General features: G+C 41.5%; 56 protein-coding genes (1 of these 56 running past the window's edge). 32 read left to right on the top strand and 24 right to left on the bottom strand.

Annotated elements, in window-relative coordinates; translation table 11 throughout:
* From ACTWPX_RS04660 to ACTWPX_RS04630, 7 genes are all read left to right on the top strand, one after another.
* Positions 1–146, top strand: partial view of an AbrB family transcriptional regulator gene (locus tag ACTWPX_RS04660; RefSeq protein WP_443118698.1) — the 3' portion only. 895 nt of this gene lie to the left of the window's left edge; the window shows 146 of its 1,041 coding nt (coding positions 896–1,041); the start codon falls outside the window, past its left edge; its stop codon occupies positions 144–146.
* 108 nt (positions 147–254) lie between these two features.
* The gene (locus tag ACTWPX_RS04655; protein WP_443118993.1) at positions 255–860 is read left to right on the top strand and encodes an alpha/beta hydrolase; all 606 of its coding nucleotides are present in this window, start codon (positions 255–257) and stop codon (positions 858–860) included.
* Positions 861–936: 76 nt separating this feature from the next.
* On the top strand, positions 937–1,152 hold the full coding sequence (locus ACTWPX_RS04650) for a DUF6501 family protein (RefSeq protein WP_443118697.1): 216 nt from the start codon (positions 937–939) through the stop codon (positions 1,150–1,152).
* A gap of 132 nt (positions 1,153–1,284) precedes the next feature.
* Positions 1,285–2,892, top strand: a complete 1,608-nt coding sequence (locus ACTWPX_RS04645; protein WP_443118696.1) for an amidohydrolase family protein — start codon at positions 1,285–1,287, stop codon at positions 2,890–2,892.
* 71 nt (positions 2,893–2,963) lie between these two features.
* A complete protein-coding gene (locus ACTWPX_RS04640) occupies positions 2,964–3,512 on the top strand; it encodes a histidine phosphatase family protein (protein WP_128522616.1) in 549 nt (182 codons plus the stop codon).
* Positions 3,513–3,692: 180 nt separating this feature from the next.
* Positions 3,693–3,932 (top strand): indolepyruvate ferredoxin oxidoreductase subunit alpha, encoded by a 240-nt coding sequence (locus tag ACTWPX_RS04635; RefSeq protein ID WP_128522617.1) that lies wholly within the window; start codon positions 3,693–3,695, stop codon positions 3,930–3,932.
* Between the two features lie 147 nt (positions 3,933–4,079).
* Positions 4,080–4,820, top strand: a complete 741-nt coding sequence (locus tag ACTWPX_RS04630) for an SDR family oxidoreductase (protein WP_443118695.1) — start codon at positions 4,080–4,082, stop codon at positions 4,818–4,820.
* A 33-nt stretch (positions 4,821–4,853) separates the two neighbouring features.
* Here the strand turns inward: ACTWPX_RS04630 and ACTWPX_RS04625 are convergent, their stop codons facing one another.
* On the bottom strand, positions 4,854–5,129 hold the full coding sequence (locus ACTWPX_RS04625; RefSeq protein ID WP_281975513.1) for an acylphosphatase: 276 nt from the start codon (positions 5,127–5,129) through the stop codon (positions 4,854–4,856).
* Between the two features lie 82 nt (positions 5,130–5,211).
* On the opposite strand from ACTWPX_RS04625, the gene ACTWPX_RS04620 reads away from it, so the two are divergent.
* The 4 genes from ACTWPX_RS04620 to ACTWPX_RS04605 all read left to right on the top strand — a co-directional run bounded on the left by ACTWPX_RS04620 (position 5,212) and on the right by ACTWPX_RS04605 (position 11,620).
* On the top strand, positions 5,212–6,183 hold the full coding sequence (locus tag ACTWPX_RS04620; RefSeq protein ID WP_443118694.1) for a P1 family peptidase: 972 nt from the start codon (positions 5,212–5,214) through the stop codon (positions 6,181–6,183).
* 5 nt (positions 6,184–6,188) lie between these two features.
* Positions 6,189–7,064 (top strand): gamma-glutamylcyclotransferase, encoded by an 876-nt coding sequence (locus tag ACTWPX_RS04615; RefSeq protein ID WP_443118693.1) that lies wholly within the window; start codon positions 6,189–6,191, stop codon positions 7,062–7,064.
* Complete coding sequence (locus tag ACTWPX_RS04610; protein ID WP_443118692.1) at positions 7,061–7,873, top strand: alpha/beta hydrolase; 813 nt, start codon at positions 7,061–7,063, stop codon at positions 7,871–7,873. Before ACTWPX_RS04615 ends, ACTWPX_RS04610 begins: the two co-directional genes overlap by 4 nt.
* Positions 7,874–8,032: 159 nt before the next feature.
* The gene (locus ACTWPX_RS04605; RefSeq protein WP_443118691.1) at positions 8,033–11,620 is read left to right on the top strand and encodes a dynamin family protein; all 3,588 of its coding nucleotides are present in this window, start codon (positions 8,033–8,035) and stop codon (positions 11,618–11,620) included.
* Positions 11,621–11,822: 202 nt separating this feature from the next.
* Here ACTWPX_RS04605 and ACTWPX_RS04600 read toward each other — a convergent pair whose 3' ends face one another.
* Positions 11,823–12,539, bottom strand: coding sequence for a SurA N-terminal domain-containing protein (locus tag ACTWPX_RS04600; RefSeq protein ID WP_443118690.1), 717 nt, complete (start codon positions 12,537–12,539; stop codon positions 11,823–11,825).
* A gap of 126 nt (positions 12,540–12,665) precedes the next feature.
* On the opposite strand from ACTWPX_RS04600, the gene ACTWPX_RS04595 reads away from it, so the two are divergent.
* From ACTWPX_RS04595 to ACTWPX_RS04550, 10 genes are all read left to right on the top strand, one after another.
* Complete coding sequence (locus ACTWPX_RS04595; RefSeq protein ID WP_443118689.1) at positions 12,666–13,169, top strand: superoxide dismutase family protein; 504 nt, start codon at positions 12,666–12,668, stop codon at positions 13,167–13,169.
* A 250-nt stretch (positions 13,170–13,419) separates the two neighbouring features.
* Positions 13,420–13,620, top strand: coding sequence for a cold-shock protein (locus ACTWPX_RS04590; RefSeq protein ID WP_008640023.1), 201 nt, complete (start codon positions 13,420–13,422; stop codon positions 13,618–13,620).
* 75 nt (positions 13,621–13,695) lie between these two features.
* A complete protein-coding gene (locus tag ACTWPX_RS04585) occupies positions 13,696–13,908 on the top strand; it encodes a cold-shock protein (protein WP_128522624.1) in 213 nt (70 codons plus the stop codon).
* Between the two features lie 312 nt (positions 13,909–14,220).
* Positions 14,221–15,840: an ABC-F family ATP-binding cassette domain-containing protein gene (locus tag ACTWPX_RS04580; protein WP_128522625.1), complete on the top strand. Its 1,620-nt coding sequence runs from the start codon at positions 14,221–14,223 to the stop codon at positions 15,838–15,840.
* Between the two features lie 325 nt (positions 15,841–16,165).
* Positions 16,166–16,954 carry a LysM peptidoglycan-binding domain-containing protein gene (locus ACTWPX_RS04575; RefSeq protein ID WP_443118688.1) on the top strand — a complete coding sequence of 263 codons (789 nt, stop codon included), beginning with the start codon at positions 16,166–16,168 and terminating at the stop codon, positions 16,952–16,954.
* 160 nt (positions 16,955–17,114) lie between these two features.
* A complete protein-coding gene (locus tag ACTWPX_RS04570; protein ID WP_443118687.1) occupies positions 17,115–18,107 on the top strand; it encodes a zinc-binding dehydrogenase in 993 nt (330 codons plus the stop codon).
* 146 nt (positions 18,108–18,253) lie between these two features.
* A complete protein-coding gene (locus ACTWPX_RS04565) occupies positions 18,254–18,634 on the top strand; it encodes a PadR family transcriptional regulator (protein ID WP_128522628.1) in 381 nt (126 codons plus the stop codon).
* A gap of 18 nt (positions 18,635–18,652) precedes the next feature.
* Entirely contained in the window at positions 18,653–19,645 is a 993-nt protein-coding gene (locus ACTWPX_RS04560; RefSeq protein ID WP_443118686.1) for an LLM class flavin-dependent oxidoreductase, read from the top strand.
* 91 nt (positions 19,646–19,736) lie between these two features.
* The gene (locus ACTWPX_RS04555; protein ID WP_008640034.1) at positions 19,737–19,823 is read left to right on the top strand and encodes a YjcZ family sporulation protein; all 87 of its coding nucleotides are present in this window, start codon (positions 19,737–19,739) and stop codon (positions 19,821–19,823) included.
* A gap of 118 nt (positions 19,824–19,941) precedes the next feature.
* Positions 19,942–20,814: a CvfB family protein gene (locus ACTWPX_RS04550; RefSeq protein ID WP_443118685.1), complete on the top strand. Its 873-nt coding sequence runs from the start codon at positions 19,942–19,944 to the stop codon at positions 20,812–20,814.
* Positions 20,815–20,907: 93 nt separating this feature from the next.
* Here ACTWPX_RS04550 and ACTWPX_RS04545 read toward each other — a convergent pair whose 3' ends face one another.
* Entirely contained in the window at positions 20,908–21,369 is a 462-nt protein-coding gene (locus ACTWPX_RS04545) for a YusW family protein (protein WP_443118684.1), read from the bottom strand.
* Positions 21,370–21,513: 144 nt separating this feature from the next.
* On the opposite strand from ACTWPX_RS04545, the gene msrB reads away from it, so the two are divergent.
* The 4 genes from msrB (at position 21,514) to ACTWPX_RS04525 (ending at position 24,450) form a co-directional block, all read left to right on the top strand.
* Complete coding sequence (msrB, locus tag ACTWPX_RS04540) at positions 21,514–22,083, top strand: peptide-methionine (R)-S-oxide reductase MsrB (protein ID WP_443118683.1); 570 nt, start codon at positions 21,514–21,516, stop codon at positions 22,081–22,083.
* Between the two features lie 164 nt (positions 22,084–22,247).
* Positions 22,248–23,219, top strand: coding sequence for an ABC transporter substrate-binding protein (locus tag ACTWPX_RS04535; protein WP_443118682.1), 972 nt, complete (start codon positions 22,248–22,250; stop codon positions 23,217–23,219).
* Between the two features lie 131 nt (positions 23,220–23,350).
* Positions 23,351–23,821, top strand: a complete 471-nt coding sequence (locus ACTWPX_RS04530) for a GNAT family N-acetyltransferase (RefSeq protein ID WP_443118681.1) — start codon at positions 23,351–23,353, stop codon at positions 23,819–23,821.
* A gap of 74 nt (positions 23,822–23,895) precedes the next feature.
* The gene (locus tag ACTWPX_RS04525; protein WP_443118680.1) at positions 23,896–24,450 is read left to right on the top strand and encodes a nitroreductase family protein; all 555 of its coding nucleotides are present in this window, start codon (positions 23,896–23,898) and stop codon (positions 24,448–24,450) included.
* Between the two features lie 39 nt (positions 24,451–24,489).
* Here ACTWPX_RS04525 and ACTWPX_RS04520 read toward each other — a convergent pair whose 3' ends face one another.
* Positions 24,490–24,825: a DUF3889 domain-containing protein gene (locus ACTWPX_RS04520; RefSeq protein ID WP_128522635.1), complete on the bottom strand. Its 336-nt coding sequence runs from the start codon at positions 24,823–24,825 to the stop codon at positions 24,490–24,492.
* A 116-nt stretch (positions 24,826–24,941) separates the two neighbouring features.
* Here ACTWPX_RS04520 and ACTWPX_RS04515 point away from each other — a divergent pair, with 116 nt between their 5' ends.
* Both ACTWPX_RS04515 and ACTWPX_RS04510 read left to right on the top strand, forming a co-directional pair.
* The gene (locus ACTWPX_RS04515; RefSeq protein WP_443118679.1) at positions 24,942–25,877 is read left to right on the top strand and encodes a DMT family transporter; all 936 of its coding nucleotides are present in this window, start codon (positions 24,942–24,944) and stop codon (positions 25,875–25,877) included.
* 371 nt (positions 25,878–26,248) lie between these two features.
* Complete coding sequence (locus ACTWPX_RS04510; RefSeq protein ID WP_443118678.1) at positions 26,249–27,181, top strand: exonuclease domain-containing protein; 933 nt, start codon at positions 26,249–26,251, stop codon at positions 27,179–27,181.
* Positions 27,182–27,199: 18 nt separating this feature from the next.
* Here the strand turns inward: ACTWPX_RS04510 and ACTWPX_RS04505 are convergent, their stop codons facing one another.
* From ACTWPX_RS04505 to ACTWPX_RS04490, 4 genes are all read right to left on the bottom strand, one after another.
* Positions 27,200–27,745 (bottom strand): hypothetical protein, encoded by a 546-nt coding sequence (locus ACTWPX_RS04505; protein WP_443118677.1) that lies wholly within the window; start codon positions 27,743–27,745, stop codon positions 27,200–27,202.
* A gap of 1,386 nt (positions 27,746–29,131) precedes the next feature.
* A complete protein-coding gene (locus tag ACTWPX_RS04500; protein WP_443118992.1) occupies positions 29,132–30,295 on the bottom strand; it encodes a glycosyltransferase family 4 protein in 1,164 nt (387 codons plus the stop codon).
* 13 nt (positions 30,296–30,308) lie between these two features.
* Positions 30,309–31,457: an NAD-dependent epimerase/dehydratase family protein gene (locus tag ACTWPX_RS04495; RefSeq protein WP_443118676.1), complete on the bottom strand. Its 1,149-nt coding sequence runs from the start codon at positions 31,455–31,457 to the stop codon at positions 30,309–30,311.
* A 326-nt stretch (positions 31,458–31,783) separates the two neighbouring features.
* The gene (locus ACTWPX_RS04490) at positions 31,784–33,316 is read right to left on the bottom strand and encodes a flotillin family protein (RefSeq protein WP_443118675.1); all 1,533 of its coding nucleotides are present in this window, start codon (positions 33,314–33,316) and stop codon (positions 31,784–31,786) included.
* Between the two features lie 199 nt (positions 33,317–33,515).
* On the opposite strand from ACTWPX_RS04490, the gene ACTWPX_RS04485 reads away from it, so the two are divergent.
* Positions 33,516–35,477, top strand: a complete 1,962-nt coding sequence (locus tag ACTWPX_RS04485) for an AMP-binding protein (RefSeq protein WP_443118674.1) — start codon at positions 33,516–33,518, stop codon at positions 35,475–35,477.
* A gap of 59 nt (positions 35,478–35,536) precedes the next feature.
* Here the strand turns inward: ACTWPX_RS04485 and ACTWPX_RS04480 are convergent, their stop codons facing one another.
* From ACTWPX_RS04480 to ACTWPX_RS04420, 13 genes are all read right to left on the bottom strand, one after another.
* Positions 35,537–37,066: an acyl-CoA carboxylase subunit beta gene (locus ACTWPX_RS04480; protein ID WP_443118673.1), complete on the bottom strand. Its 1,530-nt coding sequence runs from the start codon at positions 37,064–37,066 to the stop codon at positions 35,537–35,539.
* A gap of 14 nt (positions 37,067–37,080) precedes the next feature.
* Entirely contained in the window at positions 37,081–37,863 is a 783-nt protein-coding gene (locus ACTWPX_RS04475) for an enoyl-CoA hydratase (RefSeq protein WP_443118672.1), read from the bottom strand.
* Positions 37,864–37,866: 3 nt separating this feature from the next.
* Complete coding sequence (locus ACTWPX_RS04470; RefSeq protein ID WP_443118671.1) at positions 37,867–38,775, bottom strand: hydroxymethylglutaryl-CoA lyase; 909 nt, start codon at positions 38,773–38,775, stop codon at positions 37,867–37,869.
* 15 nt (positions 38,776–38,790) lie between these two features.
* Positions 38,791–39,003, bottom strand: coding sequence for an acetyl-CoA carboxylase biotin carboxyl carrier protein subunit (locus ACTWPX_RS04465; protein ID WP_443118670.1), 213 nt, complete (start codon positions 39,001–39,003; stop codon positions 38,791–38,793).
* A 12-nt stretch (positions 39,004–39,015) separates the two neighbouring features.
* Entirely contained in the window at positions 39,016–40,371 is a 1,356-nt protein-coding gene (locus tag ACTWPX_RS04460) for an acetyl-CoA carboxylase biotin carboxylase subunit (RefSeq protein WP_443118669.1), read from the bottom strand.
* Between the two features lie 16 nt (positions 40,372–40,387).
* Positions 40,388–42,028 carry an AMP-binding protein gene (locus ACTWPX_RS04455; RefSeq protein WP_443118668.1) on the bottom strand — a complete coding sequence of 547 codons (1,641 nt, stop codon included), beginning with the start codon at positions 42,026–42,028 and terminating at the stop codon, positions 40,388–40,390.
* Positions 42,029–42,049: 21 nt separating this feature from the next.
* Positions 42,050–43,192 carry an acyl-CoA dehydrogenase gene (locus ACTWPX_RS04450; protein WP_443118667.1) on the bottom strand — a complete coding sequence of 381 codons (1,143 nt, stop codon included), beginning with the start codon at positions 43,190–43,192 and terminating at the stop codon, positions 42,050–42,052.
* 68 nt (positions 43,193–43,260) lie between these two features.
* Positions 43,261–43,893, bottom strand: coding sequence for a TetR/AcrR family transcriptional regulator (locus ACTWPX_RS04445; RefSeq protein ID WP_443118666.1), 633 nt, complete (start codon positions 43,891–43,893; stop codon positions 43,261–43,263).
* Between the two features lie 99 nt (positions 43,894–43,992).
* Entirely contained in the window at positions 43,993–46,452 is a 2,460-nt protein-coding gene (parC, locus tag ACTWPX_RS04440) for a DNA topoisomerase IV subunit A (protein WP_443118665.1), read from the bottom strand.
* Positions 46,453–46,467: 15 nt separating this feature from the next.
* Positions 46,468–48,423 (bottom strand): DNA topoisomerase IV subunit B, encoded by a 1,956-nt coding sequence (gene parE / locus ACTWPX_RS04435; protein ID WP_443118664.1) that lies wholly within the window; start codon positions 48,421–48,423, stop codon positions 46,468–46,470.
* Positions 48,424–48,617: 194 nt separating this feature from the next.
* Entirely contained in the window at positions 48,618–49,031 is a 414-nt protein-coding gene (locus ACTWPX_RS04430; protein ID WP_443118663.1) for a CoA-binding protein, read from the bottom strand.
* Between the two features lie 10 nt (positions 49,032–49,041).
* Positions 49,042–50,568 (bottom strand): ABC transporter permease/substrate-binding protein, encoded by a 1,527-nt coding sequence (locus tag ACTWPX_RS04425; protein ID WP_443118662.1) that lies wholly within the window; start codon positions 50,566–50,568, stop codon positions 49,042–49,044.
* A complete protein-coding gene (locus ACTWPX_RS04420; RefSeq protein ID WP_443118661.1) occupies positions 50,565–51,632 on the bottom strand; it encodes an ABC transporter ATP-binding protein in 1,068 nt (355 codons plus the stop codon). The genes ACTWPX_RS04425 and ACTWPX_RS04420 overlap by 4 nt, the downstream gene beginning before the upstream one ends.
* A 465-nt stretch (positions 51,633–52,097) precedes the next feature.
* On the opposite strand from ACTWPX_RS04420, the gene plsY reads away from it, so the two are divergent.
* From plsY to ACTWPX_RS04400, 4 genes are all read left to right on the top strand, one after another.
* Positions 52,098–52,679: a glycerol-3-phosphate 1-O-acyltransferase PlsY gene (gene plsY, locus ACTWPX_RS04415; protein ID WP_443118660.1), complete on the top strand. Its 582-nt coding sequence runs from the start codon at positions 52,098–52,100 to the stop codon at positions 52,677–52,679.
* 166 nt (positions 52,680–52,845) lie between these two features.
* Positions 52,846–53,778, top strand: a complete 933-nt coding sequence (gene folE2 / locus ACTWPX_RS04410; protein WP_443118659.1) for a GTP cyclohydrolase FolE2 — start codon at positions 52,846–52,848, stop codon at positions 53,776–53,778.
* A gap of 9 nt (positions 53,779–53,787) precedes the next feature.
* The gene (gene yidD, locus ACTWPX_RS04405; protein WP_443118658.1) at positions 53,788–54,024 is read left to right on the top strand and encodes a membrane protein insertion efficiency factor YidD; all 237 of its coding nucleotides are present in this window, start codon (positions 53,788–53,790) and stop codon (positions 54,022–54,024) included.
* A 288-nt stretch (positions 54,025–54,312) separates the two neighbouring features.
* Positions 54,313–54,603: a HesB/YadR/YfhF family protein gene (locus tag ACTWPX_RS04400; RefSeq protein ID WP_443118657.1), complete on the top strand. Its 291-nt coding sequence runs from the start codon at positions 54,313–54,315 to the stop codon at positions 54,601–54,603.
* A gap of 17 nt (positions 54,604–54,620) precedes the next feature.
* On the opposite strand, the gene ACTWPX_RS04395 is transcribed toward ACTWPX_RS04400, so the two are convergent.
* The 3 genes from ACTWPX_RS04395 to ACTWPX_RS04385 are packed head-to-tail and all read right to left on the bottom strand — an operon-like array spanning position 54,621 to position 57,616.
* Positions 54,621–54,929 (bottom strand): hypothetical protein, encoded by a 309-nt coding sequence (locus ACTWPX_RS04395; protein WP_443118656.1) that lies wholly within the window; start codon positions 54,927–54,929, stop codon positions 54,621–54,623.
* Positions 54,929–55,354, bottom strand: coding sequence for an acyl-CoA thioesterase (locus ACTWPX_RS04390; RefSeq protein WP_443118655.1), 426 nt, complete (start codon positions 55,352–55,354; stop codon positions 54,929–54,931). Before ACTWPX_RS04390 ends, ACTWPX_RS04395 begins: the two co-directional genes overlap by 1 nt.
* A gap of 3 nt (positions 55,355–55,357) precedes the next feature.
* Positions 55,358–57,616: an AAA family ATPase gene (locus ACTWPX_RS04385; protein ID WP_443118654.1), complete on the bottom strand. Its 2,259-nt coding sequence runs from the start codon at positions 57,614–57,616 to the stop codon at positions 55,358–55,360.
* Positions 57,617–57,671: the final 55 nt, after the last annotated feature.

Below are 57,671 nucleotides of genomic sequence, written 5' to 3'. Positions count from 1 at the left end.
GGGGTTTAGTAGAGATGGCAATCACAGCAGAACAAACAGGAGGTCAGCCAGCGATTGTCAGTTCATTACAAACGATACGGTTACTGACCATCATTCTTGTTCTCCCAATTATATTTCAAAAATACAAGACTTATCTAAGTGGCTGATCTTTGACACTATCTCGAATTAAAGATAAAATAAAGCTGAACAATCTAGTGAAGTTACTTGAATATTATTATGTAAACAAGTATGTAGGAGGTTCATTTATTATGCTTATGAAACACATTTTTCAAAAGGGCAGTGGAAATAGTGAGAAGGTGCTTCTTCTTCTCCATGGAACAGGAGGGACAGAACAAGATCTGTTACCCATTGCGGAAATGATCGACCCTGATGCTTCTGTTTTATCCGTCCGTGGGAACGTATCTGAAAATGGTATGCCTCGATTCTTCAAACGTCTACGTGAAGGGGTCTTTGATGAAGAAGATTTGATTGAACGCACTAAAGAATTAAACACATTCATATCGGAAGCTGCAAAAAAATACAAGTTTGATCGCTCAAACGTGATTGCTGTCGGATATTCAAATGGAGCGAATATCGCAGGCAGTTTACTGTTCCATTATGAAAACAGTTTGCGGGGAGCTGTCCTATTCCATCCGATGGTGCCACGGAGAGGCATAGACATCCCTGGATTAAATGGGCTTCCTGTATTCATCGGAGCTGGAGAAAACGACCCGATCTGTTCAGCTCAAGAAACAGTCGATTTGAAAAAACTGCTTTCTGAAGCAGGAGCAGAAGTCACCGAACAGTGGGAACAAATGGGACACCGCCTTACAGAAAATGAGGTGAAGGCAGCTGCAGGATGGTACAAGGATAATTTTTAACGCTCCTCTCATATTGAGTCCAGCTTTCTTTCGTTGTATGATAAGAACACACTCAGGAAACTAGGAGGGTTTTTGGATGATCCATAAAACTTGGGAAGAGAATGAAACAATAAAACAGATTGAATGTGTCCACAATGATGCAGAGAAGTTCGTGGTCAACAATGTTTTGACACCTGGTAAAGTATACGATGTTAAAAATGAAAGTGAAGAGTTTTACTTTATCATTGACAACACCGGACGTATGGGTGGTTTTTATAAAAATTACTTTAAAGAAATACACGCAGAGAGCTGATAGGGAATTTCCCCCCGTCAGCTCTTTTTGATTCTCTAGTGCTGGAATAGGACAAGTTCAATGGGGCATGTTTACCATTGGTAAAAGGCGGTTAATGAAATATGAATGTATTACCGAAAGGACGGAACTGTCATGATATTGGAAAATGTAAGGATATTTCAACCTTATCGGTCATTTAATCAAAATCAGAAGTATGCCGTAGAGATCGAAGGTGAGCAAATAAAGACGATCCATTCCTCTCCTTATGAAGGGAAAGAGGAAACTATCAACGGGGATGGTAAAGTGCTATGTTCATCATTTAATGATAGTCATATGCATTTTTTGCGGTATGGCCTGTTGAAAAAAGAACTTGATTTGACAGAAGTTACCAGCTGGAAAGAAATGAAATTACTGATAGAAAATCATTATAGTGAATTAGAGCAATATGATTGGGTTTATGGAAAAGGGTTCAATGACGACCTGTTTGAAGATATCGACCACCTTCTGACCGCTGATGACCTAAATGAAATCCAAGTAAATGCCTATATGTATTTCATGCATCAAGATGGCCATGAATGTGTGATAAGTGAAAAAGCGATAGAGTTATTGAAAAAGGAAGAAGATTTCAAGAAAGAGCCGGAGGAATTCAAAGAAAAAAACGCGGACGGCCAGTGGAACGGACGTTTCAAAGATACAGCTGTCCATTACATCAAACGCCATTTCTGGGGGCGCTCCACAGAAGATGCGAAAGAAGCATTAAGAAAAGCAGCCCCTAAACTAAGTGAACATGGAGTCACTTCGTTCCATACGGATGACATCAATTTCATCGGTTCCTATGACAGGCTGTGGAATGCCTATACAGAATTGGAAAAGGAAGGGGAACTGCCTTTTGATGTTCATCTTCACCATTATATCTTTAACATAAACGATTTAAGAGAATACTTGAACAATAACCAGAAGAGGTCAGGTGAAGGAACAAAACAAGTGAAGGTTGGAGCAGTGAAAATATTCTTAGACGGTACCCAGCGCTTATATACTGCTGCGATGAGGAACCCTTATCCAGTGGAGCCATCAAAAGCAGGATTGTTGATCTATACGCAAGACCAGTTAAATGACATAGTTCGTACAGCAGGTGAGAACGGAATGCAAGTAGCCATGCATGCGATCGGGGATAAGGCTGTAGAGCAAGCAGTGACAGCGTTGGAGCAGCCGTCGGCAACTACCGGGAAACTGCGTCACAGAATCATCCATGCCCAAACCCTTGCACCAGATTTAATTGACCGCTTAAGAAGATTGAAACCTTATATTGAAACACAGCCTTCATTTTTATTAGAAGAATGGGATAAGAAACAAAACTGGTCACCAGATGAACTTCTCCCTTACTGTGATCCTTTTCGCAGTTTACAAAAAGACCATATTCCCCTGACCCTGAGTTCAGACTTGCCGATAGGTGCATTAAACCCGTGGGTAACGATATTTGCTGCCGTTAACCGGACAGATCTTAAAGGGAAACCTGAAGGAGGATGGATGCCTCAGGAAAAACTAACGGTAGATGAGGCCTTTATAGGATTTACAAAAACCCCTGCAGCACTGGAATACAGGGAAGGGAACAAGGGAATGATAGAATCTGGTTATCAGGCAGATTTCATATTATTGGACAGGCACCCTCAGGAAGTCGATCCGGCCGACTTGGCTCAAATCGAGGTGCTTGAAACATGGCATAGAGGAAAACGAGTGTATAAAAATGACGATATTTCTTAGCTTTCCTTGTCAACACTCCTTCCATCAGCCATAATGGATATAAGGTGATGGAAAGGGGAGGATGGGTCCGTATGGACAAACTAATTTTAGTACGCCACAGTGAAACTGAAGGACAGCATGAAGATTCACCCTTGACGAAACTAGGAATCAGGCAAGCTCAAACGCTGGCTAATTTCTTGGATCAAGCTAGCTATGAAGTCAACCGGATTATCTCAAGTCCTTATTTAAGGGCCGTAGAAACGATCAAACCTTTCGCCAGAAATAAAGGGATCGACATTGAGAAAGACGAACGGCTGGAAGAACGGGTGCTGAGTCATGAACCCATTGATGATTGGGAAGAAGTCCTCCACGACACCTTTCAAGATCCTGATCTGAAATTGACTGGTGGAGAATCTTCACAGGAAGCTAAGAAAAGAGTTGTGACTCTCATAGATGAACTAGAGAGTCAGGACTGTGGGAATGTCCTCCTCGTCACGCATGGAAATTTACTTGCCTTACTTTTGCAAAAGTATAATCGGGAAATCGGTTTTTACGATTGGAAACGCCTCTCTCGCCCGGATGTTTATTTAATCCAAAAACAGGGTGGAGAATATATAGTTGAAAGAATTTGGGAAGACTGAAGTGGGAAATCTTCAGTCTCCCCTTTTCTTTCAACTCCCGTGCAAAAATAGTCGAACCATTGAAGGAATTGCGATTTTTCTATAAAATCGTTATTATATATTGTGGTGTTTATCTTTGCCGATAAAGGTGAATGGTAGTTGTATAAGCACTCGAATCCAACATGAAGGAGGAGAAGATCGATGGCATTTGTTATTACATCCCCATGTAAAGAGGAGAAATCCGGGGAATGTGTCGATGTGTGTCCAGTAGATTGTATCGAAGAAGGGAAAGATATGTTTTATATCGATCCTGCGATTTGCATAGATTGTGGTGCATGTGAAGCTGTTTGTCCGGTTGAAGCGATTTATATCGAAGATGAGGTACCAGAAAAAGAAACGCCATACATCGAAATGAACCGGAAGTTCTTTGAAGAACAGTAATGAACATATTAGAAAACCGTCCTACACATGGGGCGGTTTTTTCGTATATGTACTTATGGAACTTTCCGCATAGACAACGACTGAATGTATAGGAACCCCTCTATTCAGGGTAGATACAAAGAGGACTATAATAAGGGAGGAGTATCTATGACAAGCTTAAATAATCAATCAGCCATTATTACAGGGGCTAGCAGCGGAATTGGAAAAGCCATTGCTCATCAGCTGGCGAATGAAGGCATGAATGTTGTTTTGGCAGCAAGAAGAGCGGAGAAGTTGAAAGATCTTGCTGAGGAGATCGCAGAACAACATGGTGTAGAAGCTAAAGTCGTGGAAACAGATGTCACCAAAAGGGAAGATGTAGAAAATCTTATAGAAGAAACGAAGTCCGCTTATGGGCGAGTAGACATTTTAGTGAACAATGCGGGCGTTATGCTCTTATCCTTTTTGAAAAATGATCATGTTGATGAATGGGAACAAATGGTTGATGTTAATATCAAAGGGGTCTTGTTCGGTATACATGCATGTCTGCCTGCGATGCTCGAACAGGAAGCGGGCCACATCGTCAACGTTTCATCTGTTGCCGGCCATGAAGTTTTCCCTTCCAGCACCGTATATAGTGCGACCAAATATGCAGTGAAAGCACTATCGATGGGAATGGAAAAAGAATTATCCAGGTCTGGAGTCCGTGTGACTAACATTTCTCCAGGAGCGGTCGATACAGAACTTACTGAACATATTACAGATGGCGATGTCATTGACATGTTCAAAGACAGAAGTATGGATCCGCTTGAAGCTGATGATATCGCTAGAGCCGTCGCTTATGCTGTCACCCAGCCATCTTATGTTAATGTGAATGAAGTGATTGTGCGGCCGATGCATCAAAAATAAAAAATGGATGACCGCAGTAAACTGCGGTCATCTTTATTGGACAACTTTGAATTTTTTATGGTTATCCAGTTGATCTTTTTCTTGAACATCCATGTTTTCTACTTTACTGAAGGGTGTCGGTCCATCTTCAATTTCCTTTATGAACCTACTGAGCTGATCAGTCGGCCCTTCTGCTTCTATCAATACGGTACCATCGGGCTGGTTTTTCACAAGCCCATAAATCCCGATTTGATCTGCTACTTGCTTTGTCGCTGCCCGGAAGCCGACGCCTTGAACGCGGCCATGGACTGTTATTTGTTTTCTTTCCATCGTCAAGTACCTCCTCTCTCATACAATTTCATGATTCCCCTGTAAGCAGATCTTACAAACATAAAAAAAGGAGTTTCTGTTCATGAAATCGATACATATAAACGATATAAATGGGTTTTCCATTGGTCAAAAAGAAGATCCGGAGGGCCATACAGGATGTACGGTCATTCTTTGTGAAAATGGTGCCGTTGCAGGGGTGGATGTCCGTGGTGGAGCACCGGGAACGAGAGAAACGGACCTGCTGCAGTCTGAAAACCTTGTCCAGGAAGTTCATGGGATCTTTTTAGCAGGTGGCAGTGCTTTCGGTTTGGATGTTGGCTCTGGTGTGATGAAGTTCCTGGAAGAAAACGACGTCGGTTTTGATGTCCGAGTCACAAGAGTACCGATTGTTCCCGGGGCCATCCTTTTTGATTTAATTGAAGGACGCGCGAACATACGCCCCGACAAGGAAATGGGGTATCGCGCTTCTGAAATTGCCTGGAAGATTCCTGGTTTCAAACCTGGGAATTACGGTGCAGGTGCGGGGGCGGCGGTAGGAAAAGCTCTTGGCCGGAAACACAGTATGAAGGGCGGAATAGGAAGTTACGCATATTCAGTAGGGGAGCTCAAAGTGGGAGCAGTAGTGGCTGTCAATTGTTTCGGTGATGTCGTAGATCCGAATACCGGTGAAGTCATAGCCGGTCTGCAAAATGCTGGACGCTTCTTAAATACAGAAAAGCAAATCATAGATCGAATCGATCAATCACAGACTAACCGATTCCGTGAAAACACCACTATTGGAGCAGTATTGACGAACGCAAAGCTACATAAATCTGAAGCGAATAAACTTTCCTCCATTGCTCATGATGGGCTGGCGAGGACGATCCGGCCTTCTCATACATTTATTGATGGGGACACACTTTTCACTTTAGCAACAGGTGAGGTGGAGTGTGATTTGAATGCCTTGAGTGCTCTGGCAAATAAAGTCGTTGAAAAAGCGGTCATAAATGCTGTGAAGTCCGCTGCATCACAGAATGATTTAGTTTCTGCTTCAGATATTCTTAAAAAGAGGTGAAAAAATTGTACGTTTTTGTTTATGGGTCCTTATGCAAACATCAGAAAAACCATGATTTATTAAATGAGGCAGTTTTATATGCCGAACAAGCCTGGACAGCGGGAAGTCTTTATACCGGATCCAGCTACTACCCGCTACTCATAAAAGATGATACGGCTGTCACTTATGGTGAATTGTATGAAATAAACGAGAACAGCTTGGAACACTTGGATTTTTTAGAAGGGCATACTTCAAAAGAAGCTCTATTTAAAAGAGAGTCGGCCCTGGTGGGAACAGAAAAGGGAGATGTTGAAGCATTTGTCTATTATTGGCCGCATGCCACCGGAGGAACGCATGTGCCCTTTAATGATTGGAAAGTTCATCAAATGACAGCCGATCCTTTTATTTATTACTTCGCTTACGGATCATGTATGGATCACGTCCGTTTCACTGAACATAAAGTAGACCATCTTTTTACTGAGTTGAAGGGTAAGGGAGAATTGGAGCATTACCGTTTAGGATTTTCCCACCACCTCTCAGACGGGGGTCGTGCAGATATCATTGAAGATACAGGTCATTCAGTCGAGGGGGTAGTGTATGAAATATCTGAAAATGCCTTAGAATACTTGTATCAGCGTGAAGGAGTCAACACGGGAGGATACCGTCCTACAGTCGTCGATTTGATATTAAATGATGATACATTGGTTCAAGCCTTGTCATTTACTGTATTAGACAAAAAAGATGATCTTACCCCACCTTTACACTATGCTTCAGAGATCCATCGGGGAGGTTCCAAATACTTATCTCCTCACTATATGACAGGAATTGAACAGCGTTTTTTAAACGATCTCCCTGTCAGGGACTTTTATGACTATCTACAAAAAAGGAGTAGAAAAAAATGATACAGACGATGTGGTCGAAATTCACAGCCAGAGACTTCTCCACACAACAGTATGTAAATTTTACCCACCGAAGCTCTGCCAATGAAGCGATCATTATCGTTCACGGAATTACTGCAGAATTAGACCATCAAAAGGAGTTCGCATCTTCATGCAAGCGGAATGCTGATGTATTCTTGCCGATTTTGCGAGGTTATGTTCAAAACCGAGGAGATATCGGCTACATCGGACAATTTGATGATGACTTGTTCGATTTCATACATTTTATCGAAGCAAAAGGATATGAAAAGATCACTTTAATCGGTCATTCCATGGGTTGTGCCAACATCTTACGCCTCATCAAGAAGAATCCACTCCTTGCAGATGAGTACATATTTGTTGCGCCTTTCTTCCATCCCCGTTTGCCTGTGTACCACGATGATGCGACAGAACAGCCTGAACCTAGAACCGATGTGGACTATACAGTCTATGATAAAAAAGTATTTTTTCTGATGGTTCTGCACAAGATGAACATTCATCGATTCAACCAGCATACGGTCGCAGAAATACCGGACGAATTCCACCATAGCCGCCGGTTACATTTGAGCTTCCGTCTTCTAGTATCAAGGTTTCTGGAACACATCCCTTCTACTATATTCGAGGCGATAGAAAACCGCATCTCTATCTATGTGGGGGAGAAAGATGAAGTCATCCAGCATGAACAATTGAGGGACTGGGTGAAGGAAAAATGGGGCCATGAAGTGCAGTTTATTAAGGGGACGGATCATAACCATATTCTGCATCATCCAGACCTGCATGAAGCGATTTATTAAAATAATTCGGGAGTGGTTGAACGGTCCTCCCCAAAGACATAGCAACCAGTAAATGATGTTCGATCAATCAGCTCTGGCTATTAATGAATGTCATACTTGAGTCAAAAGGCAGCTTCAGAGTAAAATGATAGGGACTAAGGATGAAAAAGGAGATTACTGATGCCTTCGATGACACAAACCAATTTAGATAAATTTCAGAACTTATATGGTGCTTTAAAAGAAAAAAATGATGAGGTCAATCAAAATAAAATATTGGATTTAATAGATAAAGTGGCGAATCAAGATATGAGGATAGGTTTTGCCGGCCATTTTTCTGCAGGTAAATCAACGGTGATCAATACCTTGCTAGCGGATGATCTGCTTCCATCCAGCCCTATTCCTACCAGTGCGAATATCGTCCGTTTAAAAACAGGCTCACCCTATACGGTAGCGAACTTCCAAAATGGACTGCCTGTCAAGTACGAAGGCGAGACAGACATCGAAACCATTAAATCTTTATGCAAAGACGGTGAAGTCGTTACAGGATTAGAAATCAGCCGCCCCCAGGGAAAACTTCCCCCCCACGTATCAGTCATAGATACCCCGGGCGTTGACTCGACAAATGACGCGGACCGATTAATTACGGAATCTTCGCTGCATCTCATGGATTATATCTTTTATGTCATGGACTATAACCATGTTCAATCTGAAGTGAATTTGATGTTTCTATCAGAAATGCAAAAGCGGAGAATACCTTTTTCAATCATCATTAATCAGGTTGATAAACATGTTGAAGATGAGCTCTCATTCGATCAATATAAAGAAAGTGTCGAAATGGCTTTGGAGCAGTGGAGAATTGTTCCAAGCGCGATTTATTTCACGTCAATGAGAGATTTCTCCCATGAACAGAATGAATACTTCCGTCTGAAAGATGACTTCGAGGACTTGTTTAAACGCGCTCCTGAAACGATAGCAGCACAGGCGGAAATGGAAGCGGAAGTGATCATTGACGAAAGTGTCCGTCAGTTCGAAGAAGAGTTTCAAAGTCAACAGGAAGCTTTGATAGACAGAAAAGAATCCATTTCACAACAATTAGCTGAAAGTCCTATAGATGAGTATAAACTTCTCAGGAACCAGCAACTTGATCAGGAAGCAGAGGAGGCTTTTGAAGCGCAAGTATACTCTTTCATTTCAAATGCCTATCTTATGCCAAGTGGGTTGAGAGAATCTGCAGAAAGGTATTTGGAGTCTCTCAGACCTAATTTTAAAATCGGGATCATTTTTTCCCGGAAAAAAACAGAAGAGGAACGACAAGCTAGGGAAGATGCATTCTATGAGGCGCTGCAAGGTTCTATCGAGCAGAATTTGAAGTGGCCATTAAGAGATCGGATGCTCAAAACGATGGATCAATATTCCGTTGCCGATACAGAGTTATTGGCAAAGGTACATGCCGTTGATTTCAACTATCCGAAAGAACGCCTGCATAAACTTGTCGAATCGGGAGCGGAAGTGACAGGACCTTACATCCTCCGGTACACAGATCAAGTAGCTAAAGATATCCAACAGGCCATGCGGCAATTTATCCGTTCATGGCAAGCGGATTTCTTAACCGAAATTAAACAGCAGCAACAGAAGTTGCAAGCTGATCATCATCTCCATCTTCAAATGCTGGAAGAAAAAGAAGGCATTGAAGAAGAACTGGTGAAAATAGAAAAAGAACTTCGAACCTACAAGAAAGAATTAAAGGATCGATTTTATTCCGAGGGTGCTTCTTCACCCTCTGAGCAAGCGATGGAAGATTTAAGACAGAGAAATGAGCAAGTCGTAACCAAGTCCATTGAAGATGTCCCAACCTTACAAAGCGAAGAGAAAAAGAGAGAGGAATCCGTTGTAAAAGAACGAATGAATGCTGCCCACTCTGTGCAAACAACACTAGACAGAGTCCGAACAACTTTAAAATCAATCCGTTCCATTGAAGGTCTGGAGGGTCTGTACCATCAATTGGTGCAGAAACAACAACGGTTAGAGAACAGGCATTATACGATTGCTTTGTTCGGTGCATTCAGTGCAGGGAAATCCTCGTTTGCAAATGCACTTCTGGGAGATCAGGTATTGCCTGTATCACCGAATCCGACCACTGCGACGATTAATAAAATTTCACCACCAACTGAGAAACAACCGGACAAAACCATTGAAGCTCAAATTAAAAGCGAGCATCAACTGCTTGATGACCTGGAACCGATTTTAAGTAATCTCCAGATTGAATCCGACAGCTTACATGAGGTTTTCGAAGAGGCCGGGCAGCTTCCCGAGAAAGACTGGAATCACCTGGACCAGAAGCAACATACCTTTCTGCGGGCCTTTATAAAGGGATATGAAACAATGCGCTCTTCCTTGGGAGAAAGTCTTACAGTACCCTGGGAGGACTTTGCCTCTTATGTAGCTGAAGAACACAAATCCTGCTTCATCGAAGAGATGGAATTGTATTATGATTGCACGTGGACACAAGCCGGAATCACCCTTGTCGATACACCGGGAGCGGATTCTGTTAATGCCAGACACACCGATGTCAGTTTTGAATATATCAAAGATTCCGATGCAGTTTTATTTGTGACTTATTACAATCATCCTTTTTCCCATGCTGATCAAAAGTTCTTAAAGCAATTAGGAAGAGTAAAAGACAGTTTCGCAATGGATAAGATGTTTTTCATCGTAAATGCAGCAGACTTAGCTTCATCAGAAGATGAGCTTCACCAGGTCGAAAATTATATCAAGGATGAGCTTAGTGAATTTCAAATTCGCCAGCCACGTTTGTTCTCGGTTTCAAGCTTACATGCATTACAAGAAAAGCGATCTAACATCGAGCTTAATTCAGGAATCACCTCCTTTGAAGATACATTCCATGAATTTTTGGAAGAGGAACTGGCTCAGATGCTTATTCAGTCGATCGAAACCGATTTATCACAAGTAAAAGAAATGATTGCCCATTTCATTCATACAAGCAGGCTTGATGAAAAAGAACGGCAGCATCAGAAAGAAGAGTTGATGGAAGAAAAAGAATCAGCTCTAAACCTTTTTGAGAATCGGTATGACGCCGGTGCGATCGATACGATTCAGGATAAAGCGGAAAAACAGATGTATTATGTGCATGAACGAATGATGTTGAACTTTACCGACTTTTTCAAACGACATTTCAATCCGGCTACAATCAATGGGAAAGAGCAGGATGTCAAAGATCAATTCAAAGGAGCTCTTGAGCAATTACTTGTTGAAATAAACTTTGAAATGGTCCAGGAAACAAAAGCTGTTTGTGTAAGATTGGAACGTACCATCGAGGAGGTCCTTGATCAATCACGGAGGAGATTGGAAGAAGATCTTCGAACAATCCGACCAGCATTGAAGCTGAATCAAGAAGAAAAACCTTCTCTGCCACTGCCAACTATTGAAGGGGAAGTCACCATCGACAAGAAACAAAAGGACCTTGCGTTAAAGGGATTTAGAAATACAAAGTCATTCTTTGAGAAGAATGAAAAGGAAATAGTAAAGGACCACTTGAGTGCGTCTGCTTCACCAGTACTTTCCCAGGAGCTGCAACAGTTATCCGTAATATTGAGCTCTCATTATATTAATCAGTGGGAACAAACTTATCAATTTTCTGCTGCAGAATGGGAGAAACAAGTCGGAGTTGTTTTCAATAATTTGCTGCACAATATGGAACACCCGATAGACCCTTCGTCATTGGAAAAAATTTATCAGCAACTGTTCTAAACGATTCTTTTCTTCATAAAATGAGTTAAGCGAAAAAAACCCCAGTCTAAGGATTTCTTCCTCCTCCTTAGACTGGGGACTTTTTTTGCTGAAGAATTAGAGTGAACATAGTGGTGGATTTTCTTTTGAGAGCAAAAGATCTCACAGGCAGTCATATGAAAAATAAAAAGAACCCTTTATCAGGGCTCTTATTTGGTGAATCTTATATTTTGACTTCGACTTCGGCTTCTTCGCGTAGTTTTTCAACAAGCTTTGTGACTTGTTCATGTTCTTTTTGCGTTTTCAATTGCTGCTCAAGTGTAGGTTTCACTTCTTCAAATGATCCTACATCCTCTTGCTGTTCTTTTAAGGTATCGTATTGGGTCTGCAGTTCTTCTTCTGCCACTTCAGTTTCTTCTGTTTCCCCAGCGATATATTCATCAACTTTCATCTGAAGTTTGACCTGCTCTTTCAGTTCTTCTTCTGTAGTGTTATTTTCATCCAGGGCGGCTTGCAACTGTTCTTCATTCTCGAATTGACCGGTCATTTCTTCATATCTTTGATCGACTTCTTCACTGGAAATCTCAATATCTGCTTCTTCAGCTTTTTGACTGAGAAGTTCTGCGCCAATCATTTGATCGACGACCGATTGTTTGATTTGGTCCTCTTGACCCTCAATATCCATGCCATACTGTTCGTACTGTTGCTTCATGATGTCCAACTGCTGGTTGAACTCCTCTCGGGATAGCTCTTCACCGTTTACAACAGCTACTGGCCCAGTTGCTTCCTCTTCATTTGCTGTTTCATCCGATTGTCCGCTATTTTCTTGTTCGGTTTCTTCATTATTACCTTCAGCGGATTCATCATCAGAATTCGAGCATGCAGCTAAACCGATGGTCACGAGAAAACCGATCAGCACAATCAAAAACGTTTTTTTCATAGCTGTTTTCTCCTTTTGTATTAAGTTTTAAACGGAGTGTAGCACATCGGTCATAAGTTGTAAACAAATTCTGGAATGAAGGTCAAGCCTTACACATAGACATAAACGGAAAGGGGGAGGGTTAATGTGAATCCATATGCTCAGCAAGGGCCTTATCGGCAAACCTATGCATCTGAAACAGCTCAAGTCAGCTTTTTGAGCAGTCCTCTTGCACCTGAATTGAAGGGTGCGATGCAATTTTATCAGATGCCTTATGGAGTGGAAGTGTTTGTTCAGGTGGAGGGGTTACCAGCATTTCAAAAAGCGAAAAACGGGAAACAAGTAGGGCCTCACGGTTTTCACATCCATGAAAAAGGAGTTTGCGATATCGGTGATGGGAAAGATCCTTTCAGTTCAGCAGGAGGGCACTGGAATCCGGATGGACAGCCACACGGAAATCATGCAGGGGACTTTCCTGTACTTTTCTCAAACCATGGAAGAGCGAGGATGATATTTTTCACGGATCGCTTTCAAGTGAAAGACATAATCGGTAAAACAGTGATTATCCATGACGGACCAGATGATTACCAGTCACAGCCGAGTGGAGATTCAGGAAAAAGGATTGCTTGCGGTCTCATTGAAAAATCGTGAAAAAATGGAATAAATGACTACTTCTTCGTATATACTTATAGTGTAGAATCATTCGTATGCTGTACTTGACTTCGCCGGTGAGTCATAGTATAGTTATAAATAGATAGCAATTACCAATATAAAGAAGTTACAGCTTCCAATCACCTATTATAAAGAGTGATCAATCATTATTGGTACTTTTTATAATATGTGATTTTTTCATTAAAGCAAAACGCATATTAATTTTAGAAATATTGGAGGATCCATTCCTATGAAAACAGGTACAGTGAAGTGGTTTAACGCGGAAAAAGGTTTCGGTTTTATCGAGGTTGAAGGGGAAGACGATGTATTCGTACACTTCAGCGCAATCAACGAAGAAGGCTTCAAATCTCTTGAAGAAGGTCAAGCAGTAGAGTTTGAAGTTACTGAAGGAAATCGCGGACCACAAGCTGCAAACGTAACTAAAATATAATTAAAAATAAAAAGAGGCTGGCTTTAGAAGGTCAGTCTCTTTTATATCATTTCAAGTCTAAGGGAGGCTACACCAATGGCTTTCGGTAAAAAGAATCAGGCTGAAATCAAAGAAGAAGATACAAAGATCTGGGTGTGTTCATCCGAAGATTGTAATTGTTGGATGAGAGATAACTTCAGAACGAATAACGAGAAAAAATGTCCGATGTGCGGCAATCCGATGGAGGAAGAGAACAAAGTCCTTCAGGTAGTAGAAAACAACAGTCTATACTATAAATCTCAATCATGAGAAAAAGCGATTGCTCCCACTGCAATCGCTTTTTCTTTTGGTAAGAGGAATGCACCTTGATAAATCGAAAACCTGCAAAGAATCCGGACAGATGATGAGGTCGTATATTCTCATCCAAACACCTGTTAATCAAACCGTGAAGATGATATCATTTCATATGCAGAAGGCCGTCCTTGTTAAAGGATGGATGGCAGAGTATATACTGTTACTTGCAAGAAGGTTCCTTCAAAACGTAAGGTGCGACTGTCATCTAGAGCGAAGGAATGATATAATCTTACTGTTATACAAACGTACGAACTGGAGGACTAGCTAATGTTAACTGTAAATAATGTAAGTCTTCGTTTTGGAGATCAAAAGCTTTTCGAAGATGTCAATATAAAATTCACACCAGGGAATTGCTATGGATTGATTGGAGCGAATGGTGCCGGTAAATCTACATTTCTTAAGGTGTTAAGCGGAGAAATCGAAGCTCAGACCGGCGACGTTTCCCTGAAGAATGACCAGCGCCTTGCCGTGCTTAAGCAGAACCACTTTGAATATGATGAATACCAAGTGTTGGAAACCGTAATCATGGGGCACACCCGTCTCTATGATGTCATGAAAGAGAAAGACGCTATTTATATGAAAGGTGAATTCTCTGAAGAAGACGGTATGCGTGCTGCTGAATTAGAAGGGGAATTTGCGGAGATGAATGGCTGGGAAGCTGAATCTGATGCAGCCCGTCTCTTGAAAGGATTGGGAATCGGCGAAAACCTGCATGATAAACAGATGAGCGAGCTGGCGGGTTCAGATAAAGTTAAAGTGTTACTAGCTCAAGCTTTATTCGGTAACCCTGATGTTCTGCTTCTCGATGAGCCGACCAACCACCTGGATATTAAAGCGATCCAATGGCTGGAAGATTTCCTCATCGATTTTGAAAACACAGTCATAGTCGTCTCCCATGACCGTCACTTCCTGAATAATGTCTGTACTCATATTGCAGACTTGGATTTCGGTAAAATCCAGATTTATGTCGGTAACTATGACTTCTGGTATGAATCCAGTCAGTTAGCTATGAAGATGGCGCAAGAGCAAAATAAGAAAAAAGAAGAGAAAATCAATGACTTGAAAGAATTCATTGCGCGTTTCAGTGCGAATGCCTCTAAATCCAAACAAGCGACATCACGTAAAAAATTGCTTGATAAGATTACGCTCGATGATATTCAACCTTCATCAAGGAAATATCCGTATATTTCATTCAATGCAGATCGTGAAATCGGAAATGACCTGTTGACGGTTGAAAACTTGTCTAAAACGATTGGTGGAGTAAAAGTGCTTGATAACATCAGTTTCACTCTGAACAAGGATGATAAAGTAGCTCTTGTCGGAGCAAATGAGACGGCTAAGACTGCACTGTTCCAAATCTTGATGGGTGAAATCGAACCTGATGAAGGCACGTATAAGTGGGGAGTGACTACTTCTCAAAGTTATTTCCCTAAAGATAACTCAGCATTCTTTGAAGGATCCAACCTCAGCCTTGTAGAATGGCTTCGTCAATATTCACCGGAAGACCAGACAGAGACGTTCCTTCGCAGCTTCTTAGGCCGTATGCTGTTCTCTGGTGAGGAAGCATTGAAGAAAGCGAATGTTCTCTCCGGGGGAGAGAAAGTCCGTTGTATGCTTTCTAAAATGATGCTTTCAGGAGCGAATGTGCTTCTTTTAGATGAGCCGACCAACCACCTGGATTTAGAGTCCATCACTTCCTTGAACAAAGGATTGATCAATTTCAAAGGATCTGTCATTTTTGCTTCCCATGACCATGAATTCATCCAAACCATCGCTAACAGGATTATTGAAATCACTCCGAATGGTATTGTTGATAAAGAAATGAGTTATGATGAATTTTTGAACGATCCAGAAGTCCAAAAGCAGTTAACTGCAAAATATGCATAAATGATTAAAGCGTCTGTCACCGTCGACAGGCGCTTTTTTTCGATTATTTATGTTTTTATTCTTACGCAGGTGGTAAGAATATATAAGAAAAGACATTATTTTGTATGTAAGATTTTGGCGAATGAAGATAGATTCAGAGCATTTTTGACTGATTATCAGCCCAGATGCTCTTTTTGTAATGTCTGTGACATATGGATGTTAATTTTGAAATCAAACTGTTGCTTGTTTGTTCTTAATTTCTACTGAAATTCTGGTAATCTTGTAATTGTGACATGATCACCTTATTGAAAATAGTGATCAACCAATCAAGAGGAGGCAGAATTTTATGAAAAAAACTGTATTTTCTGTTGCAGCGACCGTGGCATTAACAGGAGTATTAGCAACAACTGTGAGTGCTGAAGAATATAAGATCAATAAAGGTGATACACTTTGGAGCATTTCCCAAAAGTATGATGTATCTGTAAGTGATTTGAAGTCCTGGAACGATTTAAATTCCAACTTGATTTACCCGAGTCAATCATTAACTGTAAACAATGAAACAGCAACTACTACTACTAAATCTTCGAACAATTCCACTTATACAGTGAAATCCGGAGATACGTTGTACGCCATTTCACAAAAATTCAATATTACAGTGGATCAATTGATGGCGTGGAATAACCTATCTTCTACCCTCATCCACCCTGGCGATCAGTTCAAAGTAGATGGACAAGCAGCAAAAACTTCTGCACCATCAAGTAACAGCAGCAGTTCAAACAGCAGTTCCAATACGTCCACAGCTACACAAACAAGCACTACACAAGATACAGGCAATGATGTTGTGAAAGAGTTCACCGCAGAAGCTACAGCTTACACAGCTAACTGCACAGGGTGCAGTGGAGTAACAGCAACAGGAATTGATTTGAATGCAAACCCTGATCAAAAAGTGATAGCGGTAGATCCGAACGTCATTCCATTAGGATCTAAAGTTCACGTAGAAGGATATGGTGTTGCGATTGCAGGAGATACAGGCGGAGCTATTAACGGAAACCGTATTGATGTATTCATGCCTAATCGTGAGGACGCATTGAACTTTGGTAGAAAATCTGTAAAAGTACAAGTGTTAGCTGACTGATAGCATATCTTTATAAGAGAATGCTTTTATACTTTACTTATCAAACCCCTTACTGAATGAATTTTCAGAAGGGGTTTTTAATTTGGATGTTTATTGCTTTGACATGGAGATACTTATTGATAGACTATACTCACATTGACTAACGAAAGGGGAGCTATACATGAAAGCGATTGTACATGAAGGGAAAACTGGATTAGAGGGTTTACATCTTAAGGATATGGATTCACCAACGTTGAAATCCAGAGAAGTGAATATCAAAGTACATACAGCGGGGATGAACAGAAGAGATTTAGCGGTTGTGACTAAAAGACACAAAGCTGAAGATCCAGCTTTGATACCTGGATCTGATGCCGCAGGTGTTGTGGAAGCTGTCGGAAATGAAGTCACTAAGTTCCGTGTGGGGGATAAGGTAGTCGCAAATCCAGGATTAGGGTGGCAGCAAAAGTCGGATGCTCCTCCAGAAGGATTTGAAATCGTCGGTCTTCCCGATCATGGTACGTTTGCAGAATACTATACCTGTACAGAAGATCATGTAGAAACAATGCCAGAGCATTTAACTTTCGAGGAAGCGGGAGTTCTGCCATTGGCTGCTCTCACTGCTTATCGAGCATTGATGACAAGAGGGAACTTGCAAGCCGATCAAACAGTCCTGTTACCTGGAATTGGAAGCGGTGTTTTAACATATGCTTTGAAATTCGCTAAAGCGATTGGGGCACGTGTAATCGTTACTTCCAGATCAAAAGAAAAACAGGAGGAAGCTTTGCAGTTAGGAGCGGATCTGGCTATTTCCACAGAGAGTGATTGGACAGACGAATTGGCTGAAGAAAAGGTGGATATCGTAGTCGAAAGCATCGGGCAGGCTACATTCAATAAATCATTAGGTATTGTCAGAAAAGGCGGAACCGTTGTCACATTTGGTGCGACGACTGAAGATGAGGTGAGCATCAATATCCGTAAGTTCTTCTACGGTCAATACAATCTACTAGGATCGACGATGGGGAGTGCCGAGGAATTCCGTGAGATGCTGACATTTGTGACCGAAAAGCAGATTCACCCTCAGTTGGACAAGGTTTTCCCGATGGAAGATTATCAGCGGGCATTCGAATATTTAAGAGACACAAAAAATTTCGGGAAAATAGGTCTTCAACTGTAAGCGTCTCTCTCTTAAAACTTAGTAGCAACTCCGAACTAAAAATAAAACAAATCCATAAACCGAACGAATGTGCGTATGATTAGACAAATCAACCACCTTTTATTGTAAAATAGGAGTAGCAACTATTTTCATAGGAGGTGGATTTTTTGTCTCACAAAAATAACCCGAAGCGTTTTGCCTTGAATATGAGTGCCGCCCAATTTACAAAGTTTTATATAATGCATTTGTTACAAGTACATCAGCCGATGATCAGTGAACACTTCAAATCAGAGTTCAAAAAGTTGACAAACAACTGGGTTCCAGCACCTTCCACACTATTAGACACTTTGCATGAAATGTCAGAACAAGGGTTATTATATCGAAAAGAAGATTACAAGTCACATGATAAAAAGAGACAAAAAGTATACTGGTACTCCCTTACAGACGAGGGTAAAGAAGAATTTGATGTTTTGAAAAAGCGTTATAAATTACTTTTCGAAGAACAGATGCAAATATTGAAACAAATCATGAATGATGTGTACCGGTAATAGAAAGGATGTACTTAGTTGAAACTCAGCGTATTAGACCAGAGCCCAATTTCCAAAGGACAAACAGCAACAGAAGCGCTTCATCAAACGATCAGCCTGGCTCAATCCACTGAAAAATCTGGCTATCATCGTTATTGGGTAGCAGAACATCATAGCACGAACGGACTTGCGAGTACATCACCTGAAATATTAATCGGTCAGATCGCTGCTGCAACAAATCGAATACGTGTGGGATCAGGCGGAGTTTTATTACCTCAATACAGCCCGTTAAAAGTTGCCGAAAACTTTCGTATGCTGGAAGCCTTCTATCCTGGACGCATCGACCTGGGCCTTGGCCGGTCTCCTGGAGGGGGGAAGAAAACACAGCTTGCTCTTACAGATGGACTTGAAAAGTCACTAAGTTCTTTTTCAAGACAAGTGAAAGAACTCCAACAATTTCTCAACGGGGCCGTTCCAAAAGGTGACAGGTATTTTGGAGTGAGTGCAAGACCATATACCAGTAATCAGCCGGAGTTGTGGGTTTTGGGGTTAACAGCACGTGGTGCAAAACATGCAGCAGTGAATGGCACCGGCTTCACTCTTGGACATTTTATTAATCCGGATCAAGGAAGAGAAGCGATCCATGTTTATCGGGAAAAATTCAAGCCCTTAAAGGAAGCAGACAATCCGAGAGTAAATGTGTGCATTTTTGTAATTTGCGCAGACACAGAAGAAGAGGCAGAAGAACTGGCTTTGAGTCAAGATTTATGGTTGCTTCAAGTTGAAAAAGGCATAGAGACTCGAGTCCCATCGATAGAAGAAGCGAAAGAATATCCATATACGAAAGAAGAAATTAATAAAATTCACCAGAATCGGAGGCGCTGCATCATAGGGGGCCCAACCAAGGTGAAGAATGAATTGATTCGCCTGGCCGATTTATACGGTACAGATGAATTCCTTATCATAACTAATATTTTCAACTTCACCGAGAAATTGAAAAGCTACGAAAGGGTTGCAAAGTTATTCACCTAGTTACAAGTGCCTAATCATTGATGAATCTCCTCCTTTCACCCATACAGTTCACCCTGGTTCAACATATATAAAAGTAAAGGGGGGGATTGGAATGAGTAAAGGATATGGTGGAGGCTTTGCGCTAATCGTTGTTTTGTTTATTCTCCTGATTATTGTAGGAGCTTCTTGGTGGTATTAATAGTTAAAAGTGTGGCAACTGCCACGCTTTTTCTATTTACATAAACCAGACCATTTTAAAATGACGATGGGTAAGCTATAATAAGTAACATTACGTTTCAAAAAAGGATGGAATATGTATGTCAGATGTAAATATGCTAGGTACAGTCCAAAAGTGTACCGTTTTGAAAAAAATCACTGAAGGCTTTGTAGTTTCAGCGAACAATCAAGAAATCCATTTGCCGGATGAAGAAATTGCAGAAATAGACAGTGAGCTAGAATTAAATGACACCTTAGACCTTTTCATTTATTCCGATAAAAAAGGACGAGTCTCTGCTACCTTGAACATCCCTGAAATCACCAGGGATTCATATGGTTGGGCAAATGTAGTTGAAGTGGTTCCGAATATGGGAGCATTCGTCGACATCGGTTTACGCGATAAAGACATTCTCGTATCAAACGACCACCTGCCTTTGTGGAAATCCGTCTGGCCAAAAGAGGGCGACCATTTATTTGTAAGTCTAGAAATTGATAAAAAAGGACGTTTACTGGCAGAGCCTATCTCAGAACAAGAAGTCATGGATGATTTAGAACAAGCTCCGGAAAATCTGCTTCACCAGGAAGTGACTGCCAGAGTATATCGTGCCATCAAAGCAGGGACAACTGTCCTGACAGGAGAAGGATATAGAGGATTTATCCATCCAAGCGAAAGAAAAGAGGAACCGCGTTTGGGAGAAACCGTGACTGCCAGGGTCATAAATGTCAAAGAGGATGGAACCATCAACCTTTCTCTCCGTCCATTGAAGAAAGAAGGAATGAAAGAAGATGCTGAAGTCATTTATGATTATTTAGTAGAAAATGACGGCGTGATGCCTTTTCACGATAAAAGTGATCCAGAAGCTATCAGAAATACGTTCAATATCAGTAAATCCGCCTTTAAAAGAGCCTTAGGTCAACTGATGAAAGAAGATAAAGTCGAACAAACTGAAGGAAAAACTTCCATCAAACACTAATTACTTCCAACTAAGTAGCAACTCCGAACAAAAAATAAAAAACAAGCTTCTAAGTGGCAGCCGTTTTTCAGCCAGGAAGCTTGTTTTTTTATGCTAACTTTCATATTCTTTATTAACACCATTGCTGAAAACCACTTCTAATTTAAATTCTTTGAATGTTTGATCTAACCCTAATATATTTAAAACTTCTTCAATGACCTCATCTTCTGGAGTGTTTTCATCAAAACTCATTTCCTGAAAGTGGGGGGTAAGCTGGTCCAAAGCTTCTTCACCACTTATTCTTTCTTCTCCGATTTCATGAATAACTGCCTTCGTCTGCTGATTTTCATGCTCATAGTCAATTCCATAGGAAAGGGTATCTACATAATCCACTTCCATATCAAACTTTGTAAACCTAAAAGCGCTTGGTGCAGTCTGTTGAGTATCAAAAGCAATGTTTTCAATATTCGTCAGCTTTTGGGTATCCATAGCTTCATCTTTATTATTCGTGCCTCCACAACCAGCTGCGATCAATATACAAAAGAAAACAAAAGTAAGTATGCCAGATCTGATCATATTCATCCCTCCATTCGATGTCTCTAGGATAGCCAAAAAAAAACCATTTCATAACATTGGCTAATTAGAAACATTAGAATATTTTATCGTTTATCAAGATGATAAAATTAAGATATGAGGGAATCCGTTCAAGGAGGTTGTTAAGTGAAAAAAATTATTATATGGACCCTAAGTATCATCATTATTTTAGGATTAAGTGCCGGTTTTGCTTATTATAACGGCTGGGGAGCAGCTTCCAAGGAAAATAAAATGAAGGTTGTTCAAATGTATAATGGAGAAGAGGAAACATATTCTGATCAAGATTTAAAGAATTTATTGACGGAAACTCAATATGATGTGACACAGAATGACGGCACAGAGTCAGCGTTTAATAATGAGTATTGGAATAATAAAGACAAAGGAATTTATGTAGATATTGTATCTGGTGAGCCTTTGTTCAGCACAGCTGATCAATATAAATCAGGAACGGGGTGGCCGAGCTTCTCACAGCCGCTTGTAGAAGAAAATATCGTTACTAAAGATGATCCAGGTATTTTTGGTGTAAGGACTGAAGTGCGAAGCGAAGGAGCTGACAGCCACCTTGGGCATGTTTTTAATGATGGCCCCGATCCCACTGGTCTCCGTTATTGTATGAACAGTGCAGCTATGGAATTCATACCAAAGGATGAGATGGAAGCGCGTGGATACGGTCCTTTTTTAGAAGATATTAAATAATTAGTCAAAGGATAGAGTATAAAATCTCTATCCTATTTAATTGATATTGATTATCATTGACAATTACCGAATGCATCTATATACTCATTAATGATAATGATAATCCTTCTCATTCATACATATTTTCCAAAGTGGAAGAGAGGAAATAGAAAGGAAGCGTGTTTATGAAGGGCTGGAAAAGCATCTGTTTACTATTTGTTTTAGTTTTATTAGTAGCATGCAGCGATGAACCAACAGAAGGCGAAGGTTCTTCTGAAGATGAAGAATCTTCGCAGCAAGCCATGAAATTCGAAGATAGTATGGGGGAGGTTTCTATCGAGGGGATTCCTGAGCGTGTTGTCGTTCTCGAATGGTCCTACGTTGAGCATATACTGCCTCTGGGCATTCAACCAGTTGGAGTTGCAGACAAAGAAGGATATAACAAATGGGTCAACGTAGGCGAACCGCTCAGTGATGAAGTTGAAGATGTGGGAACTCGCTCTGAGCCGAATTTTGAAGCGATTTCCCGATTGGACCCAGATTTAATCATTGGCGCAAAATACCGTCATGAAGGATTTGCGGATCAGCTGAATGATATCGCACCTACATTTATGTTTTCTCCATATTCTGAAGAGGGATCAACCGATCAATACCAACACCTTATCAACGAATTCACAACGATGAGTGAAATCTTCGAAAAAGAAGAGCAGGCTGAAGATGTGATTGAACTAATGGAGACGAAGATGAAGAGTCTAGGAGAAGAGGTTGCTGGTGATAATGAGATAAATGCTGTCGTTACTCAAGCATTCACTTCACAGAATACTCCCACGATGAGATTATTCACAGATAACTCTGTAGTTGCGGGTGTCCTTAATCAAATGGGCATTCAAAACGCAGTGGTTACGGAGGAGCCTGAGATCTATGGATTTATATCAACAGATGTAGAAGCCTTACAGAACTACCAGGACTCAAATTTCTTTTACCTGGTTCAAGAAGGTGACCCGATTTTTGATAACCTTGCTAATAATCCTGCATGGACAAACTTAGATTTTGTAGAGGAGGGGAAAACCTATAAACTCCCTGGGGATATGGGTACATTTGCAGGGCCACTTTCTGCAGAGAAATTAGCAGAGGAAATCGCTGAAAATCTTAAATAGAAGAAAAAAAGGGCTATTCGTTACGCTGGTTAATGTGACGGATAGCTCTTTGTTATATAATGAATAGAGAGTAAGAATAAATATGAATCTTATGATTTTTCAATAAAGATACGTGGAAAGGAGCTTACATAATGGTGATGCTGGAAAAAATGAAAATTGACGAATTTAACAAAGAGGTGGTGAACCTAAAGAAAGAATATGCTGATGAAAAAGTCAAAGCAGGAACTTGGGCAGAAGGGGATGCTTTGCGAAAATCAGAGGAAACATTCCGCTATTTGTTACCTGATGGACTCTCTACAAATAACCACTATTTTTTATCTATTTTCGATCAAGCCGCCAAAATAAATATAGGTTATTTTTGGTACCATTTTGACCCAGAGCAATCCCAAAAGGAAGCGTTCATTTATAATTTTGTCATTTATGAACCCGAGAGGGGGAAGGGTTTTGGAAAAAAAGCGATAACTGCTCTTGAAAGACATCTTAAAGGAACAGGGGTTAAGAAGATTTCTCTACATGTATTCGGGCATAATGAACGTGCTATTCATTTATACAGACGAATGAAATTCTCGACAACGGATCTCCATATGTCCAAACACCTTTAAATCCACTTGACACAACAATTGATAACGATTATCATTACCATTGTAATCACAATAACGTAATGTAGGTGAGAGGTATGGAAAAGACAAAAACAAATCTAGCTAATATCATTCGTGAACGCCGCTCAGTAAAGAGTGGTTACTTAGATAAGGAAGTACCTACAGAATTAATAACAGAACTGTTAGAGGATGCCCGTTGGGCTCCTACACATGGTTTGAGGGAACCTTGGCGTTTCATTTTCATTCCTACAGAAGAGAAGGAACAGTTTGTAGAGTCTCTCGTTAAAACTTTTCCGAGAGACATGCAGGAAAACCGCCGAAATTATTTCAGTCAGCCAGCTGCATTCTTGATTGCTGTCATGAAGGAGGATCCAAGACAAAAACAATGGGAAGAAAACTTCGGAGCTATCAGCTGCCTGCTTCAGAATTTTCAACTTCTCGCATGGGAGCAGGAGTTAGGAGTTGTGTGGAAAACTAATCCACAAATTCATGAACCACAAGTACGTGAACTATTAGGTGTCCAACCAGGAGAGAAGATTGTTGGCTTCATTCACATGGGTTTCTTTGACCAACAACCTAAACCGAAGCAACGGTCACCAATTGAAGATAAACTGACGATTTTTAAAAATTGAACAAAAAGAGCACATCTCAAAAGGGTGTGCTCTTTTTGTTCAATTGGGACTTCCTAACTCATCAAAATGTACATCAATCAGTTGATCGCTTTTTTGATTGACCAAAACATAAACAAGGACTTCCTTCTTTTGTCCATTTGCCGTGTTCAGGGTGAATTTGAAATTATATTGAGAGCGATCTTCGGAAATAATTACTTTTCCATTGTAATCGTAATTCACCAGTTCTGAATCCGGGTACTTCTTCACAGTTTCTTCAACCGCTGTTTTACCCCATTTTGCATATTCAGGCGGCTGGGCAAACACGTGGTTGAAAGATAATGAAAGAAAAACGAGCACTAGTATGAATACTAGCCCTTTAATAGGCTTTGACTTCATCACCTTACCTCCTTCCTTTACTACTATCCTTTGAATGATTATAGAAAATATTCTCTTAGAGGATAAAAGGTTGGACAGCAAGGGAATTGGCCCATAAAATAAAAGGATATACTTACGTGAAGAAATTTGGTGGTTTTGTGAAGCGAATTTATATATTATTGATGCTTGTTATGTTGGTTTGGGGCTTTAATGTCTCTGCTATTAAGGTCCTGGTAGCGCATATTGATCCGATTCTGCTCACATCTGTACGAGTATTTACTGCAGGCATCGGGGTTCTGGTGATAATGTCGATAATGGGACTATTCAGATTACCTTCTAAAAAAGAACTTCTTACCATACTATCCATTTCGTTATTTAATGTGGTCGCCCACCACGCGTTGATGGGAGTCGGGTTACTTTATACATCGGGGGTTAATGCAGGAATAATCATCGGATTAGGACCATTGCTGACAATGGTGTTGTCTACAATCTTGTTAAGTAAAAAGGTGACAGTTTTCAAGACGTTTGGCTTTTTATTGGGTTTTACCGGGGTGCTTATTACGACATTGACAGGTGAGGATGGTTTTGCAGGTATCTCAAGCGGGGATTTTATGATTTTCCTGTCTATTACAGCACAGGCATTCAGTTTCATCATGATCAGTAAATTGAATCCGAACTTAGATCCGCGATTATTGACAGGCTATATGCTTCTTGGAGGATCTTTTTTCATTTTCTTTACAAGTTTATTTTTAGAAGGGGAACCAGGTCAAATCTTAGCGTTGTTGGATACTCATTTATTCCTGGTGTTTTTGTTCAGTGCATTAATTTGTACAGCTTTCGGGCATATGGTGTATAATTTTGCAATTAAACAGGTGGGAGCATCAGAATCAGCTGTTTTCATTAACTTTAATTCTTTTTTTGCAGTGGTCGGTTCGGTTCTTTTTTTAGAGGAGACTCTTTTCTTCGCACATATTATAGGACTTGTATTGATTATAGCAGGAGTCCTTATAGGTACAGGAGCACTGCAGCATTTATGGGAAAATCAAAAACGATATCGAAAAAAAAGCGCCTGATCAGCCTCCCGCGGTCTTAAGAACATCCATTATAGGGAAGGAAGAACGCTTCCCTATAATGGATGTTCTTAAGCTTGTCGAGGCTGTTCAAGGCGCTTGCGCTTTTGTACCTTACTGTTGATATTTGGAATCGAATGCAATCAATACTATATTCAATTGCCTTTCCAATTCTTCGATTTTTTCCAGCTTTTCATCAGATAGTTGAGCATAATCGAAAGACATCATGTTCGCCCCCTTTTCCGTTATAATTTCCAAGAAAGTTGGACTTATCCTGTCAAAATTTTTTTCAGCACGAGAGTGAGACTTTCTTATGGACGAAACGCTTGAAGGGATTTATGATTATAATATAAATGTACGAAAAGGAGTTTCTCATGAATTTTGTAGCCCTCGATTTTGAAACCGCAAACTCAGCTAGATCTTCAGTCTGTTCGATAGGTTTAGTTGAATATGAAAACGGTGCTTTAAAGAGAGAGTACTATCGATTAGTCAAACCACATAATAATTATTTCGCTCCCATGAATGTTCGTGTCCATGGTATTACTAAAGAGGATGTTTCTGATGCTGAGGAGTTTGATGTTCTTTGGAATCAAGAAATCAAACAGTTGGTTGAAGGTAAATTAGTTGTGGCTCACAATGCTCAGTTCGATATGGGGGTATTGCGTGCCGTCCTTGATCAATACAACCTTGCCTATCCGATGCTTGCTTATAATTGTACCGTGAATATCTCTAAGAAAACGTGGAGTCTCCCCAAATACAATTTAAATATCGTTTCTAAACACCTGGGATTTAAATTTGATCACCACCATGCACTTGAAGATGCGAAAGCAGCAGCACACATATTATTAAGCTCAAAAAAAGAATTAGCAGCTACGGATACCAAAGATTTAGTCAAAAAAACGGGAACGACAAATGGCATGATGTATGAAGGTGGATATGAACCTGCACGCTTAAATAAAAGAAAAAAGGCGAAAAAAGACATTTCAAAAGCTTTTGTTGCTGCTACCACAGAGTTTGATCGTTCCCATCCTTACTATGCTGCTTCAATTGTTTTTGCAGGGCAGTTAAGTCAGTTGAAAAGGGAAGAAGCTATCCAGGAGATTGTAAACGTAGGGGCAGAGTGGCATCCGACGGTAGAACACAACACGAACTTTATCGTCGTAAGTGAATCGACTTATGAAAACTATAAACAAGGTAAGAAAACAAGTGAACTTGAACGAGCAGAAATTTTATTAAGCCAAGGATATCCTATAGAAATAATCTTGGAAGACGTTTTTCTAGAGCAATTAAAAAGCTCATCTATGTAATGTAGATGAGCTTTTTAATTATTTCTTTTTTCTGAGGTGACGACGATCTTTTAGGCGCTCTGGGTGTACAGCTTTAGATCTTTGAGAAAGTTTCCCTAAGTTGATACCTGCTCCATGATAATAGGCCTGCCATATGATTTTCGTACAATATTGTTCGTTATTCCTGCTGCCAATGGGTGTCATAATACGGTATTTTGCATGCTTGTTAGTGCGATATAAGTATTCCAAATGCTCACAGGCTTTCTCACCTGCAGAGGGGTTAAAAGGAGAGTATATTGAAACTCTTTTAAATTTATGGAAATACAATTCCACAGAATCCCTAGCTAAACCAGCTGGAATAGAATGAACCACCTCATTATTTTCCGTAACAATACCCACATGACCGACGTAACGTGATTCCTTTCTTCCTATCGGCGAAAATAATACGTCTCCAGGAAGGATGGATATATCCGAGCAAGGGTAACAAGTCGTGTCATGTTGCATAATCATAGGCGCTTGCACTTTTTTTGGTCGTAAAAAGAAGGGAAGTAATCCTAGAACAAATACAAATAAAAACCTTTTCATCTACATCGATCCTTTTTAATATGATAAACCTCTTCAATCGTAAGGCAATTGTTTTTAAAACTCAGTTGTAAAGGGAGGGAAGATTAGAAATTCGAGCAGTGGTTATGAAAAACAAAAGATGATAAAGGGAAAGCATATTTGAGGAAAGTCGTAATAATTCTTAGGAAAAGTGCTTAAATCCCGACCCCCAGAACGTTTGTTCGTTTAAAATCATAAAAAGAAGTTACTATAGACAAGATACAAATGAGATGCCAGAGATGAAAAGCGTTCGTTAGCTGAAGAAACTCAATTAAGAGCAGCTTATATGTTCTAATTATGACATGAGATAGATAGCAAAGGATTTATTAGCAGCCATTAGTAAACCACGATCTAATTACCATTAGAATTAGATGACAGTATTAACGATCCTGATTATGTAATAATTGAGATATGAATCATAAAGACTTGATGTTGGATTAAGTGCTGAAAAATAAAGTGAGCTAGATACGAGGGGAGATCAGTTACCATAAAGCCTCATAAGGATATATATTTAAATTTAAATCTTAGTTTACATAATATATATTATACTGAGTCACAAAATGAAGTCAAATTATGTCTCAATATACAAGTATACTCTAGATAGTGAGACAGAATAAAAATAATCGTATTTAGAATGTTCATTGTTGTTTCTTATTATTTCAGTGTTTGTAATTTAACGATAATTATTTCTTCGTTCTCCTGGAGTTAAACCTCCTTTATACCTCCCTAAGCTGATTCATGTAAATAAGTTTCATTTACATCTCGTTTACGCTCTATGCTTTTTATGATTATTACAATCCAGATGCTAACTAAACCCCATGGTATATTTATTTCCAAAACATATTTAAATGGCATTCTTGTTTACATAACTATCAAGTTGTCTTTCGCTAATTCAACCGTTTTGCTTCAATTTATTCAACTTATCCATGCCATAAGTGCTTTATTTGATCAGGATGTAAAAAATACCTGCCTGTGACATTCATATTATGCTCTACTTTAAGCACGCCTGGGATTCTGTCTTTACTTCTCGTGTTTATTGGGTGTCCAACAAAATGGATGAAAAAAATGGATTAATAAGCTGTAAATTGCTGACAGCTCCCCTTCTATGCTTTGGATAGTTCTTAAGACATTTTAAAGATGTTTTTTTATTTTGTATTTCGGAGTTGCTACTAAGTTTCATGTGAGAATCTACAAAGGGACTGGTTTTCTTAGATGAAATGCCAAAATTACAGTGTGCGAACATTTGTTCTTGTAATAATATGTTTTTTTGGATATTTCGAGTTGCTACTAAGTATTAGCTAAGACGTTTCAAGCTGGTTTTTGCTTATGGTTTCAAAAATGGAATTCAAAATGAAAAGTCACAGAGGATTACTCTGTGACTTTAACCTTTGATTTTTTTGTACTCTTTGTTTGTGACTCTTCAAAAACCTTTAATGTTTCATAGTAGTAATCAAGAATCTGCTCAGAAGGTTTTTGCCAGCTGTGCTTTTCTGCTTCTTCCCTGGCATTTTTGCATAATTTACTGTATAACTCTTCATCTTCTAAGCGACTGATCGCCTCAATCATACTATTCACGTTTTCATTCTCGAATAACAGACCATTTGTTCCGTCTTCTACCTGTTCCATCGTAGGTCCGCTTTTAGCTGCGATAACCGGTAAACCTGAAGCCATCGCTTCAAGGATAACAAGGCCTAGCGTTTCTGTGACAGAAGGGAAAATCAGTGCATCAGATGAAGAAAAGGCTTGGGCGAGCTCCTCTCCATGGAGGAGTCCTGTAAATACGGTGTTCGTACCTGCAAATGTCTTCTCTAAGTCATCTTTGACTGGTCCGTCGCCGACCATGGCCAACGATAAATCATCTCTAGCCTCTAATAAAGGTTTGATTTTTTCTATCTCTTTTTCTGGAGCCATCCGCCCGACAAATACTAACAGTTTATTTTCCGGTTTACCTCCAGAGAGACGCATTCTCATCTCCGCATTCTTATGGCGGGGATGGTAATGATCGACGGCTACACCCCTATCCCAGACACTTACGTTGTAAAAATTCTTTTCATCCAGTTCCTTTTTGATGGCTTTGGATGTACAGAGATTCATGTCTGCATAATTGTGCAATTTGCGGAAATACCACCAAACAAGAGGTTTGAAGGGATAAAGCCGATAATAATCCAGATACTTTGGCACATGGGTATGATAAGAAGCGATTAAAGGATAATTCAACTTATCTGCATAATAGACACCTGAGACACCTACAAGTGCAGGATTGACTACATGAACGAGATCCGGATCGTGCTTTTCCAACAAATCCTTCACTTTTTTTTGCGGCATGGAAAATTCTTTGGATCTGTAAAATGGCATTATCGTTGTTTTGACCCCTTCTACAACCGCCCCTTCGTACTCCTTCACACCAAGATCTGGAGCAATGACAACAACTTCATGCTCTTGTTTACGCAGATATGTGATGGCTTCTTTTAATCGTGTGACTACTCCATCTGTGGATGGGAGGAATGTTTCTGTAATGATGGCGATTTTCAAAGCGGAAAACTCCTTACTTCCAAGTGATTGACGGCAATACGTTTTCTTGAATAATTCGGTCTTTATTTTCAACTGCTGTACGAAGGATATCACGGATAACATCATCCGTAAGTAAATGAGGTTCTAATCCCAAATCGCGCAGCTTCGTGTTAACAGCATTGTAATAGTGGTCCTCATTTTCGATTCGAGGATTTTCAATTTTCTTGACTTCTGTTTCAAAACCTTCTTCTTTTGCGATCTTTTGTACGCGTTCAGCAAGATCTTGAACAGAGAACCATTCAGTGAATTGATTGAAGACACGGAACTCACCTTTATCAGCTGGGTTTTCTGCTGCTATTTCTACACAGCGGACAGTATCTTCGATATTCAGGAATGCTCGAGTCTGACATCCTGAACCATAAACAGTAATATCATGCCCAATAGCTGCCTGGTTGATAAAACGGTTAAGAGCTGTCCCGAAAACTCCATCATAATCGACACGGTTCACTAGTAGTGGATCAAGCTTTGTCTCTTCTGTATGTAAACCATACACAATGCCTTGATTCAAATCTGTCGCACGGATTCCCCAGATCTTACAAGCGAACATGATATTGTGGCTGTCATGTACTTTAGAAAGGTGATAGAAAGAACCTGGCTGCTTCGGATACGGGAGCGTATCTTTGCGTCCTTTATGTTCAACTTCAATATATCCTTCTTCAATATCAATATTCGGTGTACCATATTCACCCATTGTTCCTAGTTTTATCAAGTGGCATTCTGGTGCGAATTCTTTAATGGCATAAAGAACGTTCAAGTTCCCCATTACATTGTTTGTTTGTGTATAAACCGCATGCTCTCGATCGATCATGGAATATGGTGCTGAGCGCTGTTCAGCAAAGTGTACAAATGCTTCAGGCTCTACTTGGCGAAATACTTCGCGTAAGAAATCGTAATGATTCAAATCACCGATATAGGTTTTAATTTCATTGCCTGAAACTTCTTTCCATTTCGCTACACGATCTTCCAATGAAGCGATTGGTGTAACGGAATTGGAATGGAGTTCTTCGTCATATTCTCTCCGTACTAAATTATCTACGATCGTTACATCATGTCCTTGTTTGGATAGGTACAATGCAGTCGGCCAACCGCAAAAACCATCTCCCCCTGCTACAATAATCCTCATAATCTACCTCCTAGTTACGTCTAGCTTTCGTATTCCCTTTATAGAATAACACTTTTGACTAAAGGTATGGTACTCATATTATGTTCATCTCTATTTGAGCCCTAGCCTGGAGTCATTGTCTCTACGTTTTTGACTTTACCATTAATTCAATTTTGAAACAATAAATTCATTGTTAAACTGCTTTTATGTATAAGAATCAAACATTCACCGTCCTATACCTGAGACTTATATTACCCCTGGCAACTATGTTTCTAAACATTTTCACAAAAAAACATGCAAAGCCCTTAGGCTTTGCATGTTTCATTGGACCTGAGTCATGGATAAGTTCACGAATCTTCCTTCGTTTGTGTATCTACATGATTTTCCTCTGTCTGTGTTTCTGCTCGATCTTCTTTCTGTCCAACTGTTTGATCCTCTTTTGACTGTTCCTCGGATGCGGCAGTTTCTCGATAGTTTTCCATTTCATTAGAACTGAAATTATTGACAGTTCCGCGGGATACATAGCTCTCGAGCATTGCTTTCAGATCCATTCCCGTGGTTTCTTTTAAGGATTCTTGAATGCCGAGCATTGTAGATGTGACGCTGTTCGCTACTTTAGAGGATCCACCGCGTGAATCGGCCCCACCCATATCAATCACTTTCATATCTTTGATTTGACTGATGGGTGCGGAGACTTTCTCTGCGTATTCAGGCAATACTTTAATTAACATTTCCATTATGGCTGCTTCGCCATAATGTTCCATAGCCTTGGCCATCCGTTCTTTGGATTCTGCTTCTGCTATTCCTCGTTGTCGGATGACTTCCGCTTCTGATTCACCTTTGATTCTTTCGTTATCCGCTTCCGCCTGGGCACGTTTCGTTACCTCGTAAGCTTCAGCATCTGCAATTGAACGACGGCGTTTATTCTCTTCTTCTTCAAGTTCTACGCCTCGTTGTTTCTCGATATACTCGACTTTCAACTCTTCTTCTTTGATTTGCTGGGCTAGTTTTTGGCGCTCAAGTTCTCCGGCTTGCTCTGCGTTTGCTCTAGCACGGTTCGTATCTTTCTGGAACTCCGCTTCTTTGATATCTTTTTCTTTCGTCGATTCTGCTACAGCAGTCAAACGCCTATTTTCTTCATCTTGTGCTTCCTGGTCGTTTTTCGCCTGATAGATTTTAGTTTCTTTCGTTGCATCTGATTCTGCCATATTCGCTTTCTTTTGTACTTCAGCAATATGAGGGCGTCCTAATGCATCGATATACCCGTTCTCCACGTCAACATCTTCCACATCGTTCAAAGCGAATGATGTGATTTCAAATCCCATCCCTTTGAGATCTGATTCAGCGATTTTCTTCACCTGTGTATTGACTTCTTTGAAATCGTTATAAATCTTTTCAATGGGAAGAGAAGCGATAATGGAACGTAAATGTCCATTTAAGACATCTTTCAATTCTGATTCTCTTTCCTTCTGCTTTTTACCTAAGAACTTCTCTGCGAAATTCGCCATGATTTCAAGTTCACTGCCGATACTGATGACGGCCGTACTAACCACGCTTACAGGAATTCCTTCTTTCGTATAAGCTTTTTCCGAATTGACTTGCAGTTGAAATGAAGTCAGATCAATCGGTGTAACGGTTTGGAACATACGAAGCCGATATCCGCCACCTCTAATGATTTTCACAGACCTGCCATTGTCATCTTCAAATACGTTCTTCTCACGTTCCGGGTCGCCTAATTTCGGCCCGGTTACGATGAGAGCTTCATTTGAGCTTGCCGTTTTGTAGCGCAAGCGGAAAATAATGAAGGTGATGATACCACCGACCAGAGCAACAACTCCGATCACTCCCAGGATCAATAAAAACAAGGCGCCTTCAAACATATCCTTCACTCCTTTTCTCTTCTCCTGTTTTTGTAATAAAAGGTGTTATATACCATAACGATTTCCACCTTATAGAAGTTTCACTTGATTTGCAATATTCGACAGATAATTTCTTTGTGAAAAATGTACAACCGTTCATCCCGATGTTTCTTTAAGGTATAATAAAAGTAGGATTTTTCTGAAAAAAGGAGGAGATATAATGAGTACATATGAAAACGCCTGGATACCTACAGCAGAACAAAAAGAAAGAACACGGCTTTATCAATGGATGAAGAAACATGGTTATACTGATTACGAGGACTTTCAGAAAAAATCCGTGAACGATATTGAGTGGCTCTGGGATGAAGCAGTCCAGGAGTTGGGAATTGAATGGTACACTCCATACAAAAAAACGTTAGATACATCAAATGGGATTGCTTATCCCAACTGGTTCGTCGAAGGTGAAATGAACGTAGCCCACAACGCATTGGATAAATGGGCAGAAGATCCTTCTAAAAAAGATGATGTCGCTCTTTACTGGGAAGGAGACAATGGAGATAAGTGTGAATATACCTATGAAGAACTTCAACAGGAAGTAAATGCGATTGCAAATGGTCTTGAAAATAACGGTATTACACACGGAGACGTCGTCACTCTTTATATGCCGATGCTTCCTGAAACGCTGATCGCCATGCTTGCTGTCTCCAAAGTCGGGGCTGTCTTTTCCCCTGCTTTCTCAGGATACAAAGCAGATGCGATTGCCACCAGAATCCAAGCATCGAAAGCGAAAGCACTGATAACTGCTGATGGCTTTCATAGACGAGGCAAAACGATTCCAATGAAAGAGGAAGCCGACTTCGCTGCTGATCAATGTCCATCATTAGAGCATGTCTTTGTAGTAGAACGGGCAGGCATTGAAATAGATTGGAACGAATATCGCGATTTGCCATGGTCTCATCTGCGAAAAAATGAAACCGTTTACAGGGCTGCAGTGAAAAAGGCTGATGATCCTTACATGTTGATCTATACTTCCGGTACGACAGGAAAACCGAAGGGTGCGGTGCATACACACGCCGGTTTTCCGATCAAATCGGCTTTTGATGCCGGTATTTGCATGGATGTCACAAAAGATGACACATTGTTCTGGTATACAGATATGGGGTGGATGATGGGACCTTTCCTCGTTTACGGAGGCCTGATGAACGGTGCATCCATCGTCATGTTTGAAGGGACTCCGGATTACCCAGAACCTGATCGTTTATGGGAATTAGTCGAAAATTATCAAGTGACCCATCTGGGAATTTCTCCAACACTGATAAGATCGATGATGAAACACGGGGAAGAATGGATTGAAAAACATGATTTGAGCTCATTGAAACTGATCGGCTCTACTGGCGAGCCATGGAATACAGAACCATGGAACTGGTTATTCAAGCATGCTGGAAATCAAAAAGTACCGATTTTCAATTATTCAGGCGGCACAGAAATATCCGGCGGGATTCTAGGGAATGTTCTGGTCAAGCCCATACAGCCTGTCACTTTCAATGCTGCCCTCCCTGGGATGGATGTAAATGTATTTGATGAAAGCGGCCAACCGCTTCTTAATGAAGTCGGTGAACTTGTCCTGCTTAAACCATGGGTCGGGATGACAAACAGCTTTTTCGAAGATGACGAACGCTATGAGCAAACATATTGGAGCCGCTTCAAGGATACGTGGGTACATGGGGATTGGGTCATCAAAGACGAAGAAGGTTACTACACAATTACAGGAAGATCAGATGACGTTTTGAATGTAGCTGGTAAACGGTTAGGCCCTGCCGAGGTCGAATCGGTCCTTGTAGAGCATGACGCAGTCATTGAAGCAGGTGTTGTCGGTGTTCCACATGATATAAAAGGCGAAGAACCGATTGCTTTCGTCGTTACTAAACCGGATACAGAACCATCAGAAGACTTATTAACACAATTGAAAAATCATCTCGAACAAAAGCTCGGAAAAGCGTTAGCTCCGAAAAAACTGTTCATAGTCGATGATCTCCCGAAAACCCGGAATGCCAAAGTTATGAGACGTGCTATTAAAACGGCTTATCTGAATGAACCAGCTGGTGACTTGAGTGCTTTAGAAAATCCGGACAGCGTTGAACAAATCCGTCGTATCGGACAAGGCACATCAACTAGCACTTAACCACATAAAAAAGCCCTGGACCAGATTTTGATCCAGGGCTTTTTGGTGGTCCAGGCGCTTTAAACTGGATATACACCATGTTTCCTTTCGGTGAATAATACATCCTTCGTCTCGTAAGAATCATAACGGATCGACAATTCTTCTCGGAGTCGGTCCGGCTGGACGATATCATCGATGACCATCTCAGAAGCGAGTCGGTATATATCAATATTTTCTTTATATTCCTCGTGCTTTTCTTTAATGAACGCAGGGCGATCTTCTTCTGGTAACTGAGCGATCTTATTTGCATAAACAGCATTCACGGCAGCTTCAGGACCCATCACGGCTATCTGTGCAGTAGGTAAGGCCAGGCAAGCATCCGGTTCAAATGCTGGACCTGCCATTGCATACAATCCTGCACCATATGCTTTTCTTACAACGACTGAAATTTTAGGAACGGTCGCTTCACTCATGGCAGAAAGCATTTTCGCACCATGCCGGATGATCCCAGCACGTTCCACTTTCGTGCCGATCATGAAGCCCGGTATATCTGCAAGGAATAATAACGGAATGTTGAAGGCGTCACATAACTGGATGAATTTCGCTGCTTTGTCCGCTGAGTCTGGAAATAATACGCCACCTTTAGCTCTAGGCTGATTCGCGATGATACCGACAGGACGTCCTTCTATTCTTGATAATCCTGTAATAAGTTCTGGAGCAAATTTTTTCTTGATTTCACAAAAACTATCTTCATCGATCAGGCGCTCGATCAGTTGATACATATCAAATGGAGCATTTTGATTTTCCGGGATCAACTCTTTAATGGATTTGTCGAAAGCTGCCGGCTGCAGTGATTCTTGTTTCGCAGGCAATTCACGATAACTTTGCGGGAAGTAACCCATATATTTTCTAGCAAAAGCTATCGCATCACTTTCATCTTTAGCTAGAACGTCTCCACAACCGGAGACAGAACAATGCATGTTCGCACCGCCCATTTCTTCAAGGGATACTTTTTCTCCGATCACTTTTTCAGCCATTCGCGGCGAGCCTAAATACATAGAGGCATTGCCATCGACCATGACTACGATGTCACAGAAGGCTGGTATGTAGGCACCACCAGCTGCAGAGGGGCCGAATAGCAGACACACTTGAGGCACACGGCCAGAGAGCTTGATCTGGTTATGAAAGATCCGTCCAGCTCCCCGGCGATTCGGAAACATTTCCACTTGGTCTGTAATTCTGGCTCCAGCAGAGTCTACCAGGTAAAGCATCGGAAGATTCAATTTCAAAGCAGTTTCCTGAATACGGATTATTTTTTCAACCGTCCGTGCTCCCCATGATCCCGCTTTGACTGTTGAATCATTCGCCATCACACATACTTTCTCTCCATTGATTCTTCCAATCCCGGTAACGACTCCATCTGCTGGCAGGGACTCATCTTGACAATTCGCAAAGAAAGCATCTTCAACATCCATATCCTCATCGAATAATAGATTCAGTCTTTCCCGCACGAACATTTTTCCTTTTTCCGTATTCTTTTCGTGGTATTTATCAGCACCGCCAGAAGCGATTTTTTTGGTTTTCTCTTCTAATGTTTGGTTTATAGACATCGTTTTCTCCACCTTTACTCTCCTTTATATTCAGGCTTCCGTTTCTCTTTAAAAGCTTGAAGGCCTTCGATCCGGTCGGAAGTAGGGATCGTCTTTTCATAGCAGGCACGCTCAATCTTCAATCCATCTTCCAATTTTGTGTCAAAACCTTCATTAATCGCTTTCTTCGCCTGTCTGATCGCTACTGGCCCATTGCGAGCGATGGTAGAAGCGAAATCTTTCGCTTCCTGCATGAGGAATTGCGGCTCATGGATGTATTCAACAAGACCGAGCTTATGAGCGCGATCCGCTTCCACAGCTTTAGCCGAATAGATCATCGCTTTTGCTTTCCCGAGACCAATCAATCTTGTCAGTCTTTGGGTCCCGCCCGCACCTGGGATGATAGCAAGAGAAGTTTCTGTCAATCCGACTTTTGCTGATGTACTCATGATGCGGAGATCACAGGCGAGAGCAAGCTCCAGCCCGCCGCCAAATGCTACACCATTGAGAAGTCCGATGGTCGGAACTGGAATTTCTTCTACCAGCCGGATGGTGTCACCGATTTTCCGAACCGTTTGAATGACTTCATCATCAGACATTGTTGAGCGCTCTTTCAAATCTGCTCCAGCACAAAAGGCTTTGTTCCCTTCACCTGTGATTAAGACGACACGAATTTCAGGGCGCCGTTTAATTTCTTCTGCTTTTTCAGCTAAATCATCCAACAGACGAATTGACAGAGCATTCGCAGCTTCTGGACGCTTCAACATTAATAAATAGACATGTGGTTCAACCTCTTCTAAAGATACAAGTGATGGCATCTGTCACACCCTTTCTTTATTCAAGACTTGCATTTGATGACTGGGAAGAGATTGTTTCAACACCTTTTGAATATAATCTCCTGCTTCTTTCAACTTTTGCTCATCGATCCCTGTTTCAATCCCCATCTGATGAAGCATATGCACAAGGTCATCTGTCGCTAAATTACCTGAAGCTCCTTTGGCATACGGACAACCTCCGAGACCGCCTAAGGAAGCATCGAATGTAGTGATGCCATGTTGAAGAGAGACCAGTACGTTCGCTAAAGCCATCCCTCTCGTATTATGAAAATGCATCGCAATCCGATCGAAAGAAAGTCTTTCCTGCAGCCTTGGTAAGACGTTGTCTACTTGCTTCGGATTCGCAACACCGATTGTATCTCCAAGAGAAAGCTCGTCAATTCCCATACTCAGTAATTTCTCACTCACCTCAGCTACTTGTTCAACAGAAACATCACCTTCATAAGGACAGCCGAAAACAGTAGACACATACCCGCGCACTGTTTTGCTTTCCTGTTTCGCCATTTTGACGACTTCTTCTAAAACTGGATAGGTTTCCTCTATCGATTTATTGATATTTTTTCTGTTATGAGTGTCGCTTGCTGACATGAAAACAGAAACTTCGTCCACTCCTGTTTCTAATGCAGCCTCAAGCCCTTTCATATTAGGCACAAGGGCAGCATAGGTGATTTCAGGGTTACGTCTGATCGATGTCGCCACACTTCTTGCATCCTTCAATTGAGGGATCCACTTGGGGTGGACGAAGGAACTGAACTCGATATAGGGATAACCCGCTTCTGATAATAAGTCAATCCAGGCAACCTTATCTTTGAAAGGGACTTCCTCTGGTTCATTTTGCAGCCCATCCCTTGGGCCGACCTCTTTGATGGTTACTTTATCTGGCAATACCAGCATGTGATCCGCTCCTATTTATTCAATGATCGCAATGACGTCGCCTTCATTGACGAAATCACCTTCTCCAACTTTCAATTCTTTCACGACCCCTGATGTTTCTGCCGCAATAGGGATTTCCATTTTCATAGACTCTAAAATGACGATATCCTGACCGTCACTCACTTCGTCTCCTTCTTTTACAACTAATTTCCATACGCTTCCTGCCATTGATGCTTTAATTTCGCTCATTTTTCTTCCTCCTCATTGGTTTGTCAAAGTCGGTAAATAGTAATCTTGGATAAAAGTCGTTTTTGTTTCACCCTGTTTGAATTTTTCATGAGTGATGACTCGCTTCAGCATAGTGAGATTCGATTTGATTCCTTCAATTTCATATGTGTGGACCGCTTTAATGAGTCGATCGATCGCATCCTGACGATCTTCGCCGTGAACAACCAATTTTGCTATCATCGGGTCATAAAAAGGTGTGACTTGGGAGTTCCCTTCTACAGCGAGCTCATGACGGATCCCCGGCCCCTCGGGCAATGTCAATTTAGTCAACTGACCAGGTGATGGGTAAAAAGTATTTGAGTCTTCGGCGTAAATCCGTACTTCGATCGCATGACCATCGATGACCAAATCATTTTGTTCAATAGATAATTTCTCTCCTGCGGCTACTTTGAGCTGCTGCTCTACTAGATCGATGCCTGTAATTTGCTCTGTAACAGGGTGTTCGACTTGCAGCCTTGTGTTCATTTCCAGGAAGTAAAAGTTTTCATCATCGTCCACAAGGAACTCGATTGTCCCTGCATTGGTATAGCCTAATGTTTTCACAGCCTGTAACGCACTCTTCCCCATCTTCTGACGTGTCTCATCTGTCAGCACCGGGGAAGGAGCTTCTTCTACGACTTTTTGATGACGTCGCTGGATGGAGCACTCCCTTTCGAATAAATGGACAGCATGGCCATGAGAATCTGCTAAAACCTGGATCTCGATATGTCTTGGATCCTCAATCAATTTTTCGATGAACATCTTTCCATCACCGAAAAACGCCTGGGCTCGTTTCGAGTTCCCTTCAAAAGCTTTTTCAAGTTCCTCATCGTTGTAAACAGCCTGCATACCAATACCACCGCCACCAGCTGCTGCTTTCAGCATGACCGGGTACCCGAAATCTGCAGCCAGTTGTTTAGCATCATCTGCAGTAGCTACGGCATCTTCCGTTCCGGGTATGATAGGCACCCCGGCCTTTTTCATTTCTGCACGGGCAGCGATTTTATCACCCATTTTAGAAATCACATCCGCATCCGGCCCAATGAAAGTAAGTCCGGCCGCTTCTGTTTGACGCGCGAACTCTGCATTCTCACTAAGCAGTCCATACCCGGGATGAATGGCTTCCGCTCCGGATTCTTTTGCTGCTTTCAATATTTTTTCTATGTTCAGATATGATTCGTTGACGCGGGGTTTCCCTATTAAATAACTTTCGTCAGCAAGCTGTACATAAGGTGCTGTTTGATCTGCCTCTGAATAGACAGCAACAGCCTTGATGTTCAATCTCTTACAGGTTCTAATAATGCGGGAAGCGATTTCCCCACGATTCGCGATCAATATTTTTGTAAACATAACGATCACCCCTCTTTTAAGATTTCAGATTCATCATTTCTAATGCATCTTCTCTAAGTCTGAATTTCTGGATTTTCCCACTCGCTGTCATCGGATATTCTTCCGTGAATGTAATGTACCGTGGAATTTTATGTTTAGAGATTTTACCAGAACAAAATTCTCTGATACCGCTTTCATTAATGGATACATTTTGTTTAGGAATAATCCACGCCATGATCTCTTCCCCATATTTTTCATCTGGAATACCGACGACTTGAACGTCCAGTACATCAGGATGCTGATATAAGAATTCTTCGATCTCTCTCGGGTATACGTTCTCACCGCCGCGAATGATCATATCTTTGATCCGTCCGGTGATTTCAACATAACCGCTTTCATCCATAACAGCAATATCTCCGGTATGGAGCCAGCCATCAAGGTCAATCGCAGCACTCGTCGCTTCTTCATTTTTGTAATACCCTTCCATCACCAAATATCCTCGAGTACATAGTTCGCCGGGAATACCCGGTTCAACTTCTTCTCCTGTAGCAGGTTCGATGACTTTCACTTCTACATTTGGATGTACACGGCCAACGCTGCTTACGCGAAGATCGATCGGGTCATCGGCTTTTGTTTGCGTGATGACTGGTGAAGACTCTGTTTGCCCGTAAGCAATCGTAATTTCTTCTGCTCCCATATCATCAATCACACTTTTCATCACTTCCATAGGACAAGTGGAACCAGCCATGATGCCTGTTCTCAGCGTCGTCGGTTTCAACTCTTCATAGTCCGGATGATTTAACTCAGCGATGAACATCGTCGGGACACCATGCAAAGCGGTACATTTTTCTTCCTTGACCGCACGCAACACTTTCTCTGGATCGAACTGTTCTAAAATGACCATCGTGGTTCCTTTAGATACAGCAGCCATTGTGCCTAACACACAACCGAAACAGTGGAAAAATGGGACAGGGATGCACAAACGGTCTTCTTCTGTCAGACGCATGCAATCGGCCACCTGGTTTCCATTATTGACAATGTTGTAATGACTGAGCATGACCCCTTTAGGAAAGCCTGTAGTCCCAGAAGTGTACTGCATATTAATGACATCTCTGTAGGAAAGCGATCGTTTCCGTTCATTCAATTCTTCGTCACTGATGGTCAGGCCCATGTCGAGCAGATCCTGCCATGTATAGCACCCACGATGGGATTTTTCGCTTAAAACAACGACATTCTTCAAAAAGGGGAGGCGGGCGCTTTGTAAATCTCCTTTTTCTGAAGTTTCAAGTTCCGGACAGATTTCTTTAAGGATATTGATGTACGACGTCCCCTTAAAATCTTCGGCTAAAATCAATGTCGATGCATCCGACTGTTTCAGAAGATATTCCAGTTCCTGGGCCCGATAGTTAGTGTTTACGGTTACTAAGACACCACCCATTTTCCCTGAAGCGAATTGAGAAAGAAGCCATTCAGGTTTGTTATCTGACCAAACAGCCATATGCTCCCCTTTGTCAATTCCCAGGGCCATCAGTCCTTTAGCAACTTCATTCGTCATCTCATTGAATTCTGAATACGTTTTTCTCAAATTTTTTTCGGGATATACAAATGCTTCGTGATCGGGATATGACTCCGCTTGCCTTTCTAACAATTCACCAACTGTCTCTTCTAAAAGTGGCATGTGGCTTCCTCCTTCGTTTTTTTAACAACCAAGTTGACGGGCAATGACCATGCGTTGGATTTCAGATGTCCCTTCACCGATTTCAAGCAGCTTTGCATCGCGTAAAAATCTCTCAACTTCATATTCCCTCATATATCCATATCCACCGTGAATCTGAATCGCCTGATTTGCCGATCGAAAAGCAGTCTCAGAGGCGAACAGTTTGGCATAAGCGGATTCCTTCGTGAAGTTTTTCCCCTGATCTTTCAACCAGGCCGCCTTTAACACCATATTCCGCGCTAGTTCGACTTCCATCGCCATGTCGGCTAGCTTAAACTGGATCGCCTGAAATTTTGAAATCGGCTGCCCGAACTGTTTTCTCTCTTTCGCATACGCCAGTGCACGATCCAGGGAGGCTTGAGCGATTCCCACAGCTAATGCTGCTATTGAGATACGTCCGCCATCAAGGGTGTGCAAGAACTGTTTAAAGCCTTTTTGTGGATCGCCAAGGATATTTTCTTTCGGTACTTTGACATCTTCTAAGACAATTTCAGATGTGTTGGAGCCCCGGACACCCATTTTTTCGTAGGGACTTGTGATCGTCATGCCCGGTGAATCTTTTGGAACAATGAAAGCGGAAATGATGTTCTTTCCGTCATCCCTTTTACCAGAAACGGCTGTAACAGTGATGGACCTCGCATATTCAGCATTCGTAATCCAACACTTTTCCCCATTAATGACATAATGGTCCCCTTTTAATTCGGCACGTGTTTTCGTTCCTCCTGCGTCAGAACCCGCATTCGGTTCAGTCAATCCAAAGGAAGCCAGGGCCTCCCCTTTTGCAAGCGGGGTCAGGAATTCATGTTTTTGATCTTCTGTACCGAAATAGTAAATTGGACTGGCACCGAGCGAGACAGCAGCAGCATAGCTGAGACCTGTCGAACCACACACTCTGCCTATTTCTTCTACAGCCAGAGCATAGCTGGTCGTATCGCCTCCCGATCCTCCGTATTCTTCAGGAAAAGGAATGCCCAGCAAACCAAGTTTCCCCATCTCTTCAAAAATGTCCTGCGGAAATTCTGCATTTCTATCAATATCTACCGCCCTCGGACCAATGACGTTCTCAGCAAAATCGCGAACCATTTTTCTAGTCATCTCTTGTTCTTTCGTCAATTCAAAATTCATGTGATTCCTCCTCAAGGAATAAAGACCGACTGGTTGGTCTGTTTTACTTCTAAAAATAATGAAAGCGTTTACTCGCTTTCGTAAAAAAAAGGAACTTTAATCATGTGATTCAAATAATCTTCATCTACTCTACCCGGCAGCAAAAAATGAAGGACCAAATCAGTAAAAACTTCTGCGATTTGATTGATCGTATAACTGCCTTCACGCTTATACCATTTGTAAATCCAGTTGACCATACCCAAAATCGCCATGCCTGTAATTTCAACAGGTAATTCTTTACGAAAGTATCCTTTCTCCTGTCCCTCCTTGATGACGTGAAAGATCATACGTTTGAATTCATCTCTTTTACCTTTGATTTTTTCCTCATAGGCGGGCTTTAAGTAAAGGCTTTCCTGATAAAAAACCGAGATATGCGGCTTATATAAATCAAATACCTGTACAAACGCCTGGATAATCGCCTGGACTTTAGGTATTGGGGAGGTGTGGATGACGTTGGCGGCATGAGCTTCTTTCAAGACATATGTAATGAACGTATCATGGATGACAAATAGTAGTTCGTCTTTTGATTGAAAGTGGTGATAAAAACCGCCTTTAGATGTATTGGACGCCTGCACGATTTGATTGACCGTTACCCCGTGGAAACCTTGCTGGTCGAATAATTCTAAGGATGTCTGTATGATCTTCTCCTTCAAATCACTCATACATCAACTCCCCTCTGCTGAATATACATTCATTTTATCATATTTTTCTGAAAATACAACGTAAAAAAAGCAGCCCTTGTGAAGGGCCGCTTCTTAATTTCAGTCTGATTCATTCGATTCTGTATCAAAAGGAATTTCATAACCAGGTTTAATCCAGGCTTCAACCAGTTTGCCTTTTTGTTCTGTATCCAACACGTAAGATCCGTTGCTGTAACGATCGTTCGCTTTGAAATCCATCGTATTGACTTCAACGGTTTCTTCCTTATCTGTCATGAGAAGTACTTGATCATTACGTTGAACGAGATGCACATCAATTATTCTGTGAGGATCTTTTTTCAATTCCCTCAGCATGATTACTCCCCGTTTTCCGCGTGTCGTCCGTTCGAATTCTTTCAAGCGCATCCGTTTAACCGCTGCTCTGTGGGTGGAAATCAGAATTGAAGGATCGTCAGAAGCGTTGAAGACCTGACCTGATACGACTTCTTCGCCTTCTTTCAAAGTAATCGCTTTTACACCTGCGGCTCGTTGGCCGACAGTGTTGACTTCTTCTTCATGATACCAAAGACCATAAGCCTTATTCGAAGCAATGAACAGTTCTGAATTGCCTCCTGTGAGATGGACATCGACGACTTCATCATCTTTTTTCAAATTAACCGCCACGAGGGCTTTCGAATGACGCTGCGCTTGATACAGATTCAAGTCACTCTTCTTGACCATTCCATTTTTCGTGAAGAATATAAGGTATTGATGATCCTTGAATTCCCTTACCGGTATGGCTTCCACGATATACTCATCTTTTTCAACCTGGACTATATTTGAAATATACTGCCCTAAATCCTTCCATCGTATATCAGGAAGTTTATGAACGGGTAAAAACAGATACTTGCCGAGGTTCGTGAATAAAAGAATGGTATCAGTTGTGTTGATTTCATATAAACGAAGGAGATGATCACCATCTTTCAAGGCAAAGTCTTCTCCATTCGAAGCTGCATACGAACGCAGGCTTGTCCGTTTAATGTACCCATGCTTCGTAACTGAAACTAAGACCTCTTCACTTGCGACGGTCACTTCAAGATCGACCTTCAGCTCTTGGACTTCATCTTCGATGTTTGTCATCCGTTCATCATTGTATTGTTTTTTCATCGAACGGAGATCCGCTTTTATGACTTTCATCATTTCACGTTCACTAGCTAATAACTTCTCTAGGTAATCGATTTGTTTCTGCAATTCGTCCGCTTCAGACTGCAGTGCTGTAATATCTGTATTCGTCAAACGATAAAGCTGCAATGTCACAATCGCTTCTGATTGTTCCTCGGTGAAGTCATACTTGGCGATTAACTGCTGTTTAGCATCCGCTTTGTCTTTGGAACCACGGATCGTTGTAATGACATCATCCAAAATGGAGATGGCTTTCATCAAACCTTCGACGATATGGGCACGTTTTTTCGCTTTATTCAAATCAAAAATCGACTGTCTTGTTACAACCTCTTTCTGGTGTTGAATATAAGAGTCCAGCATCATCGGTAAACTTAAAAGTTTCGGAGTGCGTTCATGGATCGCTACCATGTTGAAATTGTAAGAAATCTGAAGATCCGTGTGCTTGTAAAGGTAATTGAGCACCCCTTCACTGTTCGCATCTTTCTTCAACTCAATGACCACACGCATGCCTGTACGGTCTGTCTCATCTCTGACTTCAGTGATCCCTTCCACTTTTTTGTCGATACGAAGTTCGTCCATGCGTTTGACCATACTTGCTTTGTTGACTTCAAATGGAATCTCCTCAATCACAATGTGTTCACGTCCACCGCGCTGTTGCTGGATTTCCGCACGCCCACGCACGACAATTTTCCCTTTACCGGTTTCATAAGCCTTCTTGATCCCATCGACACCTTGGATAATGCCACCCGTCGGAAAGTCCGGTCCTTTGAGTTTCGTCATTAGTTCAGAAACTTCTGCTGCAGGTTTATCGATTTTCATGATTACGGCGTCGATGACCTCCCCGATATTATGAGGAGGAATCTCTGTTGCGTAACCAGCGGAGATCCCTGTTGAACCATTTACGAGTAAATTAGGAAATTTCGCTGGTAACACGGTAGGTTCTTCTTGAGTGTCATCAAAGTTTGGGATGAATTCGACGGTCTGTTTCTCGATATCTCTAAGCAGTTCAGATGATATGGCTGAAAGCCTTGCTTCCGTATAACGCATAGCAGCAGGCGGATCACCATCCACACTCCCGTTGTTCCCGTGCATTTCAACTAACGATTTACGGACTTTCCACGTCTGACTCAAACGCACCATCGCATCATAGACAGATGTATCACCATGCGGGTGATAATTACCTATAACTGTACCGACGGTCTTCGCAGACTTACGATAAGCCTTATCGTGGGTATTCTTTTCATGGTGCATCGCATACAAAATACGGCGCTGCACGGGTTTCAGCCCGTCCCGGACATCCGGAAGAGCACGTTCTTGAATAATATATTTACTGTATCTCCCGAAGCGGTCTCCGAGAACTTCCTCTAGTGGTAAATCTAAAAACTTTTCTGCCTCAGCCAACAGGAGGTCCCCCTTCTATGATTGAATTTTATCGTTTTCTAAAATGTTCGCTTCGTCTTCAAGACCGAAAGCGACGTGGGATTCAATCCATTTACGGCGAGGTTCAACTTTATCCCCCATCAATGTCGTAACACGACGTTCTACACGGGCAAGATCATCGATAGTAACACGAATCAATGTACGCGACTCTGGATTCATCGTAGTCTCCCAGAGTTGATCTGCATTCATTTCACCTAAACCTTTATAACGTTGGATCGAATAACCATTTTTAAACTCTTTAAGAATTTTCTGCATGCCTTCTTCGTCCCAGGCATATTCTGCTTTTTCTTTCTTCCCTTTACCTTTGGATACTTTGTATAGTGGTGGAAGAGCGATGAATACTTTACCTGCCTCCACTAACGGCCGCATATACCGGAAAAAGAAAGTCAAGAGCAGGACTTGAATATGAGCGCCGTCTGTATCGGCATCTGTCATAATCACGATTTTATCGTAATTGCAGTCTTCAAGGGTGAAGTCTCCTCCCACACCTGCACCGATCGTATGGATAATGGTAGAGATTTCCTCGTTCTTGAATATATCCGCAATTTTCGCTTTTTCTGTGTTGATGACTTTTCCTCTCAGGGGGAGAACAGCCTGAAACTTGCGATCCCGCCCTTGTTTCGCTGATCCGCCAGCTGAGTCACCCTCGACTAAATACAGCTCATTTTTTTGCGCATTCTTGGATTGAGCAGGTGTCAGCTTACCGCTCAACAATGAATCTTTACGTTTCTTTTTCTTTCCTGAGCGGGCATCCTCACGGGCTTTACGAGCCGCTTCCCGGGCTTCTTTCGCTTTGATGGCCTTCTTAATCAACATAGAGGCTGTGTCAGGGTTTTCTTCCAGGAAATAAGAGAGTTGTTCAGCTACGACACCATCGACACCTGAACGCGCTTCGGATGTCCCCAGTTTACTTTTCGTTTGCCCTTCGAACTGCAAGAGATTTTCAGGTATTCTTGCAGATATTATGGCTGTGAAGCCTTCTCTGATATCGTTTCCTTCGAGATTTTTATCCTTTTCTTTTAGCAACTGTGCCCGTTTGGCATAATCATTAAAAATCCGAGTGATAGCCGTTTTGGCTCCGGATTCATGGGTTCCGCCATCTTTTGTACGGACATTATTCACAAAGGAAAGAATATTTTCGGCAAAACCATCGTTGAATTGAAATGCGAAGTCGACCTCAATATCCCCGTGATTTCCTTCAAAAGAAACAACAGGGTGCAGCGTATCTTTTTCTTCGTTCAAGTAACTGACGAAGGACTCGAGGCCATCGTTGTATTGATATTCTTCTCTCACGGTTTCTTTCCGTTCATCTATCAGAATGATCCGAAAGCCTTTTAAAAGAAATGCGGCTTCTCTTAATCGCTCAGAAAGGGTTTCGAAATCGAACTTGGTCACTGAAAATATGGAAGGATCAGGCTTGAACCGGATCGTTGTCCCCGTTTTCCTAGTAACCCCTTTATTTTCAAGAGATGTTACAGCCACACCCCCGTTCTCGAATCTCTGGTAAAACTTTTCTCCATCTCTACATATATGGACTTCCAACCATTCGGATAAAGCATTGACGACCGATGCTCCAACACCATGAAGTCCACCTGAGGATTTGTATCCTCCTTGACCGAATTTCCCTCCAGCGTGAAGAACGGTCAAGATGACTTCAGGTGTCGGTTTACCGGTTTTATGCATCCCCGTCGGCATACCACGGGCTTCGTCCTGAACCGATACACTTCCATCTTTGTGGAGCTTGACAGTCATTTGCTGGCCGAATCCAGACAATGCTTCATCAATCGCATTGTCAACAATTTCATGGACCAAATGATGGAGTCCGCGATGGTCAGTCGACCCGATGTACATTCCGGGCCGCTTCCGCACTGCCTCCAATCCCTCTAGTACTTGTATGGAATCATCTGAATAGGTTTGATTTTGATTCGACAATTTACCATCGGCTCCTTTCTCTTTCTACACCAACTACTTCAATGATAGAACAAACGTTCGATTGTGTAAACGTTCAAAAAAAACATCGCTTGTTATATTGTAGCGATTTTATAGGGTTTCGCAAACATAAATCTTCCAAAAAACATGAAAAAACCCCTGAATGAACAGGGATTTTTTTAGAAAAATGCAGTTTTTCAACGATAAATCGAGTGTGCGACTTTGATGCAAACGTCCATGATGACAAGTTTTGAACTATCCTTCAACGTTTCATGAGCTTGGTTATGAAAGACGCCCAGCTGTGCCCAAAATGCTTTCGCATCAATCTCTTTCGCTTCCTCGGCTACTTCCGGTAAATGTTCAGACCTCCGGAAGACATTGATGATATCAACCGGCTCGTCGATGTCACTTAATCGGCTGACTGCCTTTTCGCCTAAAGCTTCAGAAATTGTCGGATTGACAGGAATAATTTTATAACCTGAAGCCTGCATTGCTTCGCTTACTTGATATGAAGTGCGGTGAGGTTTGTCTGATAAACCGACTACCGCTATCGTTTTCGATTCCTCTAAAACTTTTTTTATTTCCTCGTTGGATGGGTTTTGAAAAGCCATCATATCCCTCCTATTCTTCAATCAAACCTTCCTCGATGAGAAACTCACGAGCTACTTCTTCAGGAGACCTGTCTTCAAAATCAACGGCATAGTTCATTTCCCTCATTTGGTCTCCAGTAATCTTACCGCCCAGCTGATTCAGAACATCTTCAATCTCTGGATAACGATCTAAAGTTTCCTGTCTCATGAGCGGTGCCCCTTGATAAGGTGGAAAGAGGTTTTCTGGATCTTCTAAGACTTTCAAATTCAAATCGACCATATATCCGGCCGTAGCATAGGCATCAATGACATCTACATCTCCACTTGAAATGGCACCTTGGCGCAAGCCGGGATCCATTGTACGGACTTCTCCCAAATTAAGGTCATACACTTCTTTCATGCCTTGATATCCATCTTGACGATCATTGAATTCTAAAGTGAAACCAGCTGTTATTTGGTCTTCCACCCGCTTCAGATCACCGATCGTTTCTAGCTCGTATTGTTCAGCAAGCTCTTGAGTGGTCGCTACAGCATAAGTGTTATTGAACTGCATCGGTTCAAGGAAAGCCATATCATAAGTTTCGGACATGCCACTTTTCGCTTGCTGATACACTTCATCAGGTTTATTGCTTTCTGCCTGCTCGCCCAATAATGAAACGATAGCTGTACCAGTAAATTCCGGATAGATATCAATACTTCCTTCTTCCAATGCACTGAAGACCAAATCCGTTTTGCCTAAGTTCGGTTTTAAACCGACACTTAAATCTGTATCTTCTTCAATCAGTAATTTATACATATTGATGAGAATCGCTGGTTCTGATCCTAACTTAGCCCCTAGCGTCAAATCGTTTTTTGCTTTCCCGCCAAACGCTAACGGCCCGACTGCGATCAAAGCTGCAATTACCAGTAGACTGACTAAAGACCTGAATCCTGATTTGGCCGAAGTACGTTCAAAAAGACGCAGAATGAGATCAAGTATAATGGCTAATAATGCCGCTGGAATAGCCCCTAGTAAAATGAGGTTCACATCACCTCCACGATCCAGCCCTAACAAAATCAGATCACCCAGTCCCCCTGCCCCTATAAGAGCGGCAATGGTTGTCGTTCCAACAATCAGTACCATAGAAGTACGGATACCTGCCATGATAACAGGCATAGCTAAGGGGAGTTCAACTCTTGAAAGACGCCTGAATGAATTCATCCCCATCCCAGTAGCTGCCTCCTGCAAAGCTGGATTGACTTCCTTGATTCCAGTGTATGTGTTTCGTAAAATAGGTAAAAGACCATAAGCAGCCAGTGCGATAATTGCAGGTGTTTGACCGATTCCGAAAAACGGAATCAGGAAAGCTAAAACTGCTAAGCTGGGTATGGTCTGCAATATAGCTGTTACACCGATGATCGGTTCTGCAACCTTTTGTTTTCTCGTCAACAAAAGACCGAGCGGAACTGAAATAAGAGTGGCAATCACTAAAGCAATGATCGAAATCTGTAAGTGTTCCCATATCTTTTCCCAAAGGACGTTTTGTCTTTGCATGAAAACATTGATGAAACCAATCATTTTTGCACCACCTCATCTTCCTGCCTGGAATGTTCCTTGAGGTATAGCACAATATCCCTGTAAGAGAGCGTCCCGATCAGACGTTCACCTTTCATGACAGGCAGCACCCGATGCCCTGTCTCTTCAAATATATTGACCGCCTCTTTAAGGATCATTCCATTTTGAAGAGGAGGTAACTCCACTCTCTTGCCATCTTCCACTGCTCCGGCATATCTCTCATCGTTACCATTCAGAACATAGGTCCCTTTTTCTGGAATTAGCCCACTCTCGTAATCTTCTATAGTGGAAATTTTATTTCTCGTTTGATCAACCATCACATCGACAGCAGTTTGCCAAGGTGTTTTCCTGCTTCCTATGAAGTCTTTTACGAACGAATTAGCAGGTTTCAGAATTAGATTTTGCGGGGTGTCTATCTGAATGACCTCCCCTTCTTTCATTAGGCACACCCGGTCCCCGAGAGCCATCGCTTCATCCATGTCATGTGTCACAAAAACGATGGTCTTTTGTATTTCCTGTTGAAGTTGCCGGATGTCTTTTTGCAATTGTTCACGGCTGATAGGATCCAGAGCACTGAATGGTTCATCCATGAGGATGATATCAGGATCTGCGGCCAAAGCTCTGATGACCCCCACCCGCTGTTGTTGACCACCAGAAAGCTCACTAGGCATTCTTTTTCGATGCTTCTCCGGTTCAAGACCTACCATTTCCATCAACTCACCGATCCGCTTCGTCAAGTCTTTTTTCTTCCATTTTTTCATTTCAGGGACAATCGAAATGTTTTCTTCAATCGTCATATGCGGAAAAAGTGCGATTTCCTGCAATACATAACCAATATTCCAGCGTAATTCGTGAATGTTATATTCTCTAATATCTTTATTATGTATAGTAATGGTCCCTGCGCTTGGATGGATGAGGCGGTTTACCATCTTCATCATTGTCGTTTTTCCGCATCCACTTGGTCCTATTAAAGTAAGCAGCTCTCCTTTTTGTACCTCCAAATCGATGTTTTTCAAAGCTGTCGTCCCGTCTGGATATGTTTTTGTTACATCAGTGAACGTAATCATCTTCTTCCCCCTAAGCGATAAAATAACAGATCATTTTTATATAACCCCATTCCGACTTTTCGAAACCTCCCTTTATAAACATGCCACTTCTCGTGAAATAATGCAGGAGGCGACTCCCAAACGAATTCTTCTATCAAAACCTTTATACAGATGACAAGAAATCCCTTGTCACTAGCCTTTATATTGATATAATTAAGAGATGTTGCGGAGGAGCGATATGAGATGCTTCATTATACTGATATCACTTCCAAATGGACATGGATGAAGGAGCGTTTCTCTTTCCTGCATTCTTATATTGTTCAAAAATAGAACATTTACCAATTCAGATTACTTAATTTCTGATAGATGATCATCATTTATGTAAGTCACCCCCTATTTTAATCTAGTAAAGAGAAATAAATTATCAGTTCTTTATCAAATAAGCTCATGATAAACTAGAATAAAGACATGAAGGAGATGAACCCATTGGAATACGTACTTTATATCATTATTGCCTACCTCCTCGGCTCCATCCCGTCTGGGTTGATCGTAGGAAAAGCAGGCTATGGCAAAGACATCCGCGAACACGGGAGCGGTAATTTGGGAGGCACGAATACCTTCCGTGTTTTGGGCATCAAGGCCGGCTTGATTGTAACAACTGCAGATATATTGAAAGGCACAGCCGCTGCTGCTCTACCCTATTTTGCAGGAGCAGATGTCATCCCACTTATAGTCGGAATCTTTGCTGTCGTCGGTCATATGTACCCGATCTTCGCAAATTTCAAAGGCGGGAAAGCTGTAGCAACATCGGGTGGCGTCATACTCGGTGTCAATCCAGTTATTTTCATAATATTAATTCTATCATTTTTCATTATCTTATATTTTAGCAAATACGTATCCCTCTCATCCATGGTCAGTGGGATTATTGGTATTATTGCGACACTGATTGTTGAGGATTACGGGTTGACTCTTATCATTACACTTTTCACTATTTTTGTCATTTATAGACATCGTTCCAACATCAAACGGATCATCAACAAAACAGAACCGAAAATCACATGGATGTAGGCAGTAGAGCTTACCATCATAATGTGAAACAAGTCTATCCTTAACCGGGATAGGCTTGCTTTAATGGAGCATTCTATAAAAGTACACCACACAAGCATTCCATTGTATAAAAAGAAATACATATTGTATAATTTGACTTAGAGAAGGCCTGAAAGGAGTTCTTGCTATGAATAAAACAGAACTGAATCAAATCAAACAACTACCTTCTAAAGAAGAACGCCATAAATTATTCGGCTCTGTGGATCCAGGTCCACGTACAAAGCCGGTAGAAAAAGATAGAATGGCCGACCTTCAGAATTCAAAAAAAGATTTCCTTTTTGATATCGATATGGTCGGTATTTCAAACGTCAAACACCCGATCCGTATACCAAGCGGTTTGACACCTCAGATTCAAACGACAATCGGGACATTTTCCTTTGGCTCTTCGATTGCGAAAGGAAGTAAAGGCACGAATATGAGCCGTTTCACTGAACAGCTGGATAAATATCACAACGAAGGTTTTGCCATCGATATAGAAACATTGAAAGGCTTTACGGAAGAATTAGCTGCACGTCTAAAACAGTCAGATGCAGAAGTTGAAGTGACATTCCCATGGTTCTTTGAAAGGAAAGGTCCCTATTCTGATCTTACCGGGATGAACCATGCGGATGCAACTATCAGAGTGGAATACGATCAAGAGACCGGCCATGATGTAACCGTGACATTGACTGGAAAGATCACGACTCTTTGTCCTTGTTCCAAAGAAATCAGTGAGTACAGTGCTCACAACCAACGGGGAAATGTTACGATGAGTGTTAAACTTACAGACGATTTCGACGAACAGGAGCAAGACTGGAAATCAGCTTTATTAGAAGCAGCAGAAAGCAATGCCAGCGCTCGCATCCACCCTGTGTTAAAACGGCCGGATGAAAAAATGGTGACAGAGCAAGCCTTTGAAAACCCTCGTTTTGTGGAAGATATCGTTCGGCTCGTCGCAGCTGATTTGTATGAATATGAATTTGTCGAGTCATTCACTGTCACTTGTCGCAACGAGGAATCCATCCACTTGCATGATGCAGTGGCAACGCTTAGTTATGATAAAAAACAGGAAATTCTCTAAGGGAAGAGCATGAAACATGTAATGATCGCCTTAATCACTTTTTACAGAAAAGGCATCAGCCCTTTTTTTCCGCCATCTTGCCGCTTCCAGCCTACTTGTTCTGCGTATGGCTTGGAAGCATTCCAACGATACGGTTTTTTCAAAGGTTTTTACCTTACATTAATACGAATAATGAAATGTCACCCTCTCCACAAGGGAGGGTTCGACCCTGTCCCTCCTAAAAAAGGTCATAAAGAAACATCCTGATTAATGATTCAGGATGTTTCTTTATTCATCTCATGAATTAACCGTCCACCGACTATATTTAGCTGGTATGATAAAAGTGCTGAGTACTGTCTGATGTGTGAAGGTTAAGAGCCGGGATTTCAGGCTTTATTCCTGAGAGAGTTTGTTTGATGTATTCATAGTTATAGTCATTTTACGTGAGAAATCCTGCAGTAATGTATAGGACACATTATTAAAAACAGGTTTACTAGAGGCAGATTCAGGATACAACATAAAGTGCGACCATTTGTACAGACAGGAGTTGAGGTTATGAATTTATCTGTAACAGAAGAAGCAGCACAATGGTATGAAGAAGAATTGGATATCGATGAAAATAAAGACCTTAGATTCTACGTTCGTTACGGTGGCGTCGGTGGTTTGCAGCCTGGATTTTCGCTGGCGATCAAACTGGAAGATCCTGCCGAGCCGATTGCTGAAACTGAAGTAGGGAACATCCGTTACTTTATTGAAGCAGATGATGAATGGTATTTTGATGGCCATTCACTAAAAGTCCATTTTGACCAGAAGTGGAAAGAACCTGCCTTTGACTATAAAAAATAAGGCGCCGCTCAGGCGTCTTATTTTTTATCCAGACGAAACCGCTCAATATGATTCCAACAGTTTTCTTTCACTAATATTTCGTATTGTCTATCACCGAATAAATCGAAGTGAGGATGGTAAGGGTCACGATGTATCCATGCTGCCTCCAAACTGTGCTTATCCCCCCACTTTTCCAACTTATCCAAATCTGCACAACCGACCTTCGTCACCGTATCACACCCCGGGAATCGTTCATCTAACCAGAAATGTGTCAAAATAGCGATTTCCCCTGCTTTGACTCTCTCTTTCCAAGCATCCAGCTCTGCTCTCTTCACTCCAAAAGCCATTATGAACCGGACTCCATCGCTGATAAATAGGCTTCATGCCAATCTGGGAAATTTCTTCTGATCGATACTGGCCTGAAGTTTTCTTTCTTTACGATGACATGCTTCGTTTCACCACTTACAGCAATATCCCCATTAGCTAAGACGACCTCGTAACCATACGATACACGCAAGCCATCATAGGTCTCCACCCAGGTTCTGACGGTAGCCTCATCCCCGTAACGCACTGGTTTCTTATAACTCACTGCCACATCCACGACCGGAGAAAACACCCCTTTTTTTTCAATTTCCGAATAATTGAATCCCAAGCCCTCAATGAACGCAGTACGCCCTATTTCAAACCAAACGAGATAGTTCGCATGATAAACTACACCCATCATATCTGTTTCCTGGTACCTTACTTGAATTGGTGTTTCTACGACTTTCATGTATTAAGACTCCTTTCGGACCATATTCCATGCTTTTTCTAAATCTACGAGCTCCAGTTCATTCATATCAGCTTCTTCATTTTCCAAAATTCTGATCGCCTGGAACTGTATCGCCTCATTGACTAAATTATTGATGAATCGGCCATTACCACGAACACGGTGTGCGGTATATTTTTCTAACAGGAAGGATTCAGCCCATTCATTAAAATGATACCCATATTGTTTCGCTTGATAATGAGTCATTTCAAGTAACTCTTCTTCATTGTAATCAGGAAAATGGAAATACTTTTTGAATCTGGAAGATAACCCTGGGTTGCTTTCGACTAACTGTTCCATTTCATGCTGATACCCGGCTAGGATAACAACAAGATTCTCATTATGTTTTGTCATCTCATCCACAATCGTTTCAATGGCTTCTTTTCCAAAATCATCACGGCCGCCATTGTATAACGCATAAGCTTCGTCAATGAAAAGCACGCCGCCTAAAGCCTCTCTGATTTTTCTCTTGGTCTTAATCGCCGTTTGACCGACATATCCTGCAACCAGATCACTCCTGGAAACGACTACGGTATGGCCCCGCTTCAATAAACCACACTCTTTTAAAACGTCTGCATAAATTTCGGCCACTGTCGTTTTTCCTGTACCAGGATTTCCAGAGAATACTGAATGAAGCTGAATCGGAACCACCGGGTATCCATTTTCTTTCCTTTTTTGCTGGGCCTGTACGAAAGAAGATAGCTTACGGACTTCTGCTTTCACATTGTGAAGGCCGATCAATTCATCTAACCGCTCCATTGGTGAATACCCTTCCCGGTCAACTTTCTTCTCCCATTCCAGGTCACCTATATCAATACGCATATGATCAAGCCAATGATGCTTGTCCCTTTCCGCTTCCTGTGCCCCTTTTTGAAATACAGTCTTCATCACTAAGTTCTTCACAGTCCTTGCATTACCGAATGAATCATCTACCCGCTCCCGGTCGATTAGAGAGGCGAATTCTATTAATGCCTGGTCAGTAAAAAAGAAATCATTGTCGATGGCTGTCTGCTCAGCAATCGTCATCAATTCACTCATTTGATAATCAGGGAGCTCGATATGATTCTGTTCAGGGAAACGACTACGAAGGCCTGGGTTGGACCAGAGAAATTGCCTCATTTCCTCTGGATAGCCTGCCAAAATCACAGCGAATTTCCCACCATATTCCTTGCTTGTCATCGCAGAAACAAGGGTGTCAATAACAGCTTGACCATAGTCGTTGCCTGTTTGTCCTTCCCTTTTCAAGCTATAGGCTTCATCAATGAAGAGAACTCCTCCGATCGCTTGTTTGACATAATTCATCGTATTTTCCTCACTTTGCCCTACATAAGAACCTACGAGATGTGATCGATTTACTTCGATGACTTCTTTAGTTTCCAAAATTCCCAGCTCATGATATATGTTGGCAAGTAACCGAGCGATTGTAGTTTTACCTGTGCCAGGATTACCCGTAATGATCATATGTAAACCAGGCTCATCCACCATCGAAAATCCGAAATTCTTCCGTTGCTGCTGATATCTTAAAAAGTGATAATAGCGTCTGATATAGGTTTTGACGTCGTGAAGTCCGACCATTTGATCGAAAGCTTCTAATGGGTTGCTGTAAGATTGATCGGTTAAAAATCCAGGCAGCCGTTTATATATTTCATCCTGGTTATCGGATAATCTCCTTGTACGATCATTTATTTCTTTGACAGGGATGCGGATTCGACGGTTTTCAATCGAAGCGATCGCTTCTTCCAATATTGAATCCAGTTCAGATAATTCATCATAAACATCTTGATATAGTTTCAATCGACTGGATGCATCGATAATGGTTTTGTTAGCAAGTTCTTCATCCCATTGATTCTTAAGGTAACTTACATCCTCATGAATGGATTTTGCTTTCTTTCCTTTTGCCGAATCATGATCTGTTTCGTGAAGAATCCACTGCTCAAGCGGGGTGTTTTTCAGCATAGTATAAGCCTGCATCAGCTGTTTGGATTCGTATAATTCTGTCACAAGCGAATGCGTCGTGTCCAATACTCTTGCTTCGTCAATGAACTGATCTGCAAGAAGGTCCTGTCCAGGATGTCTGCGTATTCGGTGATACGCCAGCGTTACATAGAGGAGTGCTTGCAGTTCTTTCTCCTCCACTGTATGTTTATTTATATATCGAAGAGCCTCGACTTCTGAAATCGGAGGCTGCTGTTCTAAACTATTCCATTGTCTAAGTTTGTCTAACATCCTCATCACATCCTTTTCTATCAACGTTATTCATTTTATCATAGACAAGGTCTTA

Source organism: Halobacillus sp. H74, from assembly GCF_052246715.1.
GTDB classification, from domain to species: Bacteria; Bacillota; Bacilli; order Bacillales; family Halobacillaceae; genus Halobacillus; species Halobacillus litoralis_A.
This window is presented reverse-complemented; position numbering and strand designations above follow the sequence as displayed.

Bases quoted from the DNA above. Each gene is read 5' to 3' on its own strand.
- ACTWPX_RS04655 (WP_443118993.1), top strand. From the start codon at position 255: ATGAAACACATTTTTCAAAAGGGCAGTGGAAATAGTGAGAAGGTGCTT.
- ACTWPX_RS04650 (WP_443118697.1), top strand. From the start codon at position 937: ATGATCCATAAAACTTGGGAAGAGAATGAAACAATAAAACAGATTGAA.
- ACTWPX_RS04645 (WP_443118696.1), top strand. From the start codon at position 1,285: ATGATATTGGAAAATGTAAGGATATTTCAACCTTATCGGTCATTTAAT.
- ACTWPX_RS04640 (WP_128522616.1), top strand. From the start codon at position 2,964: ATGGACAAACTAATTTTAGTACGCCACAGTGAAACTGAAGGACAGCAT.
- ACTWPX_RS04635 (WP_128522617.1), top strand. From the start codon at position 3,693: ATGGCATTTGTTATTACATCCCCATGTAAAGAGGAGAAATCCGGGGAA.
- ACTWPX_RS04630 (WP_443118695.1), top strand. From the start codon at position 4,080: ATGACAAGCTTAAATAATCAATCAGCCATTATTACAGGGGCTAGCAGC.
- ACTWPX_RS04625 (WP_281975513.1), bottom strand. From the start codon at position 5,129: ATGGAAAGAAAACAAATAACAGTCCATGGCCGCGTTCAAGGCGTCGGC.
- ACTWPX_RS04620 (WP_443118694.1), top strand. From the start codon at position 5,212: ATGAAATCGATACATATAAACGATATAAATGGGTTTTCCATTGGTCAA.
- ACTWPX_RS04610 (WP_443118692.1), top strand. From the start codon at position 7,061: ATGATACAGACGATGTGGTCGAAATTCACAGCCAGAGACTTCTCCACA.
- ACTWPX_RS04605 (WP_443118691.1), top strand. From the start codon at position 8,033: ATGCCTTCGATGACACAAACCAATTTAGATAAATTTCAGAACTTATAT.
- ACTWPX_RS04600 (WP_443118690.1), bottom strand. From the start codon at position 12,539: ATGAAAAAAACGTTTTTGATTGTGCTGATCGGTTTTCTCGTGACCATC.
- ACTWPX_RS04590 (WP_008640023.1), top strand. From the start codon at position 13,420: ATGAAAACAGGTACAGTGAAGTGGTTTAACGCGGAAAAAGGTTTCGGT.
- ACTWPX_RS04585 (WP_128522624.1), top strand. From the start codon at position 13,696: ATGGCTTTCGGTAAAAAGAATCAGGCTGAAATCAAAGAAGAAGATACA.
- ACTWPX_RS04580 (WP_128522625.1), top strand. From the start codon at position 14,221: ATGTTAACTGTAAATAATGTAAGTCTTCGTTTTGGAGATCAAAAGCTT.
- ACTWPX_RS04575 (WP_443118688.1), top strand. From the start codon at position 16,166: ATGAAAAAAACTGTATTTTCTGTTGCAGCGACCGTGGCATTAACAGGA.
- ACTWPX_RS04570 (WP_443118687.1), top strand. From the start codon at position 17,115: ATGAAAGCGATTGTACATGAAGGGAAAACTGGATTAGAGGGTTTACAT.
- ACTWPX_RS04555 (WP_008640034.1), top strand. From the start codon at position 19,737: ATGAGTAAAGGATATGGTGGAGGCTTTGCGCTAATCGTTGTTTTGTTT.
- ACTWPX_RS04550 (WP_443118685.1), top strand. From the start codon at position 19,942: ATGTCAGATGTAAATATGCTAGGTACAGTCCAAAAGTGTACCGTTTTG.
- ACTWPX_RS04545 (WP_443118684.1), bottom strand. From the start codon at position 21,369: ATGATCAGATCTGGCATACTTACTTTTGTTTTCTTTTGTATATTGATC.
- ACTWPX_RS04535 (WP_443118682.1), top strand. From the start codon at position 22,248: ATGAAGGGCTGGAAAAGCATCTGTTTACTATTTGTTTTAGTTTTATTA.
- ACTWPX_RS04530 (WP_443118681.1), top strand. From the start codon at position 23,351: ATGGTGATGCTGGAAAAAATGAAAATTGACGAATTTAACAAAGAGGTG.
- ACTWPX_RS04525 (WP_443118680.1), top strand. From the start codon at position 23,896: ATGGAAAAGACAAAAACAAATCTAGCTAATATCATTCGTGAACGCCGC.
- ACTWPX_RS04520 (WP_128522635.1), bottom strand. From the start codon at position 24,825: ATGAAGTCAAAGCCTATTAAAGGGCTAGTATTCATACTAGTGCTCGTT.
- ACTWPX_RS04510 (WP_443118678.1), top strand. From the start codon at position 26,249: ATGAATTTTGTAGCCCTCGATTTTGAAACCGCAAACTCAGCTAGATCT.
- ACTWPX_RS04505 (WP_443118677.1), bottom strand. From the start codon at position 27,745: ATGAAAAGGTTTTTATTTGTATTTGTTCTAGGATTACTTCCCTTCTTT.
- ACTWPX_RS04495 (WP_443118676.1), bottom strand. From the start codon at position 31,457: ATGAGGATTATTGTAGCAGGGGGAGATGGTTTTTGCGGTTGGCCGACT.
- ACTWPX_RS04490 (WP_443118675.1), bottom strand. From the start codon at position 33,316: ATGTTTGAAGGCGCCTTGTTTTTATTGATCCTGGGAGTGATCGGAGTT.
- ACTWPX_RS04485 (WP_443118674.1), top strand. From the start codon at position 33,516: ATGAGTACATATGAAAACGCCTGGATACCTACAGCAGAACAAAAAGAA.
- ACTWPX_RS04480 (WP_443118673.1), bottom strand. From the start codon at position 37,066: ATGTCTATAAACCAAACATTAGAAGAGAAAACCAAAAAAATCGCTTCT.
- ACTWPX_RS04475 (WP_443118672.1), bottom strand. From the start codon at position 37,863: ATGCCATCACTTGTATCTTTAGAAGAGGTTGAACCACATGTCTATTTA.
- ACTWPX_RS04470 (WP_443118671.1), bottom strand. From the start codon at position 38,775: ATGCTGGTATTGCCAGATAAAGTAACCATCAAAGAGGTCGGCCCAAGG.
- ACTWPX_RS04465 (WP_443118670.1), bottom strand. From the start codon at position 39,003: ATGAGCGAAATTAAAGCATCAATGGCAGGAAGCGTATGGAAATTAGTT.
- ACTWPX_RS04460 (WP_443118669.1), bottom strand. From the start codon at position 40,371: ATGTTTACAAAAATATTGATCGCGAATCGTGGGGAAATCGCTTCCCGC.
- ACTWPX_RS04455 (WP_443118668.1), bottom strand. From the start codon at position 42,028: ATGCCACTTTTAGAAGAGACAGTTGGTGAATTGTTAGAAAGGCAAGCG.
- ACTWPX_RS04450 (WP_443118667.1), bottom strand. From the start codon at position 43,192: ATGAATTTTGAATTGACGAAAGAACAAGAGATGACTAGAAAAATGGTT.
- ACTWPX_RS04445 (WP_443118666.1), bottom strand. From the start codon at position 43,893: ATGAGTGATTTGAAGGAGAAGATCATACAGACATCCTTAGAATTATTC.
- ACTWPX_RS04430 (WP_443118663.1), bottom strand. From the start codon at position 49,031: ATGGCTTTTCAAAACCCATCCAACGAGGAAATAAAAAAAGTTTTAGAG.
- ACTWPX_RS04425 (WP_443118662.1), bottom strand. From the start codon at position 50,568: ATGATTGGTTTCATCAATGTTTTCATGCAAAGACAAAACGTCCTTTGG.
- ACTWPX_RS04420 (WP_443118661.1), bottom strand. From the start codon at position 51,632: ATGATTACGTTCACTGATGTAACAAAAACATATCCAGACGGGACGACA.
- folE2 (WP_443118659.1), top strand. From the start codon at position 52,846: ATGAATAAAACAGAACTGAATCAAATCAAACAACTACCTTCTAAAGAA.
- yidD (WP_443118658.1), top strand. From the start codon at position 53,788: ATGAAACATGTAATGATCGCCTTAATCACTTTTTACAGAAAAGGCATC.
- ACTWPX_RS04400 (WP_443118657.1), top strand. From the start codon at position 54,313: ATGAATTTATCTGTAACAGAAGAAGCAGCACAATGGTATGAAGAAGAA.
- ACTWPX_RS04395 (WP_443118656.1), bottom strand. From the start codon at position 54,929: ATGGCTTTTGGAGTGAAGAGAGCAGAGCTGGATGCTTGGAAAGAGAGA.
- ACTWPX_RS04390 (WP_443118655.1), bottom strand. From the start codon at position 55,354: ATGAAAGTCGTAGAAACACCAATTCAAGTAAGGTACCAGGAAACAGAT.
- ACTWPX_RS04385 (WP_443118654.1), bottom strand. From the start codon at position 57,616: ATGTTAGACAAACTTAGACAATGGAATAGTTTAGAACAGCAGCCTCCG.